This is a genomic window from Robertmurraya dakarensis (genome assembly GCF_900156875.1).
Classification (GTDB): Bacteria; Bacillota; Bacilli; order Bacillales; family Cytobacillaceae; genus Robertmurraya; species Robertmurraya dakarensis.
The window spans coordinates 2,098,244-2,155,323 of sequence record NZ_LT707409.1; the positions used below are offsets into that span (position 1 = coordinate 2,098,244).

Genomic DNA, 57,080 nt, shown 5'->3' on the forward strand with positions numbered 1-57,080 from the left:
TATCTGGTAAGCATGGCCATATCGTATGCCGTAGAATAATGTTCATTTGAATCATCCAAACCATGTGGGTTTGCAAAATGAGTGTTCGTCATGCCAATCTCATCTGCTTTTTGGTTCATTAAAAAGACAAAGCCCTCCAAACTGCCGCCAACATGCTCCGCTATGGCAACAGCTGCATCATTACCAGACCTTAACATCAACCCATAAACCAAATCCTCAAGCTTTATTTTCTCCTTGGCTTTTAAATACAGTGACGAACCTTCTGTCCCTTCTGCACGGCTGCTAATCGTTACGGTATCATTAAGCTTGTCTGATTCAATCGCTAAGATAGCAGTCATAATTTTTGTGATACTGGCAATCCTTCTTTTTTCATGAGCAGCTTTTTCGAATAATACTCTCCCAGAATCTTGTTCGATTAATATGGCGTTTCTCGCACTCACTGAAGCATTCATTGCTTCTGCCCTGTTTGGGATATTCGTTAATAATAGGGGAATGCACATCATGATCATAATAAGCTTCCGATAGATATTCATTATGCAAAACCTCGCACTTTATTGTTTGTACAAGTTTATGCAAGAGAAGGATCGTTATGACAAAAAGTGAACAATCAAATAGCAGCTGATTGTTCACCATTCACATCCTTTTGATTTACTGTTTTACGGCTTCAGAGCGGGCCCTCACTCCCTTAAAAGGGCTTCCATTTCAAGTGAAATGCTTGCTTGAATCGACTTTCCACATCATTCCAATTAACTACACCCCACCAATTATTGACGTAATCTCCCCGGTTGTTCTTGTACTGTAAGTAATAGGCATGCTCCCAAACATCTAAGACTAATAGCGGAATGGTATCCCATTGTGTTAGAAGCATATGACGTTCTGATTGGAGAATTTCTAAATGGCGTGATCTTGGGGCCCAAACTAATATCGCCCAACCAACACCTTCAACCGCCTTGGCAGCTTCAGAAAAATGTTTTTTAAATGCTTCAAAACTGCCAAAATAGCGTTCTATTTCCTGTAACAGCTTACCAGAGGGTTTGCCTCCGCCATTAGGAGTCATATTATTCCAAAATATTGTATGCAGATAATGTCCCGATCCATGGAAGGCCAATTCCCTCGACCAATGTTTGACAAGTGAGAAATCACCTGATTTTCTGGCATCCACAAGGTTCTTTTCTGCCTTATTAAGACCATCTACATATGATTGATGATGCTTTGTATGGTGGAGCTCCATGATTTCTGCAGAAATTGCCGGTTCAAGTGCATCATAAGAGTATGGCAGAGGAGGTAAAGAATGTTCCCCAGCTTTTACATATGGATGATTTACATAAATGGAACCGATTGACTGTCGTTTCTGATAATAATCTTCCATTTCACGATGAAGTTCCTCCACCTTTGATTGCAGATTATACAATTCGGTTTCATTAAGATTATCAGGCTGTTTTAATCCTTCAACCATATCAGTCATTCCGTCAAGCTTTGACCATATTTCATCATTCCGATCGACTCCGTCCGATTGAAGGAATTTTTGCAGCTCTTCATTCCAATACATCACATCTTTAATATAATTTTCAAAACGACCCATCTTTCACCCTCACTCCCTAAATGATTCCTTTTTATCGTATGAGGCCTAAGCTTGGTTGTTTCTAATACGAAGGAATGACTAAGGGATATTAATACAAAAGAAAACGGTCTCATCACGCTGGACAAGACCGTTCTAGCTCAAATATTTACTGAGATTGAATCATTTTTGTGCGGTAATCTGTTTCATAATACTCCAATTCTTCTCTAATTCGCTGGAATTCTCCTTCTAGCCTCTTCATTAAAGTTGAAATACTTTCAGGAACTTCTTTTTGCCATTTTATTGAATTTTTCCCTGTATAAGCAGCACGGCTATCTTCAAACCACGCATCATTCTTTGGTGAGAAAAACTCTTCAATGCACTGGTGGTAAATCCGATATAAAGTTTTTTCAGCTGCTCCTTTAGGGAAAGGTTCGGCTTGTAAAATAACGTTACAGGCATCCAACCCTTCATCACAAAATACTGACAACTTGCGAAGATTAGAAAGAATCGTTCGATAGTAGCCCTCATCCCCCGTTTTTTCATCGATCAAAGAAGCTAAAGTAGATTGATTTAAAAATGTCTCAAACTCTGTAACCGCAGTTGATAAAAACTTCTTTACCTCTTCAATTTGTGATTTCACCATTGAATTTCCCACTTCATACACCCCTATAAGATAATTGTGACAACAAAAATCTTGATCATTTATTTCGTTTAAATAATCTCCTAGCTTGGTTGGGCGATGAACTCTAATGGAGATTTAAGCTCATAGCCTGTTCCTCCGTCTAATCCTTGAAAGATCGACTTCAATTTTTCATAATCAATATCCTGGAAGATTGACGCAAACTCTGAAATTGAATTGATATACACTCTTTTCCGCTTTCTATTACTAGGGTTTTTTATTAAACAAATAAGGGCGACAATTTCTTTAAAACAAATAGACCGTCCATTAACTTCAAATATCGGATCTTCTTTAAATGGAGTAAACTCCTCTATCTGTTCATCAAAATAGCGCACATACAAAACATGTAAAGTTTTTTCAGAGCCATCTTCTATGAAGGTTACTTCACTTTGATTAAAAAAATCTTCAGATGTATTTGGCTTTGCTTTTTCTAACTCATACCCTTTGCATTGTTTAATAAACATATGAACATCCCTTTCAATTTCAATTTAGCATATTCAGAAATTTCCATAGAAACATCCATCAAATGATGGGTTACAGGGAATAAACGCATTCATGAATGCATAAAATATTTTATTTTATAAGTAATATTTTACCACAATCTTTTTTAGAATGTGTCAGAAAACTCAAGAATCTATTGTTTCTTGAAACTTTTCAAAAAACAGGTCCGCCTCTTCTTGTTCGTACTCCTCCTCCACTCTCTCAGGGAGAGGAGGGAGCTCCTTTAAGCTCCTTAAGCCAAAATAATCCAAGAACTCTTTTGTTGTACCATATAAGATAGCCCTTCCCGTACCTTCAGCCCTTCCTACTTCCTTAATAAGGGCTTTAGCCACCAAAGTTTGAATTGGGCGGTCCGTCTTAACCCCTCGAATTTCTTCCACTTCGATTCTAGTAATAGGCTGTTTATAGGCGATTATTGCTAATGTTTCCAGTGCCGCTTGAGATAAAGTCGCGGTATGAGGCGATTCAACCAGCTTCTTTAAGTATGGAGAGTTTTCCTTCTTCGTCGCAAGCTGGTAGGTTTCTCCAAATTGTACAACTGTTATTCCTCTATTGGGATCAGAATTGCAATTCTCCTTATACAAATTGACGATTTCAACAGCATGAATTTGATCAATTTCTAAAACTTGAGAAATTTGTTTTAGCGAAAGTCCCTCATCACCCGCAGCGAAAAGAAGACTTTCCAAAATCCCATTCCAATGAACAATTTCCAAACTCTACTACTCCTTTCCCATTACATAAATATCTGCAAAATTCCCCTCCTGCTCAACGAGAATTTCACTCCGTTTCATTAATTCCAGAATTGCTAAAAAAGTCACGACAATATGCTCCTTTTCATGAATAGGGAATAAATCAAAAAACTTCTTTCTCCTCCCCGCTTTCTTTAATTCACGAACAATTTCCTGCATTCTTTGTTCAATAGGAATTTCTTGCCTAGAGATTCTCGTTGATAAAGGTTTTTGAAGCTTTCTTCTCCGTAAAAGCTTTTGTAATGCTCCGAGCATATCATACAAAGATACATCCAGATTACTTTTATCAGCCGTTTGCTCTTTGGAATAATCTGACATATCACTTGGAGGCTTTGTAAAAATAAGCCCTCTTTCTTCTTCTAAATGTTTTAAATCTGTGGCAGCTTCTTTATATTTTCGATATTCAATTAATCTTTCAACAAGTTCATTTCTTGGGTCCTCTTCCATCTCAAACTCTAATTCTTCCTCAAGATTCTCGTCATGCTGAGGGAGAAGCATTTTACTTTTAATCGCGAGCAAGGTAGCGGCCATCACTAAATATTCACTGGCCACATCCAGCTCCAGCTCTTTCATGGTATGTATAAAGGATAAATACTGCTCAGTTATACTTGCAACCGGAATATCATAAATATCAATTTCCAATGAGTTTATGAGATGTAAAAGAAGGTCTAAAGGGCCTTCAAATGCATCAATTTTAACATTATACTGCATATTTCCACCAATGTTTCTTTCTTATAAGTCATTTAACAACTATATTAAGTATAGAGGATTCATCTGCGCTGTCCAATAGAAAATTGTACTTTCTAGAAACTGACATACATGATAAAGACAGAACTTTAGAAACTGGGCTGACCATCAATGTCCATTCGCCCATACACTTTGCTGCAGGCCTACATAGGATGTAGTGTAAAGCAAAAGATAAACATTTAGGAGGTATTCTATATGTCTGATAAAAACTATGGGTATGGAACTGGATTTGCTTTAATCGTTGTTCTGTTCATTCTATTAATTATTGTAGGTGCTTCTTGGTTCTAAAGCGAATAAATTGGAAGTTACTAATCAATGCCCAGGTTAACCTGGGCATTTTCTACGTGTAAGAGGTAAATTGCCTGCCCTTTTGCTTTCATCTTAGTCGACCTACTCCGTCATCTGTTGTAAACTAAGGTTTAATACGATGGGATGGGGAGGAAATTTATGTATCCACAGGAGTATATAGACTATTTAGTGCATTTTCACGGAGATCGTGATTACTTTGAGTGTCATGAGGTTTTGGAGGAATATTGGAAAAAGGTTGATAATAAGAATAAAGAGTCTATTCTTGTTGGTTTTATTCTGTTAGCCGTTTCAAATTATCATCACCGAAGAAACAACTTTACTGGAGCGAAGAGAACATTAAAGAAGGCACTCGCGATCTTTATAAAACAATCTGATGAGTTAACTTCCTTCGGATTCACTCCGAATGTTTTTATCAACTTTATCAAGGGCAGACTTGACTATGTAGAAAATCATAAAAAATATAAAAGCATCAACTTGCCGTTAGAAGACAGCAGCCTCATTAGAATTTGTGAACAACTGTGCAGTACTAAAGGATTAATTTGGTGTGATGAAAGCAATTTGTCAGATGATCAGCTCATTCATAAGCATATAAAAAGGGACCGCAGTGAAGTGATGCTGGAAAGAAAAATTGCCATAAATGCAAGAAAAAATAAAGGCAGAGAATAGATTTACTATTCTCTGCCTTGTGTTAGTATGCCCTCGAAATCACATTTTCCAAGGAATTCAGCTGTATCCTCAGTAGCCTGAAAAGTTTTTTCAGGGTATAGTTCTTTAAGTGCTTTCACCATATTCTTCCCTATTCCTTGATGCCTGTGTGATGGGTTAACTGATATATGTTGAATCTCCATACTTGTATCGTTCGGAAAGGAAACCCCTATCAGTCCGATAATGTCTTCCTGTTTCCATAAAAAAAGCTGCCAATTATCCACTGCTTCATATTGTTTAATGGTTTGCTGTAATTTTTTTAAATCTTTTTCACTTGGCATAAAAGACAATAAACCCATAGCAATTTTTTCAAACGTTTTTTTATAGCGAATTAACATTTTAATCCCTCATTAATAAAAATAGACCTATAAAATTTATTTTTTCCAAATTTTTTATATTTTAATCTAATTTCTCTATTGAAATATCGCATTAATGCTATAACGTCTACATCACAGTGTAAGTGAAAGCCATAATATTTTAATATTATATGTCATCCATTATTTTTTGTTCTTTCTGCAATAGTTAGCTGAAGCATTTTTTATTTATCGTTATAATCATACAAGATTCATAGAAATTCTTCAATGAGTTATCATTGATTCGTGACCCGGAGCAAAAAATAGCCAGTACGCTACTCCCCAAAGAAGTCCAATCACTATCATCAAAATGAAAAGCAGCCAATTATTTTTTCTCATTTTACCCTCCAACTAGATTACCTTCTTCAACTTATTACATTCTACACGAAAGAACGTCTTTCTTCCATTCCTTCCCCATAAAATTTCATTCATACCTGAAACTTTTCTTGCCCTTATTCCGTCTATATGAGGTACTCTTTACAGCATGAAGAGGGATAAATTGGATATAATAAGAAATGCGTAGGAGGTATAAAACTTGAAGAAATTAAAATTGATTGCTTGTCTAGTACTTACATTGTTCATTTTATCTCCACTTCATATTCTTGCGGATATGGCAGAAGGCGATATGATTATTACATTGGGTGAAAATTTAACAGAAGAACAAAAAAATATGCTTCTTTCTGAAATGAATGCACCTGAAAATGCACAAATCATTACTGTTTCAAATGAAGAAGAACATAAATATTTAGGTAATTATATTGCTAAACCACGAATCGGAACTAGAGCTATTTCCTCCTCAGCCATTACCATTGGTGCACCGGGGTCTGGGCTTGAAGTAGAGACGAAAAATATCGATTGGGTTACTGATGAGATGTATATTAACGCACTAATTACAGCAGGCGTAAAAGATGCCAAGATTTACATTACTGCGCCTATCACCGTTTCAGGGACAGCTGCGTTAACAGGGTTAATTAAGGCTTATGAAGTATCAACAGATCAGATTATACCAGAGGATGTAAAGCAGGCTGCCAATGAGGAAATGGTCGAGACAGCTGAACTTGGTGAATCTATAGGTAACGAAAACGCTGCAGCGCTTATTGCAAAAATTAAAGAAGAAATAGCACAAAATGCTCCAAAAACAGATGCTGATTTAAGAGCTCTTATTGAACAAGCAGCAAATGAATTAGGAATAACCTTAACAGAACAAGAAATACTGAGCTTAATCGACCTTTTCAATAAACTTAAAGACTTAAATATTGACTGGAGTCAAGTCGGCGAGCAGATTAACATCGCTAAGGACAAAATAACGAAATTCCTCGAAAGTGAAGAGGGTCAAGGATTTCTTGAAAGCCTGAAACAATTCTTTGCAAGCTTGATTGATGCTATAAAAGCTTTTTTTTCTAAATGATCAATAAAGAGGGTGTCCCGTAAAATTACGGGACACCCTCTTTATATAATTAATTATTCACCTTTTGTATTAACGGCAGATCATATCGTACTAAATCCTCAAAAGTTTCACGTCTAACGACCAATGTAGCTTCACCGTTTTCTACAAATACAACTGGCGGTCTTGGAATTCGATTATAGTTATTAGCCATAGAATAGCCATAAGCACCTGTACAGAAAACAGCTAATACATCTTCAGACCCAGCCTTAGGCAGAGGAAGGTCCCAAATTAGCATGTCCCCAGATTCACAGCATTTACCGGCAATTGAAACCGTTTCTTCTGACTCTTCTAAAGGTCGATTAGCCAAGACCGCATCATATTTTGCTTCATATAACGCAGGGCGAATATTATCTGTCATCCCGCCATCGACTGCTAAATAATTTCTAACGTTTGGAACTTCTTTTCTAGATCCAACTTTATAAAGGGTTGTTCCTGCATCCCCCACAAGTGATCTTCCTGGTTCAATCCAGATTTCTGGTATTTCCATCCCGAAAACTTTTGATTGTTCTTTTACCTCTCCAATAATTTCCTCTACATACTTAGAGGCAGGAATAGGTTGATCATCTTCTGTGTAACGAATTCCAAATCCGCCGCCGAGGTTTAACACTTTTGATTGAAATGAGAATTTCTCTTTCCACTCGTTCAGCTTGGAGAAAATCTTTCTTGTTGCTAATAGAAATCCTGTTGTATCAAAGATTTGTGAACCTATATGACAGTGAACACCTAGCAGCTCAACCGCATCTGACTCAAGAGCTAATTTAACTGCTGAAGCAGCTTGTCCATTTTGAAGGTCAAAGCCAAACTTAGAATCTTCTTGACCAGTCAAGATATAGTCATGGGTATGTGCTTCTATTCCAGGTGTTACTCTTAATAGGATTTTTGCTTTTACCTTTTTCTCTTCACATATTGAACTCAAAAGCTGTAACTCATAAAAGTTATCAACAACAAAGCAGCCAATCTTGTGGTCCAAAGCCATTTCTATTTCTTCACGACTCTTGTTGTTGCCATGGAAATGGATTCTTTCAGCAGGAAATTCAGCCGCAATCGCCGTATACAATTCTCCTCCTGAAACCACATCAAGTGATAGCCCTTCTTGCTCTGCTAATTGAATCATAGCCACTGTAGAGAAGGCTTTGCTCGCATATGCAACTTGTGCTTTAATCCCCATTTGATCAAAAGTTTGCTTAAAGCCTCTTGCTCTTTCCCGGATTAATGCTACATCATATACATATACTGGTGTACCATATTCCTTCACAATTTCTATCGTGTCTACTCCACCAATCTCTAAATGACCGAGATCATTAACCCTGGATGTTCCGTGTAAGTACATAGTTCATTCCCCTCAATCCCCGAGGTTAAATAATAAGATGCAATTATTTTATTATTCAATCACCCTCTAAATGTAAAAAATACTTTATCATAAATGGGGAAAAACATCAATTCCATAATTTTTGATTTTTAAGAATTTGCTGGCTGTTTACGTTTATTTTTAGGCTGCACAATGCTTGGCCGAATTTTGGAACCAGGAGCTGAGCTGCGGATAAGGATTTGAAAAAATGCTCTCGGGCTAAATGGTAGTAATGGCCATAGATATGGAGTGTTAAGAGATCGAATACTCGAAATGATTAAAATATATAGTGTCGTTGCAATGATAAACCCTGGTACATGCCAAATTGCAACCGCTACTAAAATCGCTAATTTAGATATTGTGTTGGCAATTCCTAATTCATAGCTTGGCGTCGCAAACGTACCCATTGCAGATATCGCTGTATACAGGATTACTTCAGGAACAAACAGTCCTACGTCGATCGCAATTTGTCCAATTAACACAGCGGCAATTAAACCCATTGCGGATGCTAAGGCCGTTGGCGTATGAATAGCAGCCATTCTTAAAAAGAGGATTCCAAATTCCCCTAGGAAAATTTGTACAACAACTGGTATATTTGTTTTTTCATTCGGACCTATAAATTTAAGCTGTTCTGGCAATGCCGTTGGTTCTAAAACAAATAATAGCCATAAAGGCAATAAAAATAATGAGAAGATTACCCCAAAATACCTAATCCACCTAATAAAAGTCCCCACAGCTGGCGATTGTCGATACTCTTCCACATGCTGCAGATGGTGAAAATAGGTGGTTGGTGTGATAATCACACTAGGAGAAGTATCAACATAAATAATGACATGCCCCTCCAAAAGATGAGTAGCTGCAATGTCTGCACGTTCTGTATATCTCACGAGCGGGTACGGGTTATAACCTTGTTTAACAATAAACTCTTCCACTGCCTTATCAGCCATCGTCAATCCGTCTATTTCAATAGCATTTAGCTCTTTCCTTATAATATTGATTAAATCAGGATTTGCCACATCTTTAATATAAGCAATGGCAATATCTGTTTTTGATCTTTCTCCGACCTTTAAGATTTCAAAGCGAAGCCGTTCATCTCTAATTCGTCTTCTGGTTATTGCTGTATTGATAATGATGTTTTCGACAAAGCCATCCCTCGAGCCTCTTATGACCTTTTCCGTATCTGGTTCTTGCGGCTGTCTTCCTGGATAACTTCTGACATCAACAATAAACGCTTCTTCTTCTCCCTCGATCACAACGGCGATTAAGCCTGAAAGTACTTGGTCAACTACTTCATCAAGAGTTTCCACTGGGGACACGGATTGATGAAGCAATCGATTTTCAATGATTTTCTTTATGTTAACAGATAGTTCTTTTTTATCATTAATTTGAACTAATTCTTTTACAATTTGAATAATGTATGCTGTGTCACATAATCCATTTACATAATAAACATGAACATCTTTTTTTAGAATCTTGAGCTTCCTGACACCTAAGTCAAAGCTTTCATTTAATCCAATGCGGTCCTTCATATATTTCTCAACTGCATCTGGATTCGTTGGAATCGGTCTTTTCTGTTGTGTGCTACTGCTCATAAAAGCCGCTCCTTTCTAGGATGATTTCAATCGCTTTTTTAGTTATAGGGGCTCCAGATTCATAATGATCTTTCTTTGACATCTTTCCTATATCCCCTATACCTACTATGATCGGAACATCAAGCTCATCGAGACAATAAACTGTATCTCCGTATAATTTCCCCACTTCTAATTCCTGAATTCCATGCTTATCAACGCCATATGGTGTCAGTTCAGCCTCTCTATCAACACTAATGTCAATTTTCGTCCATTCTGCCTGCCTTGTTTTAGCGGCAACGGCGAGGACTCCTAAGACTTTAATGTCTGGGTGCTGCGCTACATATTTTAATGCCCTTTCACCGTATCCTTCTCCAACAAAGCCGCTATCATCAAACATCACTAGCACAGGGTCATGATGGGCTTTTTTTATCAACTTCACAATTTCTGCACCTGATAACACCGTTGGATTTCCATGGGACATAGTGATGCAGCGTCCGCCAATTTCTGCTGCTACATGTTCGATGGCCTTTCTGGCATATTCGTCACCATCCGTTATAATAATGATGCGTCGGCGTTTATCCATACATTAATTCCTTTCTCAGTTGTCATCTCCTCCAAGCTTGTTAATCTACGATAAAAAAGATCCATTGATACAAAGACCCGAATATCTTCCCAAAAACTAGTGCCATCATTAAAGTAATAATCTTTTCTTGAATTCCTATTCTTTTCGCTAATATTGGAAATACATTCAATACTTCTGTTAATGCCGCTGCTAACATTCCTATAAATATTCCACCTGCTGTCCCTAAAGGGATCATGACTAGTGGCGGAAGATGGAACATCGGATTCAATAGATAGCCTAATCCACCTGCTACGGCTCCCGCTACAACCGCCCATTCATACCAATGAATCATTTTCATTGTTTTTGATAATTGTGTAAGCCTTGGAATGATTCCGAGCACGGTTAAAAATGCAACAAATCCTGAACCAACTGCAATTCCTCCTGCAAAACCAATAAAAATCACAAATATGATGTTAATCGTCGTCATGCAGGCGTGTAATACTTTCTTTGTTTTCGTTCATGATTACATATTGATCCAGGTCTTGTTGATAATTGAACATTTCTATTTCCAATGGACTAGGCTCTTCATTAAGTCTTTTGCGGAATACATGGTTAAAAAAGATAATCATTCCAAGACCTAATCCAACGGAGTACGGAATTTGAAATAACAGTGGTTTTTCCTCAACCTTCCCTGTAATAATGGTATATAGGCGCTCATGAACTTCATGCATGCTAACATCCTCATGAAAATTCATAATTGCCAGCGCAGATCCGAAAAATAGCAGGAACCAGATTAGTAAAAAGAGAGGTATTGACACTCCTTTCTTTTTAAAAACAACTTCAATAATGGTTTGGGATGGACCTATTGCCTGCACCTCTACATCTTTCATTACTTTTGTAATCATTTTGATTACTTGCATCAAATCAATAATGATAATGTTATTGGAGTTATCACTTTCGGAAACATGATAAATCGGAAGATCTTTTAGCTCGTTGTAAATTTCGGCATCCCCAATAATTTGAGCCAAATTATGTAAATAAACCGTATCCTTTGGATGCACTTGGACTCGATGACGCATCCGGATATAAACGGTCTTTTCCATCAGATTCACTTCCCACACATTAATTTCCTCGTATCAATAGTATGAGTAACAGCTATTTGCTTCATGAACACCAATAAATGGGAAACAAAAAAATGAAAGACCAATGGATTAAGTATCCATATGGTCTTTCATTTGCTGAAGGATTTTCTTTTCTAATCTAGAAACTTGAACTTGAGAAATTCCTAATCTCTCCGCTACCTCTGATTGTGTCTGGTCTTTATAATAGCGCAAATAAACGATTAACCTTTCCCTTTCATCAAGTTCGCGGATTGCTTCTTTTAAAGCAATTTTATCAAACCATTTTCCTTCATTGCCATCATCGATTTGATCGAGCAAAGTAATGGGATCCCCATCGTTTTCATACACGGTCTCGTGAATCGACGAAGGGGTTCTGCTTGCATCTTGCGCAAGGATAATATCTTCAGGAGGAATCTCCAAATATTCGGAAACCTCATTTATCGTCGGCGTTCTGCCTAGACTCTTCGACAGCTCATCCTTCGCTTTGCGAATTTTATTGCCAAGCTCTTTAAGTGAACGGCTCACTTTCACAGTGCCATCATCTCGGATAAAACGTTGAATTTCTCCAATAATCATTGGAACAGCGTATGTTGAAAATTTAACATCATAAGACAAATCAAATTTATCAACAGATTTTAATAAACCAATGCAGCCAATTTGAAAAAGATCATCTGGCTCATATCCTCGATTAAGAAAACGCTGAACAACCGACCAAACAAGGCGCATGTTTTTTTGAACAATTAAATCCCGAGCATCTTGGTCTCCATCCTGGCTTTTTTTTATTAAATCCTTGACTTCATGGTCTTTTAAGTACACTTGACTTTTTCCAGTTTTTACCTCCACATCCATAGGCGAGACTCCCTTAATTGCACAGCATCTTACTCTTTGCTAAGTGCTTTCTTAATCGAATTTCTGTACCTTGTCCAACCGCAGAGTTAACCTCTAATTCATCCATAAAGTTTTCCATGATCGTAAAGCCCATTCCAGACCTCTCCAATTCAGGTCTTGTTGTAAAAAGAGGCTGCCGCGCTTCCTCAACATCCCCTATTCCTTTGCCTTTATCTTTAATACTTATCTCAATATAGCCATCCTCTGTTTTAACGGAGATATAAACAATTCCATCAGGATTACTGTCATAGCCATGGATAATGGCATTCGTCACCGCTTCAGATACAACTGTTTTAATTTCTGTTAATTCATCCATGGTTGGATCCAGTTGAGCAATAAAGGATGCCACAGTAACCCTTGCAAATGATTCATTTTGGCTAAGCGCCTTAAATTGAAGCTGCATTTCATTTTTCATATTACGCTACCCCCAATCTTTCCAAAGCAAATTGTTCAGTCGGCTCTAAGCGAATTATTTTAAATAAACCCGACATATCGAATAATCTTTGGACACTTGGGGAAATTGCACATACGACCATTTCTCCATGCAGCTGTTTGATTTGTTTATATCTGCCTAGAATTACACCAAGTCCTGAACTATCCATAAAGGTGAGAGATTCTAAATTCAGGACAATGTGATGAATATTGTTCTCTACTATTGCTTTTGAAGCCTGTTCACGCAATGCATCTGCTGTATGGTGATCCAGTTCACCACTAAGACGTATACACAAGACATCCCGTTTAATTTCCAATTCAATGTTAAGACTCACTATCCATAGCCCTCCTTGTCTGGTATAGTGAGTCAATTCGATATCTGCAGTCCAACTTCCTTCTCCTTGGACAAAACTAGTGACCTTTCGCTAAAAAAAGTAATCATAAAGTAGGTTTCGACAATTCTTTTTAAAGTTTTACGATCACTTCAGATCTATGACACGGGAAATCAGTTTTTCTCACCAGATTTAGTAAACATACCAAAGGACCGCTTAAATAAAGTCCACCAGCCGGCTTCTTCCACCTTTTCCTTGGCTACTAGAGGACTCTCGACGATGGTAATTCCATCTTTCACTAGTTTAATGCTTCCAATTTCGTCGCCCTTTTCGATTGGAGCTTTTACGTCCTTCTTAAACGCTACTTTTTGCTTTACCTCATCAACATTCTCGCCCTTTTTGGTTAAAAGGGAGATCGGTTCACTCGTTAAGGCTTCCACTGTTTTCTTATCGCCCTTGCTGATTTTGACTTTTCCAACAGAAACATTTCTCTCATACATCGGATGTGTTTCATATTGACTAAATGCATAATCAAGCATTTTTGTGACTTGTGCATTTCTGGATTTAGAAGTAGGAGCACCAAACACAACTGCGATGACCCTCATACCATTTTTTTCTGCTGTAGCTGTTAAACAATACTTCGCTTCGCCTGTATAGCCTGTTTTTAATCCATCTACCCCGGAATAAAAACGAACAAGGCGGTTGGTATTTACCAGCCAGAATTTTTTATCGGTATTTTCACGTAAATACGCTTCATACGTGCCGGTAAACTTCGTAATGTCTTCATATTTTAATAGTTCCTTGGCGATTACAGCCATATCGTTTGCCGTGCTGTAATGATTATCTGCAGGCAATCCAGTCGTATTTTGAAACAATGTATTCTTTAACCCTAATTCTTTTACTTTCTTGTTCATCATTTCAACAAATGCTTCTTCAGACCCGGCTATTCTTTCAGCCATCGCTACTGAGGCATCGTTGGCGGAACCAATTGCAATGGCCTTTAGCATTTCTTCAGTGGTCATCTCTTCTCCAGGCTCAAGGAAAATTTGCGACCCACCCATCGATGCAGCATATTCACTGGTACGAATTTTTTCGTCCTTTTTTAATTTACCACTGTCGATTGCTTCCATAATTAATAGCATCGTCATGATCTTAGTCATGCTTGCAGGGGGTAACTGTTCATTGCTGTTTTTGTCGTACAATACTGTTCCTGTATCTCTTTCAATCAAAATAGCAGATCCTGCATCATTTGCTAGTTCAACGCCAGTTTTTTCCTCTGCCAATGCAGCTGGAGCCGTTGCTGAAGTGACTAACATTGCTAAAAGTAATAAAGATACAAATCTTTTCATGACACTAACCCTCCATTCTATTATCTAGCTGCGGCTCCTCTAGTGACACAATTCTCGCCATTCTCTATTGAAACTTAAAAAAAGTATTCTTCATGGCATAGGTACCCCTTTTTTATATTCTGCAGGGATCGGTACACAACAGTCGCCTTAGCACTCTTATAAAAACCATTTTTCACCAATAGATAAAAAATTATACAATTATTTACTTTTATTTATTTATTAGGTTATTAGTACTCATATAATTCATTAGCTTCCTGCAAGTCTCCTAAAACGTAAAACAAAAACATACAAAAAAGCCAAGGTTTTCACCCTTGGCTTTTTCCCAGTTTACTCTGTAATTTCTTCATATATTAATGTTGGCGGATTTACTTTCGATTCAGAAATCATGATATTGTTGTACAGTTTTACTTTCACCTCTTCTACGTCTTCGAAGTTGCTGTAAAGCGTAACTAATGATTCCCCTTTTTTCACTGGATCCCCCACTTTTTTATTTAAAACAAGTCCTACAGCTAAATCAATTTCTGATTCCTTCGTTGCCCGGCCCGCTCCAAGAATCATCGCGGCTGTGCCAATTTCATCAGCAACCATTTCTGACACATAACCATCTTGCTTTGCTTCTAATTCAAAAGTGAATTTTGCTTGAGGCAGATTGGATGGATCATCCACAACAGAGGGGTCTCCGCCTTGCGAGCTCAAGAAGGTCTTGAATGTTTCTAAAGCTTCTCCGTTATTTATGACTGTCTCAAGCATTTGTCTAGCTTGATCCAGACTTTCTGCCTTCTTTGCTAGATAAACCATATAGCTGCCTAATGTTAAGCATAGCTCCGTTAAATCCTTCGGTCCTTGACCTTTTAGTGTATCAATCGCTTCTTTTACTTCCAACGCATTCCCGATAGCAAAACCTAAAGGCTGGCTCATGTCAGATATAACAGCCATTGTTTTTCTCCCGACATTGTTGCCAATCTGGACCATCGCATGCGCAAGTTTTCTCGAATCCTCAATACTTTTCATAAAAGCCCCAGCACCAGTTTTCACATCCAATACAATCGCATCGGCACCAGCAGCAATTTTTTTACTCATGATTGAACTGGCAATCAAGGGAATGCTGTCAACAGTTGCGGTAACATCTCGAAGAGCATATAACTTTTTATCTGCAGGCGTTAAATTTCCGCTTTGCCCTATAACAGCTACCTTATTTTTATTAACAAGGTTTATGAATTCCTCTTTTTCAAGTTCAACATGAAAGCCTGCTACAGATTCAAGCTTATCAATTGTTCCTCCTGTATGCCCTAATCCACGTCCTGACATTTTAGCAACAGGAACCCCTACTGAAGCAACTAATGGCCCTAGAACAAGCGTTGTTGTATCTCCCACTCCGCCCGTGGAGTGTTTGTCCACTTTAATTCCTTCAACTGCGGACAGGTCGATTCTATCACCCGATTCAACCATTGCCATCGTTAAGTCAGCTCTTTCCTTGTCGGACATTCCTTGAAAAAAGATCGCCATCGTTAAGGCACTCACTTGATAATCTGGAATACTTCCGTCAGTATAGCCATTTATAATAAACTGAATTTCTTCCGTTGTTAATTCTAATCCATCTCGCTTCTTTTCAATCAAGTCTACCATTCTCATCAAACACACCACCTATCAAATCCCGATTTCTTTGACAATGCTTTTAACAAAGCGTAGGAAGTTTTCTTTTACTTTTTCTGTTGTTTCAATTACCTCTTCATGATTGAGAGGCTGATCAAGTATTCCTGCTGCCATATTTGAAATACAGGATATGCCTAGCACCTCCAGGCCGCTGTGACGCGCAACAATTACCTCCGGAACGGTAGACATTCCGACTGCATCACCGCCCATAGCCCTAATCATTCTCACCTCAGCTGGAGTTTCATATGTAGGTCCAGTATTCCCAACATAGACACCTTCTCTTAAGGAAATGTTCAGTGTTTGTGCGACAGATTTTGCTTTTTGAAGTAATTCTTTCGAGTATGCTTCTGACATATCTGGAAATCTAACACCCAGTCTTGAATCATTCTTGCCTATTAAGGGATTAGAACCCATATTATTTATATGATCTGTAATTAGCATTAAATCACCCGGAGAAAAACTTTCATTTACGCCTCCAGCTGCATTTGTGACGATCAATGTCTCTACTCCAAGTTCTTTCATGACCCTTACAGGGAAGGTGACTTGTTCAAAGTGATAACCTTCATAATAATGAAATCTTCCTTGCATAGCGACTACTTCCACACCATTTAGATTCCCAAATACTAGCTGTCCTGCATGTCCCTCAACGGTTGATACAGGAAAATCCGGAATTTCTTCATAAGGTGTTTTAACAGGTGCTTGAATTTCTTCTGCGAGCACACCTAAACCGGACCCAAGAATCAGCCCAATTCTAGGTTTCGTATTTGTTTGACCTTTCAAGTAGTTAGCTGCGGCTTGTATTTTTTCGTAGTTCATTATATGATTCCCCTCCATTATGGCGAAGTTATTATACTTATTCATCGTGATATTACTTCAATTCGTTCAAGAAGCTTTTTCCGAAATTAGGCATTTTCACTTGAAAATTATCCGCAACAGTTGCGCCAATATCGGCAAAGGTATCTCTTAGAGGTAATCCCTTCCCCTCTGTGAAGGCTTTTGAAAATACTAGAAGCGGCACATATTCACGCGTATGATCCGTTCCGTGATGAATAGGATCGTTCCCATGGTCAGCAGTAATAATTAGAAGATCATCTTCCTTCAGCTTATCAAAAACTTCTGGTAAGCGCTGATCATATTCCTCCAGAGCTTTCCCATAACCTATAGGATCACGTCTATGTCCATACAGTGCATCAAAATCAACTAAGTTTAAAAAGCTTAATCCCGTAAAGTCCATATCTAATGATTGTAAGAGCTTATCCATGCCGTCCATATTCGAAACGGTTCTTAATGATTTTGTGACGCCCTCGCCGTCATATATATCTGAAATCTTCCCAATTGCAATTACATCAAGACTGGAGTCTTTCAATTCATTCATTACAGTTCTATCAAATGGTTTTAAAGCGTAATCATGGCGATTTGCTGTTCTGGTAAATTCCCCAGGTTTTCCAACAAATGGTCTCGCAATCACCCGGCCTACCATGTACTTTTCATCTAATGTAAGTTCGCGGGCAATTTCACAAATTTTGTATTGCTCTTCTATAGGTATGATCTCCTCATGTGCAGCAATTTGCAAAACAGAATCAGCAGAAGTGTAGACAATTAATGCCCCAGTTTCCATATGCTCTTCCCCTAATTCGTCTAGAATCGCTGTACCGCTGGCAGGTTTATTTCCAATTACTTTTCTTCCTGTCCGTGATTCAAGCTCTGAAATTAATTCATCTGGAAATCCATCTGGAAATACTCTAAATGGCGTGCTGATATTTAACCCCATGATCTCCCAATGTCCTGTCATCGTATCTTTTCCGCTAGATGCTTCCTGCATTTTCGTATAGAATGCCTGCGGCTGTTCTGCCCGATCAATCCCTTTTATTTGCCGGATATTACTTAAGCCGAGTTTTCCCATATTCGGCATCTTAAGCCCATTCATTCTTTCGGCAATATGCCCTAATGTGTCAGCTCCCTTGTCACCAAACTTTTCAGCATCTGGAGCTTCTCCAATTCCAACAGAATCCATCACAATTAAAAAAATTCTTTTAAAACGATAGCTCATCCTAACCCCTCCTAGTAAAGTATGTATACAATTTCAAGAGCCGCATTACATTTTATACAGTCATTCTACTGTTATTTATTTATACAATTTTAGAGTACCCTAAAAATTAGGAATCAATAGATTGGTCAGAAGTCTGACATCTTTATAGTACAAAATTTCACCCTTTAAATACAAGAAAAAGTTGCCTGGACAGGCAACTTTTTCCTAACTCTATTATTCTATTATAAAAGTTTATGCTCTTGGATGAAACTGGCTATAAACATCCTTCAATCTCGTCTTTGTTACATGTGTGTAAATCTGTGTAGTGGAAATATCAGCATGTCCGAGCATCTCCTGAACTGCTCTTAAATCTGCTCCATTTTCAAGAAGATGTGTGGCAAATGAATGTCTGAGTGTATGAGGTGTTAGTTCCTTTTCAATTCCAGCCTCCTGTGTAAGGCGCTTAAGAATTTTCCAGAATCCTTGTCTAGTTAATCTTTTACCATGATGATTTAAAAATAAAGCTTCATCTTTATATTTTTTTGATACAAACTTAGGTCGTCCCTTATCGATATAATTTTGTATTGCTGCACTTGCGGAGTTGCCCAGCGGGATGATCCGTTCTTTATTCCCTTTTCCAATACAGCGAATAAACCCCATCGTTAAATGGACGTCCCCCATATCCAAGCTTATCAATTCACTTACCCGAATGCCTGTAGCATAAAGCAGCTCTAGCATCGCCTTATCACGAAGCCCAAAATGATCACTCGATTTTGGGGAATCTAGCAACCGTTCCACTTCTTTTAAGCTTAAGACCTTTGGCAATGACCTCTCCATCTTCGGAGTATCAACATGTACGGAAGGGTCATGATCAACAGTTTTTTCTCGGAGCAAAAACTGGTGTAAAGCCCTTATCGATGCAACATGTCTAGCCAAAGTCTTAGACGATTTCCCTTGTTCTTTCAGGAATCCTAAAAAATGAACAATTTGGACTCGTCCTGTCTCTTGAAATGTACTGATTTTCTCTACGGTCTGTAAATAATGAATATAGCTCTTCAAATCTCTCTCATATGAAACAATCGTATTCCGAGCCAATCCTTTTTCTACTACTAAAAAGTGTATAAAATCTTTGAGTTGATACTCCATTATCATTACTCCCCATTTAAGTAAAACAATATTAGCCTATCAAACCACGTAGGGTCTTCGTCTACTCCATTCCCTGAAACCTTAACGGCTGTGCCGTTTGGTTCGTCATAACGATGATAATCCTGGTACTCTTCATTTACCCACATAATACCATAGTAAAATAGAATTGTGCAGCCAGTAAAAAGAAGGAAAACCTTTAGTGTTTGAAATAGTACTTTAAACCATGTTTTCATATGCCTGTCCTCCAAAACCATCCTTTATAGTAAAGGTATGCCAAATAGGACAGTAAATATACATTGGACTTATGTAAAAAACCTTTTCTTCTTAGAAAAGGTTTTGGCTATTCTTCATTCTCTTTTTCTTTTCCCTGACAACGATAGCATACTCCATGAAAGGTTAAGCGGTGATCCTTAATTTTAAAATTCCAGTCACGTTCAACAATCGCTTCAACGTCCTCTAGTAAATCTTCCTGAATTTCATCCACAGCTCCACATTCAATGCAAACTAGGTGATGGTGGAAATGCGCTGCACCCTCTTGTCTTAGGTCATACCGTGATACGCCATCACCAAAATTAATTTTATCTACTATTTTCAATTCGGTCAGTAGTTCAAGTGTTCTATATACAGTTGCTAGTCCAATTTCAGGCGATTTTTCTTTAACTAGGAGGTACACATCTTCAGCGCTTAAATGATCCTCTTCATGTTCTAAAAGCACTCTTACAGTTGATTCACGCTGAGGTGTTAGTTTGTAGCTTGATGAATGTAAATGCTTCTTTATTCTCTCAATTCTGCTTTCCATTACGTTTGTCCTCCCTCGCCACTGTCACTATACATTATAACAAATGATCGAGTCTTTTCAAAATGAAATTATTATAAATAATAGATTATATTTAATCTTACCTAATAATTATTATAAATTGTTATTATAAATAATTATTCTATCTTTTCCCTTTAATTATATACCAAATTCAGCATATATTTAGAAAAAAATGTGAAAAATAAGCGAAGTTTTTTCAGATTATTGAAATGGTTCCCTTTCTCTATTGAACAGCGTTTACTACCATTTTCATGAGAGCTGGGGATACGTAAGCTTCAATTCCAGCCGCGGCAACTAACAACAGAGCAGCTGCCATAAAAGCAAGCGCATATCTTCCCACCAATGGCAGCATTGGCTGCGTCATCTTTTTCATAAATTGCCTGCGAATCATTGTGATAGAAAAAGAAACTGATAGAGTTGCGGCAAATATAAAAATCGGGATGATGATCAAATTTTGAGGAAGAACAGACACAAAGGACATCAAAAATCCTTCCCACTGCATTTGATTAACAAGAAACCCTACAGTAAAACCAACGACTAAGCCCTTTATAAAAAGCAGGATTAAGATAACAGGCAAACCGATAATTGAAATTCCCAAAATCCACATAAGGCCAATAAATTTACTGTTATGAAAGAAGCTTTGTAAAAATAAATCATTCGAGGCTGCTACCTTTCCATCAGATACTTGTCCAAAAAATTGTGATAAATAATAAAACAAATCTTCTTTTTGTGTCAGGCTCAAGCTATTCACGACAATGGCTCCAAATATAACTCCCATTAAAAATAACGTAATCACAAACAAATAAATAGAAGAATGGTCACGAAAATGTGATGTTATCACGCTCTGGTACATTTTTTTCTTCATCATTATCCCCCTAAAACTCCAATCTATTAGCAGTATCAGCTGCATTACAAAGGGTCCTATACTAAAACTTATACTGTAATGTATGTTGTTCTGTTCTTCTATATGACAATCAAATCTAGTAAAAGTTTTACTAGATTTAAAAAAGCAAAAGGCTGTTTCATACCTGAAAGAGCCTTTTGCTTTCTGTTGCTGGGTTTTGTTTGTTTACGATTCCGTTACTTTTCCGTATATGCCTCCCCCGCCTGCCTGGAAGGATAGTGCCCCTTTTCTAGCATTGATAATAAGGTTAGCAATTTTTATCGGAATGACTTCCTTTAATGCTTCTTCTGGCACTTCATGAAGAATGGCCATTTCCGTTCCAAAATGGTGGAGCAGTTTTTCCATCAGCTTCGGACCAATTCCTGGGATAAACTGTAACGGCACTTGATGGATATAAGGAGGCCTGTTATCAGGACCATGAGAAGCTGTCGCTAATTCTGTTATTCTTTCTGCCACACCTTTAACAAATTTTTCATGACCGCAATTTTGACATCGACTTATTTCAAGATTAGCTGGTTCACTACACTCAGCACATACAGTTTGATGATATTTTCCTAACAGCGGATCAAGCCCATAATTTGCGATTATCCTTTGGCCGGCTTTTTCCTCTAGCGATTCTAGTAAATGGTTAAAGGTTAATTTCTTCATTGCAATTATTTGATATTCCCTGGCAATTTTCCCTAGGGAATGGGCATCAGAATTGGTCACATAAGGATATCTATGAATTTCCCCGATTACATCTGCCATGTTTGTATTAGAACTTAAACCAAGCTCTATTCCATCTATTAAATCTGGGTCAAATACTTCTGCTAACGAGCGTTCCACACCTCGTCCAAACAAGCTTTTGAATGGTGTAAAAACATGAGCTGGAATGAATATTCCTCCAAGACTCTTTACTTTTTTCTGAAGTTCGCGGCCTGTTACATATAAACGCTGTGAGCTTAGATGAATATTTTTCAAATGCTGCGTCAGCCAGTTTGAGAATTCCTTCATAATCGTTAAATTAGGAAAATAGGCCAGAACATGGATTGGACCTTTACAGTCTTCATCATAAATTTCGAGTTCGGAGCCTGGGATGATCGTTAATCCATCATAATACAGACCGCCCTCTTCCTGCTGGATAAGCTCTCCTGCATTCAGTAAATTTTCCATCTCGATGATAACCTCAGGGGAATGACAATCGATGATTCCAATCATATGAAGACCTTTTAAATCCCTGGCGTGTTCAATGATATTGGAAAAGGTCAGCGTCTTAGCTCCTGTTATTTTCACAGCTCTTCCGGTATACGTTCGCCCGATATGAATATGTAAATCAACATAATATTGGTTCACTTTTTAACATCCTCTTGTAATTGTAAGTATTGAATGGCATATGCTGTCTTGGCATCATAAATTTTTTGTTCTTGTATGTATTGCAATGCTTCTGATAACGTCAACTCCACTACATTGACGAATTCATCCTCATCTAATCCCAAAGCGTTCTCTTTCTTAAAAAGCCCCTTCGCTACATATAAATGAACAATTTCATCAGCAAAACCCGGTGAAGTATAAAAGGAGATCAGCCATTCTAGCTGCTTGCAATCATAGCCTGTTTCTTCTTCTAATTCCCGTTTCGCAGAATGAGCGGGTTCCTCTCCTTTCTCCAGCTTTCCTGCAGGAATTTCTATAATCGTTCTCTCTAATGGCTTACGGAATTGTTCCACCATGACTATTTTATTTTCTTCTGTAAGAGCTATAACGGCAACCGCCCCAGGATGTTTAACGATTTCGCGCTTTGATGTATTCCCATTCGGAAGCATCACATCATCCACCTGCAAACTGATGACCTTTCCTGAAAAAATCTTTTCTGATTGTATCGTTTTCTCTTCTAGTTGTGCCATTTCTTTTGTCACTCCTGTTCTATTCTCTGCTTCTTTGTACATATAGTTTAGCATATTACATTTGGAGGAGTAGGAATGAAAGTATATGTGCATGACAAAGGAATTATTTTAGTGGGGAAAGCTTGGGAAATCAGAATGAAATTAAAAGAATATACCAAAGAATATTATTACCTTTCTGACTGGCTGAAAACCGTAAAGGAGCAATAATTTGTTTTCCTCTGCTTTCTTTCTATAGAATAAGACAGTAGAGGTGAAGGAAATGAAAAAGCGAAAACTAGGACAATCCGATTTATTCGTAAGCGAATTGGGACTAGGCTGTATGTCTTTAGGCACGGATGGAGTGCAGGCACAACAGATTATTGAAGCGGCTTTAGAAGAGGGAATTAACTATTTTGATACTGCAGACTTATATGATTTTGGCATCAACGAAAAAATCGTCGGCTCTTCTTTAAAAAACGTTAGAGACAAAGTTGTGATTGCCACAAAAGTAGGAAACCGTCCAAATCAAGAAAAAAACGGATGGAGCTGGGATCCTTCAAAGCAATATATTAAAGAAGCCGTTAAGCAAAGCTTAAAACGACTCGGGACCGATTATATCGATTTATATCAGCTTCATGGCGGGACCATTGAAGATCCTATCAGCGAGACGATTGAAGCATTTGAAGAGTTAAGGGAAGAGGGATTTATCCGTTATTATGGAATTTCCTCTATACGTCCTAATGTCATTCGAGAGTATGTAGAAAAAGCTAATATTGTTTCAGTGATGATGCAATACAGCATTTTAGACAGACGGCCTGAAGAAGAAATGCTGCCCCTCCTATCCGAAAATGGAATCAGCGTTGTCAGTCGAGGCCCTCTAGCGAAAGGGCTGCTAAGCGAAAAAATGCTGACAAAAGCATCAAAATCTGTAATGGAATCCGGTTATTCAGATTACAGCTACGATGAATTATCTGAGCTAATCCCTGCTTTAAAAGAAAAGATTGCTAAGGATCGTTCCTTAACAGAAATTTCTCTTCAATATATTCTTTCCGGGCCAGCTGTTTCTTCTGTTATCGCTGGAGCCAGCTCTGTCAAACAAGTAAAAGAGAATGCTCAAGCTGTCAAGACAAACCCTTTAACGAAAGAAGAGTTGGATTTTATTCGTACCGTATCGAAAGCCAATCGATACGCTTCGCATCGTTAAAATTGAAGTCCATATAAAAAAACAAAGCAATCGGCTAAAAAATGAGCCGATTGCTTTTTATCTGCTATTTATAATCCTTCCAGTTCATCGAGCTTTCATTAAAAAGCTCCTCAAAGGATTTATTTTTTTCCTTTAAACGTCTTTCTTCTCGCTTCTTCTGTTCTTCTGCCTCTTTTTTAAGCTCTTCTTCTGCTTTTAACTCCTGCTTTGTATCCTTTAGCTTTTTCATTAAATCTTCGTTTAACATATCTCCTAAAGTAACAGGCTTATCAGTTTGTTTCTTGGCTGGAGTTTGTTTCTTTTTTTTCATCTTGATCCCTCTCTGCTAAGTTTGTGAAACTATTATAACATTAGAAAAAGAGATTGTTTACTTTTTCAAAAGCTAGCCGCAGCCTGCGGTTTATTTTGCTAATTCTACAACCGTCGCAACTCCTTGGCCGCCGCCAATGCAAAGCGTTGCCAGTCCCTTCTCAGCATTTCTTCGTTTCATCTCATGAATTAAAGTGACCAATATTCTTGCTCCGCTTGCTCCAATAGGATGCCCCAGGGCAATGGCTCCACCGTTTACATTTAATATATCTCTATTAAAATGGAGTTCCTTATCTACAGCCAAGCTCTGACTTGCAAATGCTTCGTTCGCCTCAATAAGATCCAGTTCATCCATGGATATAGATGCCTTTTCTAAAGCTTTTTTAACAGCTTGAACCGGGCCTATTCCCATAATACTTGGATCAACCCCTGCACTGGCATTTCCCTTTATCGTGACAAGCGGAGTTATTCCTAACTCCTCTGCTTTTTCTTTGCTCATCACAACCAGAACGGCTGCCCCGTCATTTATTCCTGAGGCGTTTCCAGCCGTAACACTTCCATCCTTTTTAAAAGCAGGCTTAAGCGCTTTCAGCTTTTCCGCTGTTGTCCCTTCTTTAGGGTATTCATCTCTATCAAATATAACCGGCTCCCCTTTACGCTGAGGAATCTCTACCGGAACAATTTCTTCTTTAAATTTCCCCTGCTGGGTCGCGTTCACTGCTTTTTCTTGACTCCAAGCTGCAAACTCATCCTGCTCTTCTCTCGTAATCCCATACTTGTCACAAAGATTTTCGGCTGTTACTCCCATATGATAGTCATTGAATGCACACCATAGACCGTCTGTAATCATGCTGTCAATTACCTTTTGATCTCCCATTCTAAAACCATTTCGAGCATTTTTCAACAGATATGGAGCTTGACTCATATTCTCGATTCCGCCTGCTACGACAATTTCGGAATCTCCTGCCATAATTGCCTGTGCCGCTAAATGCACAGCTTTTAGTCCAGATCCGCATACCTTATTAATTGTAAAGGCAGAAGCACTTTGCGGAAGTCCTGCTTTTATCGCAGCCTGCCGCGCTGGATTTTGTCCAATACCAGCCTGGAGAACATTTCCTAAAATCACTTCATCTACCTGTTCCGGTTTTAATCCTGCTTTCTCAAGAGCTCCTTTAATCACAATCGCGCCTAGGTCAGGTGCTGAAATGTCTTTTAAACTTCCATTAAAACTACCAATTGCTGTTCGAACTGCGCTGACAATTACCACTTCTGTCGCTGTCATTCTTTTCATCCCTTTCTATTTCCACTCCTATTTATAGTTCGATTTGGAATGAAAAAATCCTTTTATTTCAGCAAAACTTCTCTTCTTCAGCAGCTCTCTCGGGCGTGCATAATGAAACAATGATTAACCCATGTTATTAGAGATGTTACTTTTAAGGAGGGAACAATCATGTCTCAAAAACGAGAAAAGGGTTATAGCCAAAAAGGAAAGCCTAATGGAGACAATGTAAAGCAAATGATCGCGGCGGAGGAATTGGAACAAGCCGTCCAGCCAACCAAAAGGCAAAATTCACAGCAATAGGAAACCTAGGACTCGGCATGCCCGAGTCTTATTTTTTTAAAATTTTCGTTAAAATGCTAAAATGAAGAAAATAACACTTTTGGAGGGATATTCTTGAAGCGAGCCTTCCGTTACTTCCTTTCTATCCTGCTTCTTTTTGTTTCCATCGGCGTCTATTTTTCGAACCGAATTATGTATATGAAAAAGAAGGATGATCTTTTTATTTTCAATCGTGAAAAAGAAGCAGGCCGCTTAAACCCTGATGAGTTTGACAATATGCCAAAAAGAGAAATCTTAATCCCCTCTTCCTTTGGCTATCATCTGAAAGCAGTTGTTGTCGAACCTCATGACACCAATCAATACATGATCTTTTGCCACGGTGTAACCGAGAACAAACTTAATTCAGTAAAGTATATGAATCTTTTTATCCAAAGAGGCTTCAACGCGGTCATTTACGATCACCGCAGACACGGTGAATCTGGAGGAAAAACAACGAGCTACGGATACTATGAAAAATTCGACTTAAAAACAATCGTTGACTGGCTGAAGCTGGACAGAGGTCCTAACCTTTTACTTGGAATTCACGGGGAATCGATGGGAGCCGCGACGATGCTTTTATATGCTGGAATGCTTGAAGATGGGGCAAATTTTTATATTGCTGATTGTCCTTTTTCGGATTTTAGAGAACAGCTCGCTTACCGCTTAAAAGCTGAAATGAGACTTCCTCCAAAACTTTTCCTGCCTGTTGCTGATTTGTTTATCAAAATGCGGCAAAAGTATTCTTTGCGCGACGTTGCTCCAATTACCGTTATTGAACATATTACAAAGCCCATTCTTTTTATTCATAGCAAGAAAGATGACTTCATACTACCATCAATGACAGAAGCTCTTTACGATAAAAAAAAGGGACCCAAAAAGCTTTATATGGCAGAGAATGGGGTTCATGCGCAATCATTAAATGAAAATAAAGAGGACTATGAAAAGGTCATTGATGAGTTTTTAGAGAGTTATGTCTATCGAAAATAAAGAAGGCGCTATGTTCGATGCCTTCTTTATTACTTTTTATACGACTTTATTATAAAAACTCATGCGAGGATTTAAGTATTCATTGGGGCTTTTTAATTGAAAGGTGTTACTAGACTCAGAGAAATCAATGGTAAGCTTATCAGCTAAAAAAACGACCTTTGATTTTTCTACATAAATGGAACCTGCATTTGTTTGAACTTCTTCGTCATCTTGTTCTAATTCCTTTACAAGCCATAGGGCGGTTACACCGCTTACCACACACCCGCAGCCTTCCGTATCATATTTCAATTTTAAAAACCCTTGATTTTCGCCTGTTTTTTCTTCTATCTTTCTTGCTGCTGCATCTGTTAAGGTGATTTCCATCTGTTATTCTCCTTCCCGTAATATATCTCATTGTAGCATAGTTTTTTACCAGCCCTCTTCTCTTATGCTTAAAGAGAGGCTACTCTTCCGTCAAGCGGACATCTGCAATCGCAGAAAGGGGAATTCGGTGGACTTCCTCAAAGCGGTCAACAATATGCAGCTTTTGACTAAGGGGATCCCAATAATGAATATCCCCTATGACCAGTTTGTACTGTTTTTGCACGTAATGAGTGACCGTGACCCTTTTTCCAAATTCCATTGCTTCAAAAATCACTTCGTTCATCACTTCTAAATACTGTTCATCTAGTTCTTTGCTGTCTTCAAAGGCATCTTCTTTCGCCCAATCCCGCAAGAGCTTAACATGCTCAGGCAGCATCATCGATGTCCATTTCATTTTCCCGCGGTCTCGAATCATTGACTTTATCCTCCTTACATTTTATGTCCGCCAACCAGCTTAGCTCGGTGCTTCGCTGTTCCCGCATTGGTATAGGAGACAGCCCTAAGCAAAGAGCCCGGTCCAAAACGTTTGCGAATATCATCAACCGTGTAGCCAAGCTCTCTCTTTTTCCAGCCATCTAAATCAAATAAGTTCAGCTGAAAATCTTTGTCATCGACAACATTACCGAGCGAAATCATAATTTGCCTAACCGTCTTTCCATCATAATGCTCACGAAAAAGCTCTAAGCACACGCGGTAAAGGTCCATCGTCACATTTGTCGGCGTATCGATCGTTCTTGAACGGTAAAAACCGCCGCCAAACTCATCCTTACTGTAGCCAAGACCAAAGCTGATCGTTCTTCCTGCTTTCCTTCCTGTACGGGCACGCCTTGCCACCTCTTCACACATTTCCAATATGACATGCTTGATTTCCTCCTCTTCCTTATAGTCCCGGAGTAAAATCTGGCTCTTTCCAAAGCTGATTTGCCCTTCCATTAGCGGAGCTCCCATTTCAGAAAGATCGACTCCCCATGCATGGTAATACAACTGATTTCCCATAACCCCAAATTTCTTCTCCAGCATTTTTAAATCATAATGAGCCAGCTGCCCTACCGTAAAAATCCCCATGCTGTTTAAAGTTTTTTCAACGCGGCGGCCAATTCCCCACATTTCTCTTAGCGGTGAAACATTCCACAATTTTTCCGGGACGTCCTCATACGTCCACTCGGCAATGCCCTTCTTTTTTGCCTCTAAATCAAGGCAAAGCTTTGCCAGCAGCATATTCGGTCCAATGCCGACCGCACACGGAAGCTGGAATTCTCTCTCAATATCATCTTTGATTTTTCGCGCAATCGTTTTCGCATCGCCCCAAAGCTTAACCGCTCCGTCCACGCCGATAAAACTTTCATCTACACTATAAGTATGAATGGCTTCTTTCGGAACGTAGCGGTGAAATACACGGGTAATTTCCAACGAAACTCTTAAATACGTCGCCATTTTCGGTTCCACTACTAGAATTCGTGGATCATTCGGAATTTCAAACCTGCGAGACCCTGTTTTAATGCCAAATTCTTTTTTTAATTTCGGTGAAGCTGCAAGCACAACACTTCCCTGGCGTTCCTTTTCCCCAACAACGGCCAAATAGCACTCAAGCGGGTCCAGCCCTAACATAACAGCGGAACAGCTGGCATAAAAGCTTTTCATATCAACACATAAAATTTGATTGTGCGGCATCTTGCTGTAATCAATCATGCCTTCTCCACCTCTTCTTATCACCAAAAGGAACATTTGTTCTTATTATTATACTTTTAATATTAAGCGAATATACGTTCTGTTTCAATGGAAATTTTTATGGTTTGAGAAAAGCCTGAGATGATTCTTTTATGAAGAATGAGTATAATCATCGGTGAGGTGCGTGCAAATGGACAAAAAATTCATCTATAAAATGGTGCGAAATTGCTTCAAGCAATATCACAATGAACACGAGGATTTCCCAATAAAAGAAGGCGATTATGAACGATTATATAAAAAAATTATTACCGCAAAGGAAAAAGATCACGAAAGCACACTGCATGACATTATTAATGATATCGTCTATGAGTTTATAACAAATGAATAAAGAAAAATCACTTCCCCTTGTGAAAGTGATTTTTCTTATAAAAAGCCAAGCCTTCAAGGGCGGCTATTCTTATATCCATCACGGCTCCGATATTGCTGAGGAGCTCTTGCCGGATATCTTACTGGAAAGCTGAACATATGCACGAGCTGGGTAAAAGGGATGGCCGCAAACAGAATAAAGGAAAAGATGACATGTAACTGAAATAGGAACGGCACTCCCTCCATAAGCTGAATATCTGGTTGAAGGGTAAATAAGCTCCGAAACCACGGTCCTATGCTCACCCGGTACTCATAAGCTACAACAGTTGTATTATAAATAATGGTCATGTATGTCCCTAACCCGGCGACCAGCAAAAGCCAAATAACAGTAAAATAATCAGCAAACGACGCATGAACACTGACTTTTGGATTAGTCATTTTACGGATCAGAAGTACAATTAAACCTAAAACAACCATTAAACCTGCAGCTCCACCACCTGCAATAGCAAAAACATGGTACATATGGTCGCTTACTCCCATCGCCTCATAGACACTGATGGGAATTAGCACCCCCATTACATGACCAAAAAAGGCAAAGATAATCCCCCAATGGAAGAGCAAAGAACCAACCCTTAACCATTTTTTTTCAAAAATTTCAGTTGAAGGCGCGTGCCAACTAATCCCGCGAAAGACAATCCGATAAACAGCCGCTACTACTAGGATCGTCCCACATATATATGGAAAAATCCCCCACCAAAAAAATCCACTCATGTCAGTCCTCCTAAAAAGCAATTTGATGGTTCAACTAGAAAAATAATCTCGGAACAAGCAGCAAGCAGGCCTATTGTTCATTAATATAGGTCATTGGATAAGGAAGCGGGTCTAAATCAGCGGCTTCCCAACTGTTTTCCAACAGTTTTATTTCTTCTGGCTTTGGCGCTTCAAATACATGGGTCATCAGTAAATCAAAAAAAGCATGATAGTGATTTTCCTTAGGCAGATGGTTCAAAATCCGGTGAAGGCTGTAGGCCAAACGGCGTTTAAGCAAAGAAACACTGTCTCCTTCAGGTGCTGCCGCTAAAAGTTCTAACAGCATCGGAATATAATCCGCCAGTTCATCCCCCTGTCTCTCAAATCCTAAGTCAGAAATTAATCTTTGTAATTCTATTAACGCCCCTCCACGCTTGCGGCTGTCACCTAATTCCTGTGCAGTCAGGTAGAGTCCCGTCTTTTCTTTATAATCGAAAGTTTCAACATAAAGCTCCTGCAGGTCCTTTAATGGCACCGAAAATAATGGCTTGACACAATTGAGCAATGCTGTTCGCAGTTCCTCTGATGGAAGGATTTCCGTCAGTTCCTTTTCTAAATCTGACCATTCTTCAAAAAAGGAGTCCTCTGGGTACTCTAAAAATCGTGACACCAACACTAACGTTGCTGCAGTTTCCAGGTTCATCCGTTTTCACTTCTTCCATACGGATAAGTGACCATGCCTTCCGGCGGTGCCAACTCCTCAATGCTGCAAGCTCCATAACGGTAATGGAGATCATCATCCATTTCCCGTCTGCCAGTTGGAATCACAAACCGCTCGTTATATTTCGCCACTCCAAGCAAGCGGGCCATATCCTCTAATTCTTCAACGGTTGTGTGCGCTTCTTTTAGAAGCTGGCTTTTTTTCATTTCATCAATGCCTCCAACGGTTTTCGCACGCATATGCACGCGCATCGCCGCCATTTTCAATAGCACCCGGCGAATGACACTCGTGTCGTCAGCAGAAAGAATCGAAGCTAGATACTCCATCGGGATTCTCATTTGGTCAACTGCTGGAATATAGCCCTCAACGCTTAATTCCTGCTCATTCGTGATATGATTCATGATCGGACTAAGCGGCGGTACATACCAAACCATCGGAAGTGTTCGATACTCTGGATGAAGCGGCAAGGCTATTTTCCACTTCATTGCCATTTTATAAATAGGTGATTCCTGAGCACTTTTAATCCAGCTGTCATTGATCCCAGCTTCACGGGCTTTCTCAATCACTTCGGGATCATTTGGATCTAAGAAGACAGAAAGCTGCGCTTCATACAAATCCTTTGGATCCTCAACAGATGCGGCTTCCTTCACTTTATCGGCATCATACAGGACTACTCCGATGTAACGGATTCGGCCAACACAAGTTTCAGAGCATACAGTAGGAAGTCCCGCTTCTGTTCTTGGATAACAAAAATTACATTTCTCTGCTTTATGGGTGTTCCAGTTATAATACACTTTGTGATATGGACAGCCATTCATGCAGAAACGCCAGCCGCGGCAAGAATCTTGATCGACCAGAACAATGCCATCTTCATCGCGCTTATACAATGCTCCAGAAGGACAGGAAGCCACACAAGAAGGGTTTAAGCAATGCTCACAAATACGCGGCAGATACATCATGAACGTCTTCTCATATTCAAGAGCAATATGCTCCTGCAGCTTTTGAACATTAGGGTCCATCGGGACAATCTCACTGCCGCCAGCAAGATCATCATCCCAATTTGATCCCCATTCAGGCTTGTCTATATACTTACCCGTAATCATCGAAACCGGACGGGCAACCGGAATATTGTCTTTCTTCGGACTTTTATGAAGATGTTCAAAATCATAAGTCCAAGGTTCATAAAAATCGTCCATACTAGCCATATTCGGGTTATAAAAAATATTAGCCAGCTTAGAGACCGGACCGCCTGCTTTTAAATGAAGCTGTCCATTTCTTAACGTCCAGCCGCCTTTATAGCGGTCTGTATTTTCCCATTCTTTCGGGTAACCTGGTCCCGGTCTTGTTTCGACATTGTTATACCACACATATTCCATACCAGGGCGGTTTGTCCATGTGTTTTTACATGTCACCGAACAAGTGTGACAGCCAATACATTTATCCAAATGCATGACCATCGCTACTTGGGCTTTAATTCTCAAGCCAATCAACCTCCTTCAATGGACGGATAATCGTTAGCGTATCACGCTGACTTCCAGTCGGCCCATAATAGTTAAATCCATAGCTAAGCTGAGAATAACCGCCAATCATATGGGTTGCCTTCGGATAAATTCTCGTAACACTGTTATGTGTGCCGCCCCGTTTCTTATTAATATTATTTCCAGGAACCCCCATCGTACGATCCTGGGCGTGATGCATATAAGCTACTCCTCTAGGCATCCGATAGGTTAGAACGGCTCTTGCAGCAACCGCGCCATTTCGGTTATATACTTCAATCCAATCATTATCTTTAATGCCGATGGATGCCGCATCTTGTTCATTTAACCAGACCACCTGCCAGCCGCGGAACAATTGCACCATATGATTGGTATCGGTGAACATCGTGTGAATGCCCCACTTCTGGTGAGGAGTCATGTAACGGAGAGTCAATGACTTCCCAGTATTCTCCACTTCTTTTTCACCTTTTAAAAATGGCCCCTTATTTATAGGCGGCAAATAAAGCGGCAGTCCTTCACCATAATCAAGCATGACCTCATGGTCGAGATAAAAGCTTTGCCTTCCAGTGAGCGTATGCCATGGAATGTTGTACTCTTTATTGACTGTAAATGGAGAATAACGGCGATTATCCTTTTCAAGACCGCTCCAAACCGGTGTCGAAATGGTTTGACGAGGCTGAACCGTCAGAGCATCTAATGTATAATCTTCCTCTTCTCGTTCTTTAGCCAAGTGCTCCAGCTTCTTCCCTGTCTTTTCCTCCATTGATTTCCAGCCTTCAACAGCACGTTTTCCATTGGACGCCCCTGACATGAGCAAGATAGCATTGATCGCTTGTTTATCTGAAATAAGGTCTGGATGGCCCTGCCCTACCCCTTCACGCTTAGAAACACCAAGCCGATCAAGAAGCTGCTGGTATGCCTTTTCTCCATCTACCTTGACACCTTTAGTACCATAGCCATTGCGGATATTCGGACCAATCGTTGACCACATATTAAAGACATTCGGATAATCTCTTTTTACAATATTGAGGTTTGACATTGTTTTTCCTGGAATAACATCTGTCTCGCCTTTTCTCCAGTCCTTTACTTTGCCAAATGGCTGCGCAATTTCGTTAATCGTATCGTGAGCAAGCGGTGCCATGACAACATCTTCGGCAGCTGGCAGATGCTCTTTGGCAAGCTCCGAAAAGACCTTTGCCACTTCCCTAAAGGCATCCCAATCACTCTTCGTTTCCCACGGCGGGGAAATAGCAGCATTGAACGGATGGATAAACGGATGAAGATCGGTTGTACTAATATCAAATTTTTCATACCATGTTGCAGCAGGTAATAAAATGTCAGAAAACAATCCAGAGCTTGTCATACGGAAATCCATCGCCACAAATAGATCTGTTTTACCTTCAGGCGGTTTCTCATCAATATGCACATCCTCTGGCTGCCATGAGTTCTCTGTATCTGTCAGCACAGAGTCAGTCGAACCAATGAGATGTTTGACAAAGTATTCATGACCTTTCCCGCTATCTCCTAATAGATTGGAACGCCAGTTAAAGAAGATGCGCGGGAAATTTCGTGGATCATTTGGATTCTCAATCGCATACTGAATCTTTCCGTCTTTAATTTGATCAGCAATATCCTTAATAATGGCTTGATCGTCATCCTTTAAGCGCTTACGGGCATCCTCCATGACATCAAGGGAATTTTGTGACCATTGCGGGAAGCTCGGCAGCCAGCCAAGGCGAGCTGACATCGCGTTAAAATCAGAAGGGTGCATATTGCGATATTTATTGCTCCAGGCATTTTTTTCCTCATCCGCCTGATACTCATATCGGAACTGTTCTGTCGCAAAATAGAAAAACGATGTTCCATTCATAAACCTTGGCGATTTCGTCCAATCATTAGCAAAAGCAATTTGTGAGAAGCCTTCAATCGGACGGACTTTTTCCTGGCCAACATAGTGAGCCCATCCGCCGCCATTTACACCTTGAGATCCTGTAAGCAAAATAAGATTCAAAATGGCTCGATAAATTTGATCACTATGGAACCAGTGGTTTGTACCTCCCCCCATCGCTATCATTGATTTTCCATTTGTGCGGGCAGCATTATCAGCAAATTCTCTTGCCACTTGAATGACATGATTACGGTTTACTCCTGTAATGCTTTCCTGCCATGCAGGTGTGTACGGCCGGTCGCTGTCATTATAATCTGTAGGGTAATCCCCCTGAAGACCACGGCTTATTCCCGTATGAGCCATCATAATGTCATAAATCGTTGTGACGGTTAGTTCATTACCAGATACGCCTTGGATCTTCTTAACCGGTACTCCGCGGCTAACCTTACCGCCATCTTTCTCAGCAAAATAAGGAAAATCAACCATTGCGATTTCATCTGCTTCATTAAGGAAACTAAGCTTAGGATTAATATCATTTCCGTCCGCATCTTTTAAATCTAAATTCCACTTTTGGCCATTGTCCCAGCGAAATCCTTGACTCCCGACCGGAATAGCCATTTTATTAGAATTTTCATCCCAAACAATCGTCTTCCATTCACCTAACTCCTGCTGCTGCTCGATATCCGAAGCTCGTAAAAAACGATCTGTTCGATAGTTGCCGCTTTGATTATCCAAAATGACTAAAAACGGTAAATCCGTGTATTGCTTTGCATAATCAATAAAATAAGGCGTCTGTTTATCAACGTAAAATTCTTTTAAAATCACATGAGTCATCGCCATTGCAAGAGCCCCATCTGTACCAGGCTTTGCCGGCAGCCAGATATCAGCAAATTTCTCATATTCTGCGTAATCAGGGCTTACCCCCACAACCTTCGTCCCGTTATAACGGGATTCGACCATAAAATGGGCGTCAGGTGTTCTTGTTTGCGGGATATTGGTTCCCCAAATGATGAAATATTTCGTGTTGTACCAATCACCGCTTTCAGGAACATCTGTCTGATCTCCCCAAACTTGCGGTGAAGCAGGAGGTAAATCTGCATACCAGTCATAAAAACTAAGGATTGTTCCTCCTATTAAAGATAAAAAGCGGGCTCCGCCTGCATAACTGATCATGGACATAGCAGGGATCGGACTAAACCCAACAATACGATCAGGACCGTATTGTTTGATCGTATAAATAATCGACGCCGATATTAATTGGCAAAGTTCCTTCCATGTTCCACGGACAAATCCGCCCCGGCCGCGTGCTTTTACATATTTCGCCCGTTTCTCTGGATCAGTCACGATGTTTTCCCAAGCCTGAACGGGGTTATCAGCTGTTTTCATTTCGCTTTTCCACAGCTCATATAAATCTCCTCGTATATATGGATGTTTCACCCGAGTTGGGCTGTATGTATACCAGGAAAAGCTGGCTCCGCGCGGACAGCCTCGAGGTTCATAATCAGGAAAGTCATCTCCCGTTGACGGATAATCTGTTTGCTGTGTTTCATATGCAATAATTCCATCTTTGACATGAATTCTCCAGCTGCAAGATCCGGTACAATTCACTCCATGTGTAGAACGAACGATCTTATCATACTGCCAGCGTTTGCGATAAATTCCCTCTGAGTTACGCGGACGGGGGCTTTCTTCCGTCCAGCCTTGATTGATCCGTTCACCGCGTTTTAAATATTTTAGTGTTTGCAAAAGTTTATTCTGCTTTTTCTCCATAATCGTCATCCTTTCCTCTTATTAGGTGACTTCTGAGTGGATTAAAGTCTTCTCCTACAATGCGAAACGAATGTTCACTCGCCTGCAGCTCCTCTAAAAACACCTCTTTGCTAGCAGCATTTGCAGCAGCTAAAATCAACCGGTGCAGTGTATTCATATCGTTAATTTGGTAGATTTTCTGAATCATTTCTCCGGAAATAGAACCAAATCTCATTCTAGTAATATTAATTAAGTCTTCTCTATCTTCGACAAGCATGGCATCCGATTCGTATGAAAACATGAGCAATATCCTTCCTTTACAATTTGATCATTTTATAATAATCAGCAATTAATTGATTCTTACACTCATCAGCAGCTCGTTCAAAAAACAGCGTAACTTCATCATCAGGGTCCTTAGCTTGACTACTACTTATTTGAGTTTGGACTGTCTTTGAAAAACCATTAGAGAATTTTAAAACAATTTCAATCCCTTTTTCCTTTTTGATGACCGTTCCTTGGGCATCGTACGGATGGATATTATATCGTGAAAATGTTTCGATCATTCTGTCATATACGGCAGGTGCTTCTACACGAAGCGACCCTTCTGAAAGCTGATATTCTCCCATTTTTGATAACTCCTTACTGAATTTCCATATTTCACGGTTATTTTCCGCTAGTTCCCAGTAAATTATTCATCTCATCTTCATTATGTATTTCATCAACCAGTATCAAGCCATCCATCAACTTCAACAGCTGCTCATCAGTCTTTTTTTCTTCGAGAAGAGATTTCATATTGTTGACCATTTTTCTCATGATATTATGATCGCGAGTCAGCTCAATCACTACCTCTTTTAATGAAGAATTTTCTTCCACCATTTCCTTGTATAACCCTTCTTCTTCGGACTCTGCATGCTTCAATGTCCTCGTTTCCCAATGCTCAATCGTAACTTCTGCAACTTGAAGCGCTTTGTCCAGCTCTTTATTTTCTAAACATTTGCTATATAATTCCCTCAATTCGCGGGCTTCATTTAGAGAAGCATCATGAATGGAAGAATGTGAATCCTGTTTTTTTAAGCTTGGTCCTGTCATTAAATACCCAACTCCTTTATGATTGTTTCATTGTTAAACATCATAACCATTAATCGTCCTGATAAACGAAAAGAGACCGTCTAATTAGACAGTCTCTTTCATTTAGTCATTAACTTTTCTTTGGGTCATTACTTAAGTCGCTGAATGATCCAATATAATATTTAGCCGTTCCACCTTCATCATTAATTTCGGAAATGGTTAAATATTCTTTGTAAATTTCTCCATTCTTGCGTTTATTCCAAATCTCACCCTGCCAGAACCCTTTTTCGCGAATCATTTCCCACATTTCCTGATAAAATTCTTTTCCATGACGGCCAGACCTAAGGACACTCGGAGTCTTTCCAACCACTTCATCATATTGATAGCCAGTTAACTTTGTAAATGATGAATTGACTTTTTGAATCGTCCCATTTGGATCCGTAATCATCATACCTTGTGCTGTATGATCGAAAATTTTTGACTCTAGGCTTAATTTTTCCTGATAATACATCCAAACAACGATGATAAAGCTTGCCAGAGCAAATTCGGACAGAGCCATAAAACCAATTGCATAGTGGCCTGTAATTCCAAACACGATCGTTAAAACGATTGGCGGGAAGAATCCCCCCAAACCTCCAATAGCCGAGACAATTCCATTCACAATTCCAGCTTGTTTTGAAAAATAGAGAGGCACTAGCTTAAATACTACTCCGTTACCTATTCCAGCACAAAAAGCAATCGATAAACAACCCACCGTATAAAGCTCAATGTTTGGCGAAAAGGAAAGAAGAGCCCCAGAGGCGGTCAATCCTGCAAAAACAAACATGAGCATAAAAAATGGATTGAATCTGTCTCCCAGCCAACCTCCGACCGGCCTCATTAATGTAGCTAATGTTATAAATCCGGCTGTCCGCAGTCCAGCATCAACCGTATCGAGTCCGAAATGATTGACCAAAAAGTTCGGCAAATAAACGGTCAAAGCAACAAAGGAGCCAAACGTTATAAAGTAAAATAATGAAAGAAACCAGATTTTCTGATCCTTATATACCCCTTTTATCTGATCTGTTAACGAAGCATGTACCTTCGGCTCTTTGCGATCCCCAAAAAGGAAATTTAAAACCGCAAATAAAATGAGAATGATTAAAAACATTCGAACAGCTGTATTCCATCCATATGCATTTGCAATAACAGGTGCTGCAAATGCAGTAATCGCTGTTCCGATGTTACCTGCTCCATAAATACCGTTCACAAATCCATGCTTTTCCTTTGGATAATACTTCGGAAGTGATGTAACACCGATCGAAAAAACGGCACCGCCAATCCCAAGGAAAAGACCTCCAATGACTAAGTCCGCAAATGAATCCGCAATACTTATATAAAATACCGGAAAAAGCAAAGCAATAAAGCTAATCGTGAACAGGTTTCTCGCACCGATTTTATTAGTCCAAAAGCCTAAAAAGACCCGCAGTATCGATCCTAACACAACAGGAACGGCTGTTACGATTGAAACTTGGCCCTCTGTTAATTCAATGTCTGCTCTCATATTGGCGATAAGAGAAGAGATAATAACCCACACCATGAAACCAACAACAAGGCTGGCTGTCTGCAGCGGCAATTGCCATTTAGTGACTTTCAATAGAACTTCTCCTTTCAAAGATCTGTAGACAGAAAAAGTGACAAATCACTTTCTGTCTTCTGCACTGAACGGTTAGTCAGCTTTTCAGATTTCTTCGACCTTTTTATTATGAGGAGAATTACGTAAAGTCATGCGAATTCTATTTTTGATTTATGAATCGCTTCCCAACCACCTCAAAAAGCCTCGGGAAAAGGGCATACACAACACTTCCAGCATTCATCCAACGGGGAAGATTGATTTCTCTAGTTGGTGTTAACATCGCTTTTACGACTTTTGCAGCAACATAATCTGGCTGCAGCATAAATCGCTGTACATTTTTTACATAAGTGCCTTTTTCATCGGCAATCGTAAAAAAATTAGTTGCAATCGGTCCAGGGTTTACCGCCGTAACAAACACATGATAATCAGACAGCTCCATTCTCAAGCTGTTCGTATATCCAAGAACAGCATGCTTCGTAGCCGAATAGACACTTGACTTCGGTGTGGCCAATTTTCCCGCTTGTGAGGCAATATTAATGATATGGCCTTCCCTTTGTTTTCTCATGACTGGCAAAACCATTGATGTACACGCCATCAGTCCGATGACATTCACATTGAACATCCCTTTTATTTCATCAATAGCTGCCTCATGCGCCTCTCTAAAAACCCCGAAACCTGCATTATTCACAAGTACATCGACTGTGTTAACTTTTTGAATGACCTCTGAAAAGGTCGTTTTAATACCATCAGTATCAGAAACATCAAGTCTAAAAACCTCGATGTTTACAGAGTAACGTTTACTAATGTCCTCCTTAAGCCGGGTAAGCTTATCAAGGCTTCTCGCAAAAAGATAAAGGTTCGCACCCTTTGCTGCAGATTGGCGGGCAATCTCTGCCCCAATGCCTCCGGATGCTCCTGTTATGAAAATATTCTTTCCTGTCAAACTTTGCTGCGTCATCCCTTCACCTCATCATGCATAGTAACGAATCGTTCCTCCCTCATTCGTCATATTAATTTCCTTTAAATCTATTAGATAATCAAATTGAGCAACTGTTTCTGAAATTGTAAGTGATAACTCCTTTTTATAAGCCTTTGGAAAAAGGCGCTGACATGCTTCAAAAACCGTTAACGATTCAGATTCTAACCACTTTTTCACTTTATGTGCCCTGGCATGCTGCTGCTTTAGATTCATATGAATAGAATCATTCACATGATAAACCTCTTTTCCGTGTCCTGAATAAACAAATTCAATTGGAATGTCAAGTAATTTTTTCAGTGAGCGATTATATTGAAGCAGCGATTTTGGCCGTTCTGTTTCTCCTGGAAGCGGCGGTTCAATAATTGGGTTTGGAGTGATATGAGCAAGAAGATGGTCTCCGCCAATATAAATTCCATCCTTTTCACGATACAAACCAATATGGCTCTGTGCATGCCCTGGTGTCTCCACTACCTTCCAATCGGACAGCCCAACTGGGATATCTCCTTCTGCTAAAAAGCCAGTAAGTGAACGATCGCATGTAAATCTTCGGTCCTCTTTCATGACATCAATAAATTTCTGATACTCAGCAGGAATTCCAAATTCAATAAAGAGTTTTTTAAAAAAAGTATGCTGCTTTTCCGTAAAAGCTTCAGACGGACTTAACCATCTTTCATTAATCGAATGCCCATAGACTTCTAAATCTTTTGAAAAATAATCCAATAATCCGGCATGGTCGGCGTGGTGATGTGTGAGAATAACCTGCTCTATGTCAGAAGGTGCCAAATTCAATTGTTTTAGCTGGTCACAAAATGCATGCCATGCTTCCTCCGTTTTTGGTCCAGCATCAATAAGCGTTAAACGTTCACCTTTTACTATATATACATTTACATCACCCACAGGAAAAGGGGTTGGGATCGTGAATTTGGCAATTCCATTCTTCCATTCTGTCATTAAAAACTCTCCTTTATCATTAAGTATTCAGTATATCTATATAAGTTTTTTCCTACAAATTTTGATAGCAGCATCATTAATAGCAAGAACTAAGGCCGAATATAAATCATATTTAGCTTTATGTTTTTTATATAATTTTAACCTGTTATTTAAAAATTGTCACTATATTCAGTAAATTCACCTTCCCTAAAGGAACCCAGTTTATCTTGACAGATATTTAAAAAATCCGGATAATCACTTTAATACAATAGTCCGATAAAGGTGATTAAAGGTAGTCGCAACCGTTCGTCCTTTACGGGATGAAGGTTTTTTATTTTAACTAGAAACTTAGCATAGTAATAAGGGGGATATACAATGACAAAACTAACATTTATCGGGGCCGGATCGATGGCAGAAGCTTTACTATCGGGAATGATTCAAAAAGAACTGTTTGATAAGAATCAAATTTGGCTCACAAATCGCAGCAATAAACAAAAACTGACGGAACTGCAAAATCAGTATGGAGTTAACATTTCGTATGACCAAAAAGAACTTCTTGAACATGCTGATATGGTCATTTTGGCGATGAAACCAAAGGATGTAGTTTCAGCATTTGATCAAATCAAGCCTTACTTAACCGATAAGACGATGATTGTTTCATTGTTGGCAGGGGTATCCATTAGTAGTATTGAATACCTTGCAGAAAAGCAGGTTCCGATTGTTAGAGCGATGCCAAACACTTCTGCTGCGATTGGTCAATCAGCTACAGCAGTGGCCACAAATAGTAAAGTTTCAGATGAGCAGTTAGAACGTATTAGAAATATGTTTGATACAGTAGGTTTAACCACTTTTGTTGAGGAAAAACAAATTGACGCTGTCACAGGTTTATCCGGAAGCGGTCCCGCTTATATCTACTACATAGTTGAGGCAATGGAAAAAAGTGCTGCTGAAATCGGCCTTGAGAGGGAATTGGCGCAAGAGCTGATTGTACAGACACTTATTGGTGCAGCGCAAATGGTCTCAAAATCTAATAAAGCCCCCGAACAGCTTCGTAAGGAGGTAACAAGTCCTGGCGGTACAACGGAAGCAGGAATTAATACACTAGAATCATACGGAGTACAAGAAGCATTTGTAAATTGTATAAAAGAAGCAACAGCGCAATCAAAAAGACTTGGAACAGCTTTATCAGAAGAAATCACAAAAAGCAAAGAAAACATTGCTAGTCATTAAACTTTTTATTTCCGGAAAGAATTTTTCCGGAATTTTTTTCAGTATGACGGAAATCCCCCGCAAAGAGTCCAGTCTTTCTCATTAATCTACTATAGTTAAAATCTTTATTTTTGCAGTGGAATAGATATTTCTTTAAAATCTTCAGCCATTTCCGTTGTTGGAAATACTGTTCTTGCTTCATTCACTAACATCTTCCACGATTCTCTATCATAACGAGAACTAATATGTGTTAAGCAAAGTGTCTTAACATTAGCGTCTTTTGCAAGCTGCGCAGCCTGCAGTGTTGTTGAATGATAATATTCATGTGCTAGTTGATCATCTTTTTGTGAAAAGGTAGCTTCGTGTACAAGCAGGTCTGCGTCTTCGGCAAGAAGTCTGCTTGCCTCGCAAACTCTAGTGTCCCCAAGAATTGTGACAATTCTTCCCCTTTTAGGCGGTCCAGTGAACTTTTCTGCTTCAACAACGGTACCATCCTCAAGCGTTACGGATTCGCCATGTTTAATTTTTTTATAAACAGGACCTGGCGCTATTCCCGCTTTTTGTAACTCTTCAACCAATAATGTACCAGGATGATCCTTTTCGACCACTCTGTAGCCGTAAGATGGTATCCCGTGCTCCAGCAATCTCGCTTCTACAATGAATTTTTCATCTTCAAAGATCCTGCCTTCTTCCACTTCCACAAAATGGAGACGATATTTCACATATGTTTGACTGATCGATAGACTGCTTCGTACATAGTCCTCTATCCCTTTTGGTCCGTAGATCGTGACATCCGTTTCTCCGCCCTGAAACGATCTGCTCGATAAAAAACCTGGCAATCCATAAATATGATCTCCATGAAGATGAGTAATAAAAATTTTTTCAATTCTTCTAGGCTTAATTGATGTATGTAAAATTTGATGCTGTGTGGCCTCTCCACAATCAAATAGCCACACAGTTCCGTTTTCCTCTAGTAATTTCAAAGCAATTGAAGTTACGTTTCTTAGCTTAGCAGGAACTCCGGCTCCAGTTCCTAGAAATAAAAGCTCCACCGTAACACCCCTTTTCCCTAAGACAATTTTTTATGTAGAAGACTAAAGTCTTGCTCAATGCATTTACTATACCATAATGCCCCCCTCTACTTTCTATAAAATTGTTTATATTCTTGGATAGTCACATGAAATTCGAACAAAAATAATAAATGTATTCACGTTGTTAAAGGCTGAATTAGAGATTTTGAAAAATACTTTCCCCATTTAAAAGCTATATTTTATCCTTAATAATTGTTTTCTAAACGATAACATTTTATAGTTGTATGAGTAAGATTTTAAAATACATATTTGAAACGCGAAAAGAGGTTCATAACCGTGAAAAACAACGAAACACCAACATCTTTGATTATCATATTTGGGGCAACGGGAGATTTAGCAAAGAGAAAGCTTTTTCCTTCTCTTTATAAACTATATGAAAAAGGAAGGCTCACCGATCGATTTGCCGTTATTGGCGTAGCACGAAGATCAATATCAAATGATGAGTTCCAGGAAAGTATTCAAGAATCCGTGAAGAGTGCAGCCGGAAAAGAAGAGCATGTGCAGGAATTTGCTTCCCATTTTTATTATCACTCACATGATGTGACGGATTCTGATTCCTATTCGGCTCTAAAAAAACTTGCAAGTGAGCTGGACGATCATTATGGTCTGAATGGCAATCGAATCTTTTATTTAGCGATGGCTCCGGAGTTCTTCGGAACAATTGCACTTCACTTAAAAAAGGATGGTTTAACGGAAGTAGACGGGTTCAAACGTCTCGTGATCGAAAAACCGTTTGGACATGATCTTGATTCAGCAAAGGAACTTAATAATCAAATTAGAACCGCCTTTCAAGAAGACGAAATTTATCGTATTGACCACTACTTAGGAAAAGCAATGGTTCAAAACATTGAAGTAATCCGTTTTGCGAATGCCATATTTGAGCCGCTGTGGAATAATCGCTATATTTCTAATATTCAAGTGACGTCCAGCGAAATATTAGGAGTAGAGGAAAGAGGACGTTATTATGAAAAAAGCGGTGCACTGCGTGATATGGTTCAAAACCATATGCTGCAAATGGTTTCACTGCTGGCAATGGAACCGCCTATAAAGTTAAATACGAAGGAAATTCGTTCAGAAAAGGTAAGGGTGCTGAGAGCACTAAGGCCGATTGAAGGTGAAGACGTTCATAACTTCTTTGTCCGCGGGCAATACGGTGAAGGTGAAATCAACGGTGAGCATTTACGCGGATATCGGCAGGAACCAATGGTCGAAGAAGACTCGAATACCGAAACATTTGTTGCCGGAAAACTATTAATAGATAATTTCCGCTGGGCAGGAGTGCCGATTTATATCCGAACAGGAAAAAGAATGGGGACAAAGTCAACAAAAATTGTCATCCAGTTTAAAGATATTCCTATGAACTTATACTATCAAACCGAAAAAACTTTAAATCCCAATCTTTTAGTTATTCACATCCAGCCTGAAGAAGGGATTACTCTCCACTTAAATGCAAAAAAAGCTGGAGAGAACATGGATGCAACTCCTGTGAAATTGAATTTTTCAAACAAAGAAAGCGATGGAATTAACACACCCGAAGCATATGAAAAGCTCCTTTATGATTGCATGCGGGGAGACGCAACAAACTTTACTCATTGGGATGAAGTAGCTCTATCTTGGAGCTTTACCGATAAGATTTCAGCAGTATGGGAAAAGACAAAAGAAAATTTCCCTAACTACCCTTCTGGAACAACTGGACCCAAAAAAGCAGACGAACTTCTTGAAAAAGATGGATTCTTTTGGTGGCCAATTACTGATTTAGAAGTGACAAACTGTTAATTAAATAGGATTCACATAGACCCTTTGCATGCTGCAAGGGGTTTTTTTTAGATAAAAGCCAAATAAATAAAGAATAATTAAAATATTCATACTTATCAAAGCGTATTTATACTACAATAAAACTATCTATTGGTAAAAAGGAGTGATATAGAAAATGAAAAAAGTTCGCATTGGGGCTGGGTCTGGCTATGCTGGGGACAGAATTGAACCAGCCATTGAGCTGCTTGAGAAAGGGAATATTGATTATTTAGTATTTGAGGCATTGGCGGAGAGAACGATTGCTCGTGAAAATTTAGATAAACTAAAGGACTCTAGCAAAGGCTTCAATCCTCTGCTTGAAGAGAGAATGATGAGGAGTCTGCCGATCGCAAAGAAAAAAGGAATTCCTATTATTACAAATATGGGAGCAGCTAATCCAGAATCTGCTGGGGAGCTTATTTGCAAGATCGGTGAAAAACTGGGGCTGAACAATTTAAAGATTGCGGTGATCATCGGTGATGATGTCATGGAGACGATCAACGGATATAATACGAATTTACTCGAAACAGATGAACCATTACATACGATTGAAGACAAAATTGAATCTGCAAATGCCTACCTAGGTGCTGATATCATTGCAAAAGCGTTAACGCTAGGTCCGGATGTTGTTATAACAGGCCGAGTTGGTGATCCATCATTATTCCTTGCACCAATGATGCATGCTCTGAACTGGAGCTACGATGACTATGACAAGATTGGGCAAGGTTCTGTCATTGGACATCTAATGGAATGTGCCGGGCAAATCACCGGCGGTTATTTTGCTGACCCTGGCTATAAAGATGTTCCCAATCTCGAGCGGTTAGGATTTCCGATCTGTGAAGTGTATGAGGATGGCAAAGCTTTTATCACAAAAGTGGAAGCTTCAGGAGGCACAGTAACAACTGCTACATGCAAAGAACAAATGCTATACGAGATTCATGATCCTTCTGAATATATTACTCCTGATTGTGTTGTTGATTTTACGAATGTCACGTTCAAAGAAGTTGCTAAAGATAAGGTTGAAGTCATTGGCGGACGAGCTAAACCTAGGACTTCTACTTATAAGGTAAGCATCGGGTATCGTAATGGCTTCATCGGCGAAGGACAAATGAGCTACGGTGGACCTGGTGCGGTATCTCGGGCAAAGCTCGCTGGAGATATTGTTAAAAAAAGACTCTCACTAAGAAACGTACGTACAAACCATTTACAGGTTGATTACATCGGAATTGCGTCGCTGCACCAAGAGGCAAGTGATTGGCTTGAGAATGAACCATATGAAGTCAGGCTTCGAGTAGCGGGTATTACCCCTCAGTATGATGATGCTGTAAAGATCGGGCAGGAGGTCGAGACGTTATTAACGAACGGACCTTACGGGGGCGCTGGTGACTTTAAAAGTGTCAGAGAAATTATTGCCGTACTGTCCATTCTCCTTCCCCGCGATATGGTGAAGACGGATATTGTTATAAAGGAGTTGAACTAGGATGAAACTTCGAGAAATAGCGCATTGCCGTGCAGGAGATAAAGGCAACACATCAAATATATCAGTGATTCCTTATGATGAAAATCATTACGAGTATCTCAAACAAAATTTGACGATTGAGACGGTTAAGGCTGCATTTAAGGATATTGTTCAAGGAGACATCGTCCGTTACGATTTACCCAATATTCATGCCTTCAATTTTGTTTTATACGATGCACTCGGCGGCGGTGTTACGACGACGTTAAGTATGGATATCCATGGAAAAAGCCTCAGTTCGATCATGTGTAATATCAACCTTCCTGATATCAGGGATTAAACATCAAAATCCGCTTCGGCTGGTCCGAAGCGGATTTCTTTAATAAAAATTAATCTAACCATTCTGTATGGAAGATTCCCTCTTTATCTACTCTCTGGTACGTATGGGCGCCAAAATAGTCTCTTTGTGCCTGAAGAAGATTAGCAGGCAGATTAGCCATTCTATAGCTGTCATAATAAGATAATGCTGCCGAGAAACATGGAACAGGAATTCCTCTTTGGACAGCTACTCCGATAATTTCCCTTAAAGCAGATTGATAACTCTCGACAATTTCCTTGAAATAAGGATCAAGAAGGAGATTATTAAGCTGTGGATCACGATCATAGGCATCTTTAATTTTTTGTAAAAATTGTGCTCTAATAATACAGCCCCCTCGGAAGATCATCGCAATGTCACCATATTGCAGGTCCCAATTATATTCATTGGAAGCTGCTCTCATTTGGGCAAATCCTTGAGCATACGAGCAGATTTTACTCATATACAAGGCTTTACGAACAGACTCGATGAACGCCTCCTTATCTCCATTAAAAGCAGATGTGCTTGGGCCGCTCAAAGACTTACTTGCATGTACACGTTCTTCCTTCATCGCTGAAATAAAGCGTGCAAATACAGATTCCGTAATAATTGGCAGCGGGACACCTAAATCAAGTGCACTTTGACTTGTCCACTTCCCCGTACCTTTCTGGCCGGCCGTATCCAGGATTACATCCACTAAAGGCTTTCCGGTTTCTTCATCCATTTTCGTGAAAATATCGGCTGTTATTTCAATTAAATAACTATCTAATTCGCCTTTATTCCAATCCGCGAAGACATGATGAAGCTCTTCGGCAGATAAACCTAGGACATTTTTTAATAAGAAGTATGACTCTGAAATCAACTGCATGTCACCATATTCGATCCCATTATGAACCATTTTTACATAATGACCTGCACCATCTGGACCAATATAAGTCGTACAAGGCTCTCCATTTACCTTAGCTGAAATATCTTTAAAAATTGGAGCAACTAGCTCATATGCCTCTCTTTGCCCGCCTGGCATGATTGAAGGTCCTTTTAAAGCCCCTTCTTCACCTCCAGAAACACCTGTCCCAATAAAATGGATCCCAAGCTCACTTAGTTCATGATTGCGGCGCTGTGTATCTACAAAGAATGCATTCCCGCCATCAATTAAGATGTCACCTTTTTCAAGATGAGGCTTTAACTGTTCAATTGTTGCATCGGTAGGACCGCCCGCCTTTACCATCAGCATAATTTTGCGCGGCTTTTCCAGTGAGTCTAGAAACTCTTCAATGCTGTATGTACCAACAAAATTCCTGCCAGCTACTTCTTTTAACATTTCATCTGTCTTTTCACGAGATCGATTGTACACTGCAACGGAATATCCTCTGCTTTCAACATTCATAGCAAGGTTTTTTCCCATTACTGCTAATCCGATCACACCAAATTGTTGTTTTGTCATGTTTTTACTTCCCTTCCAGCTAGTCATCCAAAAACTCTTGCAATATTTATAATTCTGCAAGACGTTCAAATACAAACTTAATCTTAGTTTTTCAATAATTGCAAGAAAAAAACATTACTTACCGTCATTTTTATTATTTTTGTTCTTTCTAACTTGGAGAAAATCTTTACTAAAGCTAGTTTCTGTACCAATTTCCGATGTTTTTGCATTTGTTGGTACATCACTGGCTTTTTCTATAATATGTTCTCCAAATTTCTTTTTAAGTTTCGAAACTGTATCGAAAAGCGGTTCTTTCTTCGCATCATTCTCAAATGTGAATAAATCAAGCTGTTTGACAGCCCGGTTTTGATCTACAAGATCACTTCCTGTAATCCCTAATAATCGAATAGCTTCTCCAGACCAATGCTTAAAAAATAACACTTTTGCTATTTGCAACAGCTCATCTTGGCTGGATACCGGATTATTGAGCTTCTTACTGCGGGTTACCGTTTTTCGATCACTATAGCGTATTGTAATTCCAAGTGTTGTGGCTAAGACCTTTTTTCTTTTAAGTCGAACGGCCACCTTCTCAGCTAACATCGCCAGAACCTTTGATAACTCCTGCTGATTAGAAACGTCTCTAGGGAGTGTGGTGGAATTTCCAATACTTTTAAAATCAAAGACAGAATCAGGATCCACCATTCGTGGATCAATTCCATTGGCTCTCTCTTTGAGCCGCAGCCCGTTAATCCCTAACATCGCTTTTAGTTGATGCTCATTCGCTTTTGCCAGATCAGCAATTTTGGTAATATTAACCTCTCTCAGTTTTTCAGCCGTTCTTTTTCCGATCCCATGCATCTCTTCCACATCTAAAGGCCACAGTACTCGTGGAATATCTCTTTTTCTTAAAATCGTAATCCCCAATGGTTTTTTCATATCAGAAGCCATTTTCGCTAAAAATTTATTAGGAGCAATTCCAATACTTGATGGAAGATCGAGCTCACTGACTAAATTCTTTTGGATCAAATGCGCAATTTCAATGGGGGAACCCAGTTCATAGCTGTCTGTTATATCAACATACCCTTCATCGATCGATACTGGTTCTACTATCTTGGAATAACGCCTTAAAAGGTCAAACATCGCTATTGACACAGCACGATAGCGATCAAAATTCGGCTTTCGAATAATTAAATTTGGACACAATTTTTTTGCTTCCCACAACGGCATGGTTGTTTTTACTCCGTAGCTTCTCGCCTCATAGCTGCATGTAACGATAATTCCTCTTCGTTCATCAGGATTTCCTGCTATTGCTAGCGGCTTTCCCTTTAAGGATGGATCAAAAGCCATCTCGACCGAAGCATAGAAACTGTTCATATCAACATGGAGAATCACTCTTCCGCTTTTCGGGTACATATTTTTCATGCCGATTCACTTCCTTAGAAAATCACGATTTGCTGCCAAAAATGGCGGAAATCGATGTTTTTCTCTAAAGTTAAAAAAACGCTTAACACCAAAAAAGCAGCCATTATCGATAGGCTACTCCTGCACACGAGTTTTCATGTATTCTTGAATCTCTTTTATTCCTTCTAAAGATTGTACCAAAAGGCTGGGATCAATCATAGTAATAAGTCTAGTTTCAATATTTGCGACGCCTGTAAAATAACTTGTTTTGTGATAGCCTGCTAAACCCAGCTGTTTTATTTTATCAGAGGGAACATCGATAATTTCTTTCGCCTCATTAACGAGTATTCCATACGACATTACTTCTGTTTGAAGCACAATCATACGGATGGACTCTTTTTCTTCCATAGAGCGATCATAGAGTATTTTTTCAAGATCCATTGTTGGAACCAAATCCCCTCTAATTTTGACAATCCCTTTAACGTATTGTGGTAAATGTGGAATGGGGGTGATTCTTTCCATTTTCTCAATTGATAGAACAAATTCGATCGATATGGCATATTCTTCATCCCCAACCTTAAACACAATCACTTTATTCGAATCCGGCATATCTTATCCTCCTGAACAATTATCAATTAACATCGTCTGTTACTATCGTACTAGTCCAATATAGGTATTGTCCATGAGATTGCTCACAAAACCGAAAGCGGAAGCACCATCCTAGGGACAAATGATTTAAAAAATGAAGAAAACCTTGGCAGTTTTCTTCATTTTCTCATCAATCTATTGGGCCTTATGATGCAGTTACTTCTTCAATAATAGCAATGACCATCTCCGCAAGTTTATTTAACTCTTCAATTGGCATTCTTTCACTTTTAGTATGTATCTCTTCATAGCCGACAGCTAGGTTGACAGTTGGAATACCAAACCCAGCGATCACGTTCGCATCACTGCCGCCGCCGCTTCTTTGTAACTCACAGCTGCGTCCAATTTTTCCTGCAGCCTTTTTGGCGATCTCAACAACATGATCTCCTTCACCAAACTTGAAACCAGGGTACATGACTTCAACGTTAACTTCTGCTCTCCCGCCCATATCATTTGCAACAGATTCAAAAGCTTCCTTCATTTTACGAACTTGCTCTTCCATTTTTTCTGGAACAAGTGATCTAGCCTCAGCAAGTATCTCAACAGTATCACAAACAATATTCGTCGGACCAACACCTTGAAATGCACCGATATTAGCAGTTGTTTCTTCATCAATTCGTCCTAATGGCATTTTTGCAACGGCCTTTGCAGCCATTGTAATAGCGGAGATTCCTTTTTCCGGCGCTACACCTGCATGTGCTGTTTTTCCGTGAATGGTTGCCTTTACTTTTGCCTGAGTAGGTGCTGCTACAATGATGTTCCCTACTTTTCCATCACTATCAAGCGCGTAGCCAAATTTTGCCGTGATTAATGATGAATCTAGGACTTTTGCTCCAACTAAACCTGACTCTTCGCCGACTGTAATAATAAATTGAATAGTCCCATGAGGGATATTCTGTTCTTTTAACACAGTGACCACTTCAAGCATGACCGCTAAGCCCGCTTTATCATCAGCACCTAAGATGGTCGTCCCGTCTGTGACAACATATCCGTCTTTGATTGATGGCTTAATCCCTTTACCAGGTACCACCGTATCCATATGGGATGTGAAATAAATCGTATCCACGCCTTCTTTTGTTCCTGGCAACGTACAAATTAAATTTCCTGCACCATGTCCCGTTTGTGAAGTCGTATCGTCCTCAAACACTTCTACCCCAAGATCTTGAAACTTTTTCTTTAACACTTTCGCAATTTCAGTTTCATATTTCGTTTCAGAATCAATTTGAACAAGCTCTAAAAATTCATTTAATAATCGGTCTTGATTGATCATTCTATACCCTCCTTCACAGTATTCTTTCTTAACTAGTATATCTTTAATAGAACCAGTAGAGCAAACAAAAGCAAACTAAAGAAGAGGCCCGGTAATAAGGACCTCTCTTCAGTATACTATCCTACAATGGAATATTTCCGTGTTTTTTGTGTGGACGTGATTCCTGTTTGTTACGAAGCATTTCTAATGATTGAATAATTTTTATTCTTGTTTCCCTTGGATCGATAACATCGTCAACCATTCCCATGCTGGCAGCTACATAAGGATTTGCGAATTTCTCGCGATATTCCTCAATCTTTTGCGCCCTTGTTTCCTCAGGGTTCTCGCTATTATCAATTTCCCTTGCAAAAATGATGTTAGCTGCACCTTGAGGCCCCATTACAGCAATCTCTGCATTTGGCCACGCATAGACTAGATCTGCACCAATTGATTTACTGTTCAATGCCACATAGGCACCGCCATAAGCTTTTCTCAAAATGATCGTTAGCTTTGGAACAGTCGCTTCAGAATACGCATACAAAATTTTTGCTCCATGACGGATGATTCCGCCATGCTCCTGTTTTACACCAGGGAAGAACCCTGTAACATCTTCAAAGGTGATGATTGGGATGTTAAAAGAGTCGCAGAATCGAATAAATCTTGCTGCCTTATCTGAAGAATCAATATCAAGACCCCCAGCCATAAACTTTGGCTGATTGCAGACTAATCCTACTACTTCCCCTTTTACTCTTGCTAGACCTACAACGATATTTTTAGCAAAATCTTTATGAACTTCTAAAAATGATCCCTGATCCACCACTTGGTCAATAACAACTCTTACGTCATATGGACGAATAGCATCAAATGGAATGACATCCGTTAAATCCGGACGGTAATCATCTTCTTCGTCTTGATCCTGCATTGGCGGCTTTTCTTCGCTATTTTGCGGCAGGTAGCTTAATAATTCTCTCACCTGCTGAATCACTTCTTCTTCAGTTTCGGCGCGGAAATGCGCGTTACCGCTGATCGAGTTGTGAACCTTTGCTCCGCCAAGATCTTCTGGGGAAATCTTTTCACCCGTTACCGTTTCAATAACTTTCGGACCTGTGATAAACATTTGACTTGTTTTTTCTACCATGAACACAAAGTCTGTGATGGCTGGTGAATAAACAGCTCCGCCGGCACATGGTCCCATGATAACGGAAATTTGCGGAATAACTCCAGAATAAATGGAATTACGATAGAAAATCTGTCCGTATCCATCTAAAGAAACAACGCCCTCTTGAATTCTCGCACCACCAGAGTCATTCAAGCCTACAAATGGAGCACCATTTTTTGCCGCTAAGTCCATTACATTAGCAATCTTAAAGGCATGCATCTCACCAAGCGCACCGCCAAAAACGGTAAAGTCCTGTGAAAAAAGGTAGATCGGTTTTCCATTTACCTTTCCATATCCTGTTACTACTCCGTCTCCAGGCCCTTTTTGATTCTCCAGCCCAAAATCACGGGAACGATGCTCAATAAAAGGATTTAATTCAACAAAAGTACCAGGATCGACTAATAAATCAATTCTTTCTCTTGCTGTTAATTTTCCCTTTTCATGCTGTTTTTCGATCCTGTCATCTCCGCCCCCTAGTTCTACTTCTCTTCTGCGATCATAAAGCTCATTAATTTTTTCATAGATGTCCATTCTTTACTCTCCCTTTTCTTTTTTCTCACATAATTCAACTAATACACTTCCAGTAGACTTCGGGTGCATGAAAGCAACCTCGGCACCAGCAGCACCGATTCTAGCTTCATCATCTATCATTCTGATGCCTTTTGTTTTTATTTCATTGATTCGCTCTTGAATATCGTCTACCGCTAAGGCCATATGATGGATGCCTTCTCCGCGCTTTTCTATAAATTTCGCAATCGTACTTTCTTCAGTAGTAGGTTCTAGTAATTCTATTTTTGTCTCCCCTGCTTTTAAAAAAGCGACTTTAACTTTTTGGCTTTCAACCACTTCTGTTCCTAGATACTTTAAATTTAATACCTCTGTATAAAAAGGTAATGTTTCTTCTAGTGATTTAACTGCAATCCCAATATGATCTACTTTTTTGATCATGATTGTCCCCCTTACCGCGTGTTGAAATTTTTTATCATCTTTTAATATTCGATAAAATTGTCGAAATTCCTTCCAAAATCGAACGGTTGTTGATTTTTCCTGAACCTAGTAAAATAAGAGAGAGTTGTTTGAAATAGGAGGTAAAAATAGATGAATAATAAAAAGGCTAGGAAAATAATCGTTTATTTAATGATTTTTGCTATGTTGGCTTCCACTCTGTTAATTGGACTTTCAATGTTCATTTAATCCTGATATCATCCTCTATGTCATATCCCAACATTAAAAAACCTGAATATTTCTATTCAGGTTTTTTCTGTGGATTTAATTGCACCATATTGCTTGCCCAGACTCTCAAAATCCTTGGGTGAGGAGGTCACCAAAATCCTTGTTCCAATGGGGATTTTTTCAAATAATGATTCAACTGCATCATTTTGCATTCTTATACAGCCTTGTGAAATATATTTGCCAATTGAGGACGGGTTGTTTGTACCATGGAGTCCATAAATTCTCCCGTCTGTTCCATCAGCATTAAATCCAATCCATCTTGTGCCTAGTGGGTTTTCCGGGTCTCCTCCAGGTATATCCTTCTTTCGGTAATAGGGATTCTTTGCTTTGACCGTAATCGTAAATAAACCTTCAGGGGTTAAATGATATTCCTTGCCAGTCGCAACTTTTACAACTGTCTCAACTTGGTTATCATGGATGAAAGCCAGTTCATTCGTTGTTTTATTCACAATAAGCAATGGGTCACCGGGCAGCGGGTTCTGACCTAGGGGCCATACTGGTGATAAAGAAAAAAGCAGCATAAATGCTGAAATGAGCTTGACCATTTAGAATCGAACCACCTTGTTTTCAACTAGTTTAATTCTGCTCTGCCCTTTTTATACTGCTTCTGTTCTTTTTTCAGGTTCTTAAAAGATTTTTTTAATACCAAGTATAATTCAATTTCCTTTGTTAACTGTAATAGTGAAGCACGAACTTCAAATTCCTCCCTTGTCTTCGGAAGCGGCATGCTTTCAAAGACTTGTCTCATTTCCAACAAGCTGTCAAGAAAGTTTATTGGCACTTCACCTGGACTTACATAGTCAGACAGCTCTTCAATAAAAATCGCAATCATTTTACTTTGGATTACTGTCACAGGCAAAGATGCGACAAGTTGTAAAACACGTTCAATGACTTCAAACTGCTTCTCTCTCATTTTAAAATAATGATAGTGAAGGTTTTCATTTCGCAGAAAGTGGTTTTCCACGTCACGGAATGCTAAGGTCTTTGCTTCTTCAATTAACTTTGCTGTTTCAGTAAGCTCTTTTCCATCCCAACTATTATCACTTGTTCTCAAGTAAATCACGATTTCATTTAGTATTCTCCTAAAGTTATCCTCAATTTGCTGCTGATAGGTCAGCAGTCTGTTTTCAAGGCTTGGCATGTATAAATTCATGATCAGAGCCACGCCGACTCCAATAAAGATAATGCCTAATTCGTTCCACAAAAGCTCAAGGCTGAACTTTCCAGCAGAATAAATATGTAAAATAATAACAGTACTTGAAACGATCCCCTCCTGTGCTTTTACCATCACGGCTGAGGGTATAAAAAAGATCAGCAGCAATCCGATGATGATCGGATGATAAGTTAGTCCTTCAAAAAATAGAACAGAAAATACTATTCCAATGAGGCATGCAAGAATTCGATCCCAAGAAGCCCTGATTGATTTCTTTTTTGTAACTTTTATACAAAGAATCGTCAAAATACCTGCAGAAACGTAATTGTCTAAACCAGCATACAGAGCCAGTAAAATAGCGATTGTTGTTCCCAATGCTGTCTTTACGGTACGATAACCGATTGTAAACTTTTTCATGTCATCACCTAAGTTACTTTCATTAAGTAATAAAAACAAAAAGATGATCAGAAGGCGATCATCTCTTTTAAGAATATACTTTATATTTATTTTTTAGCAAGTATCTTTGACTGGCAAATTTCTTATTGTTTAAACTTCATCACAATATTGATCAAATGCCTGCTGTAGTTTTTGAACAACAGCCATTGGTTCATGACCTTCAATATCATGTCTTTCAATCATTGTACAAATCTTTCCATCTTTTAAAAGCGCAAATGATGGTGAGGATGGCGGATATCCTGTGAAATATGAACGCGCTTTTTCTGTTGCCTCTTTATCTTGACCAGCAAACACCGTCACTAGCTGATTAGGCAGTTTATCATAATGTAGTGAATGAGCAGCTGCAGGCCGAGCAATTCCTCCCGCACAACCGCAAACAGAATTCACCATTACTAGTGTGGTACCCTTTTGATTTATTGCTTCATCTACTTCTTCTTGCGTTGTTAACTCTTTATATCCAGCAGCCACAATCTCTCGGCGAGCTTGGCGGACAACATCATTCATGAATAAATTAAAATCCATGCTCATCTTTAAATCGCTCCCTTTATATAAGTCTAAGTACATAATATCAATAGTTGAACATGGTTTTCAAATTAAATTAACTGAAAGGTTTAATATTGTTCCAGCCGGGTATAGAAGTAACATAGCAAGTTTCTATCCCGTATTACTCCTTTTATCTCTCTATCGTCAATTTTGACGATAGCTTTTTTTTCTCCAAAAAAGAGCTCCCTTTTTATGGGAGCTCCGTTTGTTTTGATTGATAGTATTGCTGAAAGAGAAGTTCAACAGCGGATGTTACCGTTCTCCCTCCAGCAATTACTTCATTCTCATATTTTGGCAGTTGTTCCTTGACAACAGGATGATGGAAAAAGTTAACTTGCAGCTGGTCGATAATCATGGACGTCATCCATTCTTTTGTTTGCCTTCTTCTTCTCTCATCGAATATTCCAGTACCTTTCGTACCTTCTTCAAAGGATTTAATAACTTCCCACACATGGTCAATTCCCTCTAGAGTTAGAGCTGAACATGTATAAGCTTTTGTTTGCCATCCTTTTGTAGCTGGTTGAAGGAAATGAAGAATCCGATTATATTCTGCCTTTGTCTTTTCTGCGTTTCTCTTATTTTCTCCATCCGCTTTATTAACAAAGACCCCGTCTGCTAGCTCCATAATGCCCTTTTTCATCCCCTGCAGCTCGTCGCCAGCTCCTGTTAAAACAAGAAGCATGAAGAAATCAACCATATCCCTGACAATAACTTCACTTTGACCAACACCGACTGTTTCAATGAGAATAACATCGAATCCGGCCGCTTCACATAGAAGCATCGTTTCTCTCGTTTTCCGATGAACTCCGCCCAACTTACCTCCAGAAGGAGAAGGACGAATAAAGGCACGAGGATTTCTAGAAAGCTGCTCCATTCTTGTCTTATCACCCAGTATGCTGCCCCCACTTAAAGAGGAACTTGGATCAACGGCAAGAACAGCGACTTTTAAGCCTTGTTCACAAAGGTATGTACCAAACGCCTCAATAAATGAACTTTTCCCTGCACCTGGAACACCGGTAATTCCAATTCGAATGGATTTACCAGAATGCGGGAGCAGCTTTTGGAGCAGCTCCTGCGCTTTTCTGAAATGCTGTTCTGCATTGCTTTCAATTAAGGTAATCGATCGAGCTAAAATGGATCGATCACCTTGAAGAACAC

At 39.3% G+C, this 57,080-nt stretch carries 64 protein-coding genes (1 of these 64 cut by a window edge); 13 read left to right on the forward strand and 51 right to left on the reverse strand.

What is annotated here, in order from left to right:
* The 6 genes from CZ487_RS18950 to CZ487_RS18975 form a co-directional block, all read right to left on the reverse strand.
* Window positions 1-533, reverse strand: a 533-nt coding sequence (locus CZ487_RS18950) for a D-alanyl-D-alanine carboxypeptidase family protein (protein ID WP_202617857.1), incomplete at its 3' end; no start/stop codon positions are given.
* A 152-nt stretch (window positions 534-685) separates the two neighbouring features.
* The gene (locus tag CZ487_RS18955; protein ID WP_077213851.1) at window positions 686-1,582 is read right to left on the reverse strand and encodes a superoxide dismutase; all 897 of its coding nucleotides are present in this window, start codon (window positions 1,580-1,582) and stop codon (window positions 686-688) included.
* A 145-nt stretch (window positions 1,583-1,727) separates the two neighbouring features.
* Window positions 1,728-2,216 (reverse strand): YpuI family protein, encoded by a 489-nt coding sequence (locus CZ487_RS18960; protein WP_077213852.1) that lies wholly within the window; start codon window positions 2,214-2,216, stop codon window positions 1,728-1,730.
* A gap of 68 nt (window positions 2,217-2,284) precedes the next feature.
* On the reverse strand, window positions 2,285-2,704 hold the full coding sequence (locus tag CZ487_RS18965) for a hypothetical protein (RefSeq protein WP_077213853.1): 420 nt from the start codon (window positions 2,702-2,704) through the stop codon (window positions 2,285-2,287).
* Window positions 2,705-2,866: 162 nt separating this feature from the next.
* Entirely contained in the window at window positions 2,867-3,454 is a 588-nt protein-coding gene (gene scpB / locus CZ487_RS18970) for an SMC-Scp complex subunit ScpB (protein ID WP_077213854.1), read from the reverse strand.
* 6 nt (window positions 3,455-3,460) lie between these two features.
* A complete protein-coding gene (locus tag CZ487_RS18975) occupies window positions 3,461-4,201 on the reverse strand; it encodes a segregation/condensation protein A (protein WP_077213855.1) in 741 nt (246 codons plus the stop codon).
* Window positions 4,202-4,432: 231 nt separating this feature from the next.
* Here CZ487_RS18975 and CZ487_RS18980 point away from each other — a divergent pair, with 231 nt between their 5' ends.
* Together CZ487_RS18980 and CZ487_RS18985 are read left to right on the forward strand one after the other, a co-directional pair.
* A complete protein-coding gene (locus tag CZ487_RS18980; protein WP_077213856.1) occupies window positions 4,433-4,525 on the forward strand; it encodes a YjcZ family sporulation protein in 93 nt (30 codons plus the stop codon).
* A gap of 159 nt (window positions 4,526-4,684) precedes the next feature.
* Complete coding sequence (locus CZ487_RS18985; RefSeq protein ID WP_077213857.1) at window positions 4,685-5,212, forward strand: DUF309 domain-containing protein; 528 nt, start codon at window positions 4,685-4,687, stop codon at window positions 5,210-5,212.
* Between the two features lie 5 nt (window positions 5,213-5,217).
* Here the strand turns inward: CZ487_RS18985 and CZ487_RS18990 are convergent, their stop codons facing one another.
* A complete protein-coding gene (locus CZ487_RS18990) occupies window positions 5,218-5,589 on the reverse strand; it encodes a GNAT family N-acetyltransferase (protein ID WP_077213858.1) in 372 nt (123 codons plus the stop codon).
* Between the two features lie 625 nt (window positions 5,590-6,214).
* On the opposite strand from CZ487_RS18990, the gene CZ487_RS18995 reads away from it, so the two are divergent.
* Entirely contained in the window at window positions 6,215-7,012 is a 798-nt protein-coding gene (locus tag CZ487_RS18995) for a DUF1002 domain-containing protein (RefSeq protein ID WP_202617891.1), read from the forward strand.
* A 49-nt stretch (window positions 7,013-7,061) separates the two neighbouring features.
* Here CZ487_RS18995 and lysA read toward each other — a convergent pair whose 3' ends face one another.
* From lysA to CZ487_RS19085, 18 genes are all read right to left on the reverse strand, one after another.
* Complete coding sequence (gene lysA, locus CZ487_RS19000; protein ID WP_077213860.1) at window positions 7,062-8,381, reverse strand: diaminopimelate decarboxylase; 1,320 nt, start codon at window positions 8,379-8,381, stop codon at window positions 7,062-7,064.
* Window positions 8,382-8,509: 128 nt separating this feature from the next.
* Window positions 8,510-9,991 carry a spore germination protein gene (locus tag CZ487_RS19005; RefSeq protein ID WP_077213861.1) on the reverse strand — a complete coding sequence of 494 codons (1,482 nt, stop codon included), beginning with the start codon at window positions 9,989-9,991 and terminating at the stop codon, window positions 8,510-8,512.
* Window positions 9,981-10,553: a stage V sporulation protein SpoVABEA gene (spoVAEA, locus tag CZ487_RS19010; protein WP_077213862.1), complete on the reverse strand. Its 573-nt coding sequence runs from the start codon at window positions 10,551-10,553 to the stop codon at window positions 9,981-9,983. Before spoVAEA ends, CZ487_RS19005 begins: the two co-directional genes overlap by 11 nt.
* A 40-nt stretch (window positions 10,554-10,593) precedes the next feature.
* Window positions 10,594-11,019, reverse strand: a complete 426-nt coding sequence (locus CZ487_RS19015) for a stage V sporulation protein AB (protein ID WP_077213863.1) — start codon at window positions 11,017-11,019, stop codon at window positions 10,594-10,596.
* Window positions 11,006-11,635, reverse strand: a complete 630-nt coding sequence (locus tag CZ487_RS19020; RefSeq protein ID WP_077213864.1) for a stage V sporulation protein AA — start codon at window positions 11,633-11,635, stop codon at window positions 11,006-11,008. Before CZ487_RS19020 ends, CZ487_RS19015 begins: the two co-directional genes overlap by 14 nt.
* Window positions 11,636-11,743: 108 nt before the next feature.
* A complete protein-coding gene (gene sigF, locus CZ487_RS19025) occupies window positions 11,744-12,502 on the reverse strand; it encodes an RNA polymerase sporulation sigma factor SigF (protein WP_077213865.1) in 759 nt (252 codons plus the stop codon).
* A gap of 13 nt (window positions 12,503-12,515) precedes the next feature.
* A complete protein-coding gene (spoIIAB, locus tag CZ487_RS19030; protein ID WP_077213866.1) occupies window positions 12,516-12,956 on the reverse strand; it encodes an anti-sigma F factor in 441 nt (146 codons plus the stop codon).
* Between the two features lies 1 nt (window position 12,957).
* A complete protein-coding gene (spoIIAA, locus tag CZ487_RS19035) occupies window positions 12,958-13,308 on the reverse strand; it encodes an anti-sigma F factor antagonist (RefSeq protein WP_077213867.1) in 351 nt (116 codons plus the stop codon).
* Between the two features lie 170 nt (window positions 13,309-13,478).
* Window positions 13,479-14,654, reverse strand: a complete 1,176-nt coding sequence (locus CZ487_RS19040) for a D-alanyl-D-alanine carboxypeptidase family protein (RefSeq protein WP_077213868.1) — start codon at window positions 14,652-14,654, stop codon at window positions 13,479-13,481.
* Window positions 14,655-14,981: 327 nt separating this feature from the next.
* The gene (locus CZ487_RS19045) at window positions 14,982-16,286 is read right to left on the reverse strand and encodes a pyrimidine-nucleoside phosphorylase (RefSeq protein WP_077213869.1); all 1,305 of its coding nucleotides are present in this window, start codon (window positions 16,284-16,286) and stop codon (window positions 14,982-14,984) included.
* A 15-nt stretch (window positions 16,287-16,301) separates the two neighbouring features.
* Window positions 16,302-17,123, reverse strand: a complete 822-nt coding sequence (locus CZ487_RS19050) for a purine-nucleoside phosphorylase (protein ID WP_077213870.1) — start codon at window positions 17,121-17,123, stop codon at window positions 16,302-16,304.
* Window positions 17,124-17,175: 52 nt separating this feature from the next.
* Window positions 17,176-18,357, reverse strand: a complete 1,182-nt coding sequence (gene deoB, locus CZ487_RS19055; RefSeq protein WP_077213871.1) for a phosphopentomutase — start codon at window positions 18,355-18,357, stop codon at window positions 17,176-17,178.
* Between the two features lie 231 nt (window positions 18,358-18,588).
* Entirely contained in the window at window positions 18,589-19,482 is an 894-nt protein-coding gene (gene xerD / locus CZ487_RS19060) for a site-specific tyrosine recombinase XerD (RefSeq protein WP_077213872.1), read from the reverse strand.
* Between the two features lie 5 nt (window positions 19,483-19,487).
* A complete protein-coding gene (locus CZ487_RS19065) occupies window positions 19,488-19,715 on the reverse strand; it encodes a YqzK family protein (protein ID WP_077213873.1) in 228 nt (75 codons plus the stop codon).
* Between the two features lie 107 nt (window positions 19,716-19,822).
* Window positions 19,823-20,281, reverse strand: a complete 459-nt coding sequence (fur, locus tag CZ487_RS19070; RefSeq protein ID WP_077213874.1) for a ferric iron uptake transcriptional regulator — start codon at window positions 20,279-20,281, stop codon at window positions 19,823-19,825.
* A gap of 241 nt (window positions 20,282-20,522) precedes the next feature.
* A complete protein-coding gene (gene spoIIM / locus CZ487_RS19075) occupies window positions 20,523-21,164 on the reverse strand; it encodes a stage II sporulation protein M (protein WP_077213875.1) in 642 nt (213 codons plus the stop codon).
* 204 nt (window positions 21,165-21,368) lie between these two features.
* Window positions 21,369-22,535: an endonuclease Q family protein gene (locus CZ487_RS19080; RefSeq protein ID WP_077213876.1), complete on the reverse strand. Its 1,167-nt coding sequence runs from the start codon at window positions 22,533-22,535 to the stop codon at window positions 21,369-21,371.
* A complete protein-coding gene (locus CZ487_RS19085; protein WP_077213877.1) occupies window positions 22,532-23,083 on the reverse strand; it encodes an NUDIX hydrolase in 552 nt (183 codons plus the stop codon). Before CZ487_RS19085 ends, CZ487_RS19080 begins: the two co-directional genes overlap by 4 nt.
* Before the next feature lie 75 nt (window positions 23,084-23,158).
* Here CZ487_RS19085 and mciZ point away from each other — a divergent pair, with 75 nt between their 5' ends.
* A complete protein-coding gene (mciZ, locus tag CZ487_RS19090) occupies window positions 23,159-23,290 on the forward strand; it encodes a Z-ring formation inhibitor MciZ (protein ID WP_077213878.1) in 132 nt (43 codons plus the stop codon).
* Window positions 23,291-23,342: 52 nt separating this feature from the next.
* Window positions 23,343-24,266 carry an aldo/keto reductase gene (locus CZ487_RS19095; RefSeq protein WP_077213879.1) on the forward strand — a complete coding sequence of 308 codons (924 nt, stop codon included), beginning with the start codon at window positions 23,343-23,345 and terminating at the stop codon, window positions 24,264-24,266.
* Between the two features lie 64 nt (window positions 24,267-24,330).
* Here the strand turns inward: CZ487_RS19095 and CZ487_RS19100 are convergent, their stop codons facing one another.
* Together CZ487_RS19100 and CZ487_RS19105 are read right to left on the reverse strand one after the other, a co-directional pair.
* Window positions 24,331-24,582: a YqkE family protein gene (locus tag CZ487_RS19100; RefSeq protein WP_202617892.1), complete on the reverse strand. Its 252-nt coding sequence runs from the start codon at window positions 24,580-24,582 to the stop codon at window positions 24,331-24,333.
* 84 nt (window positions 24,583-24,666) lie between these two features.
* Window positions 24,667-25,857 (reverse strand): acetyl-CoA C-acetyltransferase, encoded by a 1,191-nt coding sequence (locus CZ487_RS19105; protein ID WP_077215389.1) that lies wholly within the window; start codon window positions 25,855-25,857, stop codon window positions 24,667-24,669.
* Between the two features lie 168 nt (window positions 25,858-26,025).
* Between CZ487_RS19105 and CZ487_RS27770 the strand changes: the two genes are divergently transcribed.
* Window positions 26,026-26,157, forward strand: a complete 132-nt coding sequence (locus tag CZ487_RS27770; protein ID WP_272914211.1) for a hypothetical protein — start codon at window positions 26,026-26,028, stop codon at window positions 26,155-26,157.
* Between the two features lie 93 nt (window positions 26,158-26,250).
* Window positions 26,251-27,162 (forward strand): alpha/beta hydrolase, encoded by a 912-nt coding sequence (locus tag CZ487_RS19110; protein WP_077213881.1) that lies wholly within the window; start codon window positions 26,251-26,253, stop codon window positions 27,160-27,162.
* A 36-nt stretch (window positions 27,163-27,198) separates the two neighbouring features.
* Here CZ487_RS19110 and CZ487_RS19115 read toward each other — a convergent pair whose 3' ends face one another.
* The 3 genes from CZ487_RS19115 to CZ487_RS19125 all read right to left on the reverse strand — a co-directional run bounded on the left by CZ487_RS19115 (window position 27,199) and on the right by CZ487_RS19125 (window position 29,214).
* Window positions 27,199-27,525 (reverse strand): iron-sulfur cluster biosynthesis family protein, encoded by a 327-nt coding sequence (locus CZ487_RS19115; protein WP_077213882.1) that lies wholly within the window; start codon window positions 27,523-27,525, stop codon window positions 27,199-27,201.
* A gap of 79 nt (window positions 27,526-27,604) precedes the next feature.
* Complete coding sequence (locus CZ487_RS19120; RefSeq protein WP_077213883.1) at window positions 27,605-27,940, reverse strand: YolD-like family protein; 336 nt, start codon at window positions 27,938-27,940, stop codon at window positions 27,605-27,607.
* 14 nt (window positions 27,941-27,954) lie between these two features.
* Window positions 27,955-29,214 (reverse strand): Y-family DNA polymerase, encoded by a 1,260-nt coding sequence (locus CZ487_RS19125; protein WP_077213884.1) that lies wholly within the window; start codon window positions 29,212-29,214, stop codon window positions 27,955-27,957.
* A 169-nt stretch (window positions 29,215-29,383) separates the two neighbouring features.
* On the opposite strand from CZ487_RS19125, the gene CZ487_RS19130 reads away from it, so the two are divergent.
* Complete coding sequence (locus CZ487_RS19130; RefSeq protein ID WP_077213885.1) at window positions 29,384-29,581, forward strand: YqzH family protein; 198 nt, start codon at window positions 29,384-29,386, stop codon at window positions 29,579-29,581.
* Between the two features lie 53 nt (window positions 29,582-29,634).
* Here CZ487_RS19130 and narI read toward each other — a convergent pair whose 3' ends face one another.
* The 10 genes from narI to CZ487_RS19180 all read right to left on the reverse strand — a co-directional run bounded on the left by narI (window position 29,635) and on the right by CZ487_RS19180 (window position 40,776).
* A complete protein-coding gene (narI, locus tag CZ487_RS19135; protein ID WP_077213886.1) occupies window positions 29,635-30,330 on the reverse strand; it encodes a respiratory nitrate reductase subunit gamma in 696 nt (231 codons plus the stop codon).
* 70 nt (window positions 30,331-30,400) lie between these two features.
* A complete protein-coding gene (narJ, locus tag CZ487_RS19140; protein ID WP_077213887.1) occupies window positions 30,401-31,012 on the reverse strand; it encodes a nitrate reductase molybdenum cofactor assembly chaperone in 612 nt (203 codons plus the stop codon).
* Window positions 31,009-32,511, reverse strand: coding sequence for a nitrate reductase subunit beta (narH, locus tag CZ487_RS19145; RefSeq protein WP_077213888.1), 1,503 nt, complete (start codon window positions 32,509-32,511; stop codon window positions 31,009-31,011). Before narH ends, narJ begins: the two co-directional genes overlap by 4 nt.
* Complete coding sequence (locus tag CZ487_RS19150) at window positions 32,501-36,184, reverse strand: nitrate reductase subunit alpha (RefSeq protein WP_077215390.1); 3,684 nt, start codon at window positions 36,182-36,184, stop codon at window positions 32,501-32,503. The genes narH and CZ487_RS19150 overlap by 11 nt, the downstream gene beginning before the upstream one ends.
* Window positions 36,165-36,464, reverse strand: coding sequence for a hypothetical protein (locus CZ487_RS19155; RefSeq protein WP_077213889.1), 300 nt, complete (start codon window positions 36,462-36,464; stop codon window positions 36,165-36,167). Before CZ487_RS19155 ends, CZ487_RS19150 begins: the two co-directional genes overlap by 20 nt.
* 16 nt (window positions 36,465-36,480) lie before the next feature.
* A complete protein-coding gene (locus tag CZ487_RS19160) occupies window positions 36,481-36,789 on the reverse strand; it encodes a hypothetical protein (protein ID WP_077213890.1) in 309 nt (102 codons plus the stop codon).
* Between the two features lie 37 nt (window positions 36,790-36,826).
* On the reverse strand, window positions 36,827-37,252 hold the full coding sequence (locus CZ487_RS19165; RefSeq protein WP_077213891.1) for a hemerythrin domain-containing protein: 426 nt from the start codon (window positions 37,250-37,252) through the stop codon (window positions 36,827-36,829).
* 109 nt (window positions 37,253-37,361) lie between these two features.
* Window positions 37,362-38,867 carry a nitrate/nitrite transporter gene (locus tag CZ487_RS19170; protein WP_077213892.1) on the reverse strand — a complete coding sequence of 502 codons (1,506 nt, stop codon included), beginning with the start codon at window positions 38,865-38,867 and terminating at the stop codon, window positions 37,362-37,364.
* 139 nt (window positions 38,868-39,006) lie between these two features.
* Entirely contained in the window at window positions 39,007-39,804 is a 798-nt protein-coding gene (locus tag CZ487_RS19175) for an SDR family NAD(P)-dependent oxidoreductase (protein WP_077213893.1), read from the reverse strand.
* Between the two features lie 12 nt (window positions 39,805-39,816).
* The gene (locus tag CZ487_RS19180) at window positions 39,817-40,776 is read right to left on the reverse strand and encodes an MBL fold metallo-hydrolase (protein WP_077213894.1); all 960 of its coding nucleotides are present in this window, start codon (window positions 40,774-40,776) and stop codon (window positions 39,817-39,819) included.
* A gap of 354 nt (window positions 40,777-41,130) precedes the next feature.
* Here CZ487_RS19180 and proC point away from each other — a divergent pair, with 354 nt between their 5' ends.
* Window positions 41,131-41,985, forward strand: coding sequence for a pyrroline-5-carboxylate reductase (proC, locus tag CZ487_RS19185; protein WP_077213895.1), 855 nt, complete (start codon window positions 41,131-41,133; stop codon window positions 41,983-41,985).
* A 104-nt stretch (window positions 41,986-42,089) separates the two neighbouring features.
* Here the strand turns inward: proC and rnz are convergent, their stop codons facing one another.
* A complete protein-coding gene (rnz, locus tag CZ487_RS19190; protein ID WP_077213896.1) occupies window positions 42,090-43,016 on the reverse strand; it encodes a ribonuclease Z in 927 nt (308 codons plus the stop codon).
* A gap of 315 nt (window positions 43,017-43,331) precedes the next feature.
* Between rnz and zwf the strand changes: the two genes are divergently transcribed.
* From zwf to CZ487_RS19205, 3 genes are all read left to right on the forward strand, one after another.
* The gene (zwf, locus tag CZ487_RS19195; protein WP_077213897.1) at window positions 43,332-44,831 is read left to right on the forward strand and encodes a glucose-6-phosphate dehydrogenase; all 1,500 of its coding nucleotides are present in this window, start codon (window positions 43,332-43,334) and stop codon (window positions 44,829-44,831) included.
* 154 nt (window positions 44,832-44,985) lie between these two features.
* On the forward strand, window positions 44,986-46,329 hold the full coding sequence (locus CZ487_RS19200) for an acyclic terpene utilization AtuA family protein (RefSeq protein ID WP_077213898.1): 1,344 nt from the start codon (window positions 44,986-44,988) through the stop codon (window positions 46,327-46,329).
* A gap of 1 nt (window position 46,330) precedes the next feature.
* On the forward strand, window positions 46,331-46,645 hold the full coding sequence (locus CZ487_RS19205) for an AtuA-related protein (RefSeq protein ID WP_077213899.1): 315 nt from the start codon (window positions 46,331-46,333) through the stop codon (window positions 46,643-46,645).
* 49 nt (window positions 46,646-46,694) lie between these two features.
* Here CZ487_RS19205 and gndA read toward each other — a convergent pair whose 3' ends face one another.
* From gndA to mce, 6 genes are all read right to left on the reverse strand, one after another.
* Window positions 46,695-48,104, reverse strand: a complete 1,410-nt coding sequence (gene gndA / locus CZ487_RS19210) for an NADP-dependent phosphogluconate dehydrogenase (RefSeq protein ID WP_077213900.1) — start codon at window positions 48,102-48,104, stop codon at window positions 46,695-46,697.
* A 114-nt stretch (window positions 48,105-48,218) separates the two neighbouring features.
* Window positions 48,219-49,505 carry a DNA polymerase IV gene (locus tag CZ487_RS19215; protein ID WP_077213901.1) on the reverse strand — a complete coding sequence of 429 codons (1,287 nt, stop codon included), beginning with the start codon at window positions 49,503-49,505 and terminating at the stop codon, window positions 48,219-48,221.
* Between the two features lie 114 nt (window positions 49,506-49,619).
* A complete protein-coding gene (locus CZ487_RS19220) occupies window positions 49,620-50,093 on the reverse strand; it encodes a chemotaxis protein CheW (protein ID WP_077213902.1) in 474 nt (157 codons plus the stop codon).
* 184 nt (window positions 50,094-50,277) lie between these two features.
* Window positions 50,278-51,399: a tripeptidase T gene (locus CZ487_RS19225; protein ID WP_077213903.1), complete on the reverse strand. Its 1,122-nt coding sequence runs from the start codon at window positions 51,397-51,399 to the stop codon at window positions 50,278-50,280.
* Window positions 51,400-51,520: 121 nt separating this feature from the next.
* Window positions 51,521-53,068 carry an acyl-CoA carboxylase subunit beta gene (locus tag CZ487_RS19230; protein ID WP_077213904.1) on the reverse strand — a complete coding sequence of 516 codons (1,548 nt, stop codon included), beginning with the start codon at window positions 53,066-53,068 and terminating at the stop codon, window positions 51,521-51,523.
* A 3-nt stretch (window positions 53,069-53,071) separates the two neighbouring features.
* Window positions 53,072-53,485, reverse strand: a complete 414-nt coding sequence (mce, locus tag CZ487_RS19235; RefSeq protein ID WP_077213905.1) for a methylmalonyl-CoA epimerase — start codon at window positions 53,483-53,485, stop codon at window positions 53,072-53,074.
* A 150-nt stretch (window positions 53,486-53,635) separates the two neighbouring features.
* Between mce and prli42 the strand changes: the two genes are divergently transcribed.
* Entirely contained in the window at window positions 53,636-53,731 is a 96-nt protein-coding gene (prli42, locus tag CZ487_RS26775; protein WP_154676053.1) for a stressosome-associated protein Prli42, read from the forward strand.
* Between the two features lie 56 nt (window positions 53,732-53,787).
* Here the strand turns inward: prli42 and CZ487_RS19240 are convergent, their stop codons facing one another.
* From CZ487_RS19240 to meaB, 4 genes are all read right to left on the reverse strand, one after another.
* Window positions 53,788-54,315, reverse strand: a complete 528-nt coding sequence (locus tag CZ487_RS19240; protein WP_077213906.1) for a L,D-transpeptidase — start codon at window positions 54,313-54,315, stop codon at window positions 53,788-53,790.
* Between the two features lie 26 nt (window positions 54,316-54,341).
* The gene (locus CZ487_RS19245) at window positions 54,342-55,340 is read right to left on the reverse strand and encodes an aromatic acid exporter family protein (protein WP_077213907.1); all 999 of its coding nucleotides are present in this window, start codon (window positions 55,338-55,340) and stop codon (window positions 54,342-54,344) included.
* A 129-nt stretch (window positions 55,341-55,469) separates the two neighbouring features.
* A complete protein-coding gene (locus CZ487_RS19250; protein ID WP_077213908.1) occupies window positions 55,470-55,907 on the reverse strand; it encodes a BrxA/BrxB family bacilliredoxin in 438 nt (145 codons plus the stop codon).
* A gap of 205 nt (window positions 55,908-56,112) precedes the next feature.
* Window positions 56,113-57,080, reverse strand: partial view of a methylmalonyl Co-A mutase-associated GTPase MeaB gene (meaB, locus tag CZ487_RS19255; protein WP_077213909.1) — the 3' portion only. Its footprint extends 169 nt past the window's final position; the window shows 968 of its 1,137 coding nt (coding positions 170-1,137); its start codon lies beyond the right edge, outside the window; its stop codon occupies window positions 56,113-56,115.

What these genes read in the sequence shown, in the direction of transcription:
- CZ487_RS18955 (WP_077213851.1), bottom strand. Translation starts at nt 1,582, where the DNA reads ATGGGTCGTTTTGAAAATTATATTAAAGATGTGATGTATTGGAATGAA.
- CZ487_RS18965 (WP_077213853.1), bottom strand. Translation starts at nt 2,704, where the DNA reads ATGTTTATTAAACAATGCAAAGGGTATGAGTTAGAAAAAGCAAAGCCA.
- CZ487_RS18975 (WP_077213855.1), bottom strand. Translation starts at nt 4,201, where the DNA reads ATGCAGTATAATGTTAAAATTGATGCATTTGAAGGCCCTTTAGACCTT.
- CZ487_RS18980 (WP_077213856.1), top strand. Translation starts at nt 4,433, where the DNA reads ATGTCTGATAAAAACTATGGGTATGGAACTGGATTTGCTTTAATCGTT.
- CZ487_RS18985 (WP_077213857.1), top strand. Translation starts at nt 4,685, where the DNA reads ATGTATCCACAGGAGTATATAGACTATTTAGTGCATTTTCACGGAGAT.
- CZ487_RS18990 (WP_077213858.1), bottom strand. Translation starts at nt 5,589, where the DNA reads ATGTTAATTCGCTATAAAAAAACGTTTGAAAAAATTGCTATGGGTTTA.
- CZ487_RS18995 (WP_202617891.1), top strand. Translation starts at nt 6,215, where the DNA reads ATGGCAGAAGGCGATATGATTATTACATTGGGTGAAAATTTAACAGAA.
- lysA (WP_077213860.1), bottom strand. Translation starts at nt 8,381, where the DNA reads ATGTACTTACACGGAACATCCAGGGTTAATGATCTCGGTCATTTAGAG.
- CZ487_RS19005 (WP_077213861.1), bottom strand. Translation starts at nt 9,991, where the DNA reads ATGAGCAGTAGCACACAACAGAAAAGACCGATTCCAACGAATCCAGAT.
- spoVAEA (WP_077213862.1), bottom strand. Translation starts at nt 10,553, where the DNA reads ATGGATAAACGCCGACGCATCATTATTATAACGGATGGTGACGAATAT.
- CZ487_RS19015 (WP_077213863.1), bottom strand. Translation starts at nt 11,019, where the DNA reads ATGACGACGATTAACATCATATTTGTGATTTTTATTGGTTTTGCAGGA.
- CZ487_RS19020 (WP_077213864.1), bottom strand. Translation starts at nt 11,635, where the DNA reads ATGGAAAAGACCGTTTATATCCGGATGCGTCATCGAGTCCAAGTGCAT.
- sigF (WP_077213865.1), bottom strand. Translation starts at nt 12,502, where the DNA reads ATGGATGTGGAGGTAAAAACTGGAAAAAGTCAAGTGTACTTAAAAGAC.
- spoIIAB (WP_077213866.1), bottom strand. Translation starts at nt 12,956, where the DNA reads ATGAAAAATGAAATGCAGCTTCAATTTAAGGCGCTTAGCCAAAATGAA.
- CZ487_RS19040 (WP_077213868.1), bottom strand. Translation starts at nt 14,654, where the DNA reads ATGAAAAGATTTGTATCTTTATTACTTTTAGCAATGTTAGTCACTTCA.
- CZ487_RS19045 (WP_077213869.1), bottom strand. Translation starts at nt 16,286, where the DNA reads ATGAGAATGGTAGACTTGATTGAAAAGAAGCGAGATGGATTAGAATTA.
- CZ487_RS19050 (WP_077213870.1), bottom strand. Translation starts at nt 17,123, where the DNA reads ATGAACTACGAAAAAATACAAGCCGCAGCTAACTACTTGAAAGGTCAA.
- deoB (WP_077213871.1), bottom strand. Translation starts at nt 18,357, where the DNA reads ATGAGCTATCGTTTTAAAAGAATTTTTTTAATTGTGATGGATTCTGTT.
- xerD (WP_077213872.1), bottom strand. Translation starts at nt 19,482, where the DNA reads ATGGAGTATCAACTCAAAGATTTTATACACTTTTTAGTAGTAGAAAAA.
- CZ487_RS19065 (WP_077213873.1), bottom strand. Translation starts at nt 19,715, where the DNA reads ATGAAAACATGGTTTAAAGTACTATTTCAAACACTAAAGGTTTTCCTT.
- fur (WP_077213874.1), bottom strand. Translation starts at nt 20,281, where the DNA reads ATGGAAAGCAGAATTGAGAGAATAAAGAAGCATTTACATTCATCAAGC.
- spoIIM (WP_077213875.1), bottom strand. Translation starts at nt 21,164, where the DNA reads ATGAAGAAAAAAATGTACCAGAGCGTGATAACATCACATTTTCGTGAC.
- CZ487_RS19085 (WP_077213877.1), bottom strand. Translation starts at nt 23,083, where the DNA reads ATGGCACAACTAGAAGAGAAAACGATACAATCAGAAAAGATTTTTTCA.
- mciZ (WP_077213878.1), top strand. Translation starts at nt 23,159, where the DNA reads ATGAAAGTATATGTGCATGACAAAGGAATTATTTTAGTGGGGAAAGCT.
- CZ487_RS19095 (WP_077213879.1), top strand. Translation starts at nt 23,343, where the DNA reads ATGAAAAAGCGAAAACTAGGACAATCCGATTTATTCGTAAGCGAATTG.
- CZ487_RS19105 (WP_077215389.1), bottom strand. Translation starts at nt 25,857, where the DNA reads ATGACAGCGACAGAAGTGGTAATTGTCAGCGCAGTTCGAACAGCAATT.
- CZ487_RS27770 (WP_272914211.1), top strand. Translation starts at nt 26,026, where the DNA reads ATGTCTCAAAAACGAGAAAAGGGTTATAGCCAAAAAGGAAAGCCTAAT.
- CZ487_RS19115 (WP_077213882.1), bottom strand. Translation starts at nt 27,525, where the DNA reads ATGGAAATCACCTTAACAGATGCAGCAGCAAGAAAGATAGAAGAAAAA.
- CZ487_RS19120 (WP_077213883.1), bottom strand. Translation starts at nt 27,940, where the DNA reads ATGATTCGAGACCGCGGGAAAATGAAATGGACATCGATGATGCTGCCT.
- CZ487_RS19125 (WP_077213884.1), bottom strand. Translation starts at nt 29,214, where the DNA reads ATGATTGATTACAGCAAGATGCCGCACAATCAAATTTTATGTGTTGAT.
- CZ487_RS19130 (WP_077213885.1), top strand. Translation starts at nt 29,384, where the DNA reads ATGGACAAAAAATTCATCTATAAAATGGTGCGAAATTGCTTCAAGCAA.
- narI (WP_077213886.1), bottom strand. Translation starts at nt 30,330, where the DNA reads ATGAGTGGATTTTTTTGGTGGGGGATTTTTCCATATATATGTGGGACG.
- narJ (WP_077213887.1), bottom strand. Translation starts at nt 31,012, where the DNA reads ATGAACCTGGAAACTGCAGCAACGTTAGTGTTGGTGTCACGATTTTTA.
- CZ487_RS19150 (WP_077215390.1), bottom strand. Translation starts at nt 36,184, where the DNA reads ATGGAGAAAAAGCAGAATAAACTTTTGCAAACACTAAAATATTTAAAA.
- CZ487_RS19155 (WP_077213889.1), bottom strand. Translation starts at nt 36,464, where the DNA reads ATGTTTTCATACGAATCGGATGCCATGCTTGTCGAAGATAGAGAAGAC.
- CZ487_RS19160 (WP_077213890.1), bottom strand. Translation starts at nt 36,789, where the DNA reads ATGGGAGAATATCAGCTTTCAGAAGGGTCGCTTCGTGTAGAAGCACCT.
- CZ487_RS19165 (WP_077213891.1), bottom strand. Translation starts at nt 37,252, where the DNA reads ATGACAGGACCAAGCTTAAAAAAACAGGATTCACATTCTTCCATTCAT.
- CZ487_RS19175 (WP_077213893.1), bottom strand. Translation starts at nt 39,804, where the DNA reads ATGACGCAGCAAAGTTTGACAGGAAAGAATATTTTCATAACAGGAGCA.
- CZ487_RS19180 (WP_077213894.1), bottom strand. Translation starts at nt 40,776, where the DNA reads ATGACAGAATGGAAGAATGGAATTGCCAAATTCACGATCCCAACCCCT.
- proC (WP_077213895.1), top strand. Translation starts at nt 41,131, where the DNA reads ATGACAAAACTAACATTTATCGGGGCCGGATCGATGGCAGAAGCTTTA.
- CZ487_RS19200 (WP_077213898.1), top strand. Translation starts at nt 44,986, where the DNA reads ATGAAAAAAGTTCGCATTGGGGCTGGGTCTGGCTATGCTGGGGACAGA.
- CZ487_RS19205 (WP_077213899.1), top strand. Translation starts at nt 46,331, where the DNA reads ATGAAACTTCGAGAAATAGCGCATTGCCGTGCAGGAGATAAAGGCAAC.
- gndA (WP_077213900.1), bottom strand. Translation starts at nt 48,104, where the DNA reads ATGACAAAACAACAATTTGGTGTGATCGGATTAGCAGTAATGGGAAAA.
- CZ487_RS19215 (WP_077213901.1), bottom strand. Translation starts at nt 49,505, where the DNA reads ATGAAAAATATGTACCCGAAAAGCGGAAGAGTGATTCTCCATGTTGAT.
- CZ487_RS19220 (WP_077213902.1), bottom strand. Translation starts at nt 50,093, where the DNA reads ATGCCGGATTCGAATAAAGTGATTGTGTTTAAGGTTGGGGATGAAGAA.
- CZ487_RS19225 (WP_077213903.1), bottom strand. Translation starts at nt 51,399, where the DNA reads ATGATCAATCAAGACCGATTATTAAATGAATTTTTAGAGCTTGTTCAA.
- CZ487_RS19230 (WP_077213904.1), bottom strand. Translation starts at nt 53,068, where the DNA reads ATGGACATCTATGAAAAAATTAATGAGCTTTATGATCGCAGAAGAGAA.
- mce (WP_077213905.1), bottom strand. Translation starts at nt 53,485, where the DNA reads ATGATCAAAAAAGTAGATCATATTGGGATTGCAGTTAAATCACTAGAA.
- prli42 (WP_154676053.1), top strand. Translation starts at nt 53,636, where the DNA reads ATGAATAATAAAAAGGCTAGGAAAATAATCGTTTATTTAATGATTTTT.
- CZ487_RS19240 (WP_077213906.1), bottom strand. Translation starts at nt 54,315, where the DNA reads ATGGTCAAGCTCATTTCAGCATTTATGCTGCTTTTTTCTTTATCACCA.
- CZ487_RS19245 (WP_077213907.1), bottom strand. Translation starts at nt 55,340, where the DNA reads ATGAAAAAGTTTACAATCGGTTATCGTACCGTAAAGACAGCATTGGGA.
- CZ487_RS19250 (WP_077213908.1), bottom strand. Translation starts at nt 55,907, where the DNA reads ATGAGCATGGATTTTAATTTATTCATGAATGATGTTGTCCGCCAAGCT.